Source organism: Rhodococcus sp. SGAir0479 (assembly GCF_005484805.1).
GTDB lineage: Bacteria > Actinomycetota > Actinomycetes > Mycobacteriales > Mycobacteriaceae > Prescottella.
Genome location: NZ_CP039432.1, coordinates 1,027,383 through 1,083,277, shown reverse-complemented (window position 1 = coordinate 1,083,277; position 55,895 = coordinate 1,027,383). Strand labels below are relative to the sequence as shown.

Annotated in this window: 63 protein-coding genes (2 of these 63 cut by a window edge); 18 read left to right on the top strand and 45 right to left on the bottom strand. The window is 70.5% G+C overall.

The window, feature by feature from the left end; translation table 11 throughout:
* Positions 1–450: the 3' portion of a transporter gene (locus E7742_RS05055; protein WP_137797951.1), read on the top strand. The gene continues 351 nt to the left of window position 1, outside the view; the window shows 450 of its 801 coding nt (coding positions 352–801); its start codon lies beyond the left edge, outside the window; the stop codon is at positions 448–450.
* Here E7742_RS05055 and E7742_RS05050 read toward each other — a convergent pair whose 3' ends face one another.
* From E7742_RS05050 to E7742_RS05015, 8 genes are all read right to left on the bottom strand, one after another.
* Positions 451–1,347 carry a type II secretion system F family protein gene (locus E7742_RS05050; RefSeq protein ID WP_137797950.1) on the bottom strand — a complete coding sequence of 299 codons (897 nt, stop codon included), beginning with the start codon at positions 1,345–1,347 and terminating at the stop codon, positions 451–453. It abuts the gene before it with no gap.
* Positions 1,348–1,358: 11 nt separating this feature from the next.
* Positions 1,359–3,233, bottom strand: coding sequence for a type II secretion system F family protein (locus E7742_RS05045; RefSeq protein WP_137797949.1), 1,875 nt, complete (start codon positions 3,231–3,233; stop codon positions 1,359–1,361).
* Positions 3,230–4,618, bottom strand: coding sequence for a CpaF family protein (locus E7742_RS05040; protein ID WP_137797948.1), 1,389 nt, complete (start codon positions 4,616–4,618; stop codon positions 3,230–3,232). The genes E7742_RS05045 and E7742_RS05040 overlap by 4 nt, the downstream gene beginning before the upstream one ends.
* Positions 4,615–5,823 carry an AAA family ATPase gene (locus E7742_RS05035; RefSeq protein WP_137797947.1) on the bottom strand — a complete coding sequence of 403 codons (1,209 nt, stop codon included), beginning with the start codon at positions 5,821–5,823 and terminating at the stop codon, positions 4,615–4,617. The genes E7742_RS05040 and E7742_RS05035 overlap by 4 nt, the downstream gene beginning before the upstream one ends.
* The gene (gene cpaB, locus E7742_RS05030) at positions 5,820–6,557 is read right to left on the bottom strand and encodes a Flp pilus assembly protein CpaB (protein WP_137797946.1); all 738 of its coding nucleotides are present in this window, start codon (positions 6,555–6,557) and stop codon (positions 5,820–5,822) included. The genes E7742_RS05035 and cpaB overlap by 4 nt, the downstream gene beginning before the upstream one ends.
* Positions 6,558–6,567: 10 nt before the next feature.
* Positions 6,568–7,515 carry a pilus assembly protein TadG-related protein gene (locus tag E7742_RS05025; RefSeq protein ID WP_254699162.1) on the bottom strand — a complete coding sequence of 316 codons (948 nt, stop codon included), beginning with the start codon at positions 7,513–7,515 and terminating at the stop codon, positions 6,568–6,570.
* The gene (locus tag E7742_RS05020) at positions 7,512–7,913 is read right to left on the bottom strand and encodes a TadE/TadG family type IV pilus assembly protein (RefSeq protein ID WP_137797944.1); all 402 of its coding nucleotides are present in this window, start codon (positions 7,911–7,913) and stop codon (positions 7,512–7,514) included. Before E7742_RS05020 ends, E7742_RS05025 begins: the two co-directional genes overlap by 4 nt.
* A gap of 91 nt (positions 7,914–8,004) precedes the next feature.
* On the bottom strand, positions 8,005–8,226 hold the full coding sequence (locus E7742_RS05015) for a Flp family type IVb pilin (protein WP_137797943.1): 222 nt from the start codon (positions 8,224–8,226) through the stop codon (positions 8,005–8,007).
* Between the two features lie 314 nt (positions 8,227–8,540).
* Between E7742_RS05015 and E7742_RS05010 the strand changes: the two genes are divergently transcribed.
* A complete protein-coding gene (locus E7742_RS05010) occupies positions 8,541–9,311 on the top strand; it encodes a prepilin peptidase (protein WP_137797942.1) in 771 nt (256 codons plus the stop codon).
* A gap of 5 nt (positions 9,312–9,316) precedes the next feature.
* Here the strand turns inward: E7742_RS05010 and E7742_RS05005 are convergent, their stop codons facing one another.
* The 4 genes from E7742_RS05005 to dxr all read right to left on the bottom strand — a co-directional run bounded on the left by E7742_RS05005 (position 9,317) and on the right by dxr (position 13,869).
* Entirely contained in the window at positions 9,317–10,153 is an 837-nt protein-coding gene (locus E7742_RS05005) for a GNAT family N-acetyltransferase (RefSeq protein WP_137797941.1), read from the bottom strand.
* A gap of 109 nt (positions 10,154–10,262) precedes the next feature.
* Positions 10,263–11,426: a flavodoxin-dependent (E)-4-hydroxy-3-methylbut-2-enyl-diphosphate synthase gene (gene ispG / locus E7742_RS05000; RefSeq protein WP_137797940.1), complete on the bottom strand. Its 1,164-nt coding sequence runs from the start codon at positions 11,424–11,426 to the stop codon at positions 10,263–10,265.
* Between the two features lie 61 nt (positions 11,427–11,487).
* The gene (locus E7742_RS04995; protein ID WP_137797939.1) at positions 11,488–12,705 is read right to left on the bottom strand and encodes a M50 family metallopeptidase; all 1,218 of its coding nucleotides are present in this window, start codon (positions 12,703–12,705) and stop codon (positions 11,488–11,490) included.
* A gap of 6 nt (positions 12,706–12,711) precedes the next feature.
* The gene (gene dxr, locus E7742_RS04990; protein WP_137797938.1) at positions 12,712–13,869 is read right to left on the bottom strand and encodes a 1-deoxy-D-xylulose-5-phosphate reductoisomerase; all 1,158 of its coding nucleotides are present in this window, start codon (positions 13,867–13,869) and stop codon (positions 12,712–12,714) included.
* Between the two features lie 158 nt (positions 13,870–14,027).
* On the opposite strand from dxr, the gene E7742_RS04985 reads away from it, so the two are divergent.
* Complete coding sequence (locus tag E7742_RS04985; RefSeq protein ID WP_137797937.1) at positions 14,028–14,297, top strand: DUF2631 domain-containing protein; 270 nt, start codon at positions 14,028–14,030, stop codon at positions 14,295–14,297.
* Between the two features lie 65 nt (positions 14,298–14,362).
* Here the strand turns inward: E7742_RS04985 and rlmN are convergent, their stop codons facing one another.
* Entirely contained in the window at positions 14,363–15,472 is a 1,110-nt protein-coding gene (gene rlmN, locus E7742_RS04980; RefSeq protein ID WP_137797936.1) for a 23S rRNA (adenine(2503)-C(2))-methyltransferase RlmN, read from the bottom strand.
* Positions 15,473–15,551: 79 nt separating this feature from the next.
* Between rlmN and E7742_RS04975 the strand changes: the two genes are divergently transcribed.
* Together E7742_RS04975 and E7742_RS04970 are read left to right on the top strand one after the other, a co-directional pair.
* Positions 15,552–15,935, top strand: a complete 384-nt coding sequence (locus E7742_RS04975) for a LapA family protein (RefSeq protein ID WP_137797935.1) — start codon at positions 15,552–15,554, stop codon at positions 15,933–15,935.
* 68 nt (positions 15,936–16,003) lie between these two features.
* Positions 16,004–16,843, top strand: a complete 840-nt coding sequence (locus E7742_RS04970; protein ID WP_137797934.1) for an HpcH/HpaI aldolase/citrate lyase family protein — start codon at positions 16,004–16,006, stop codon at positions 16,841–16,843.
* Positions 16,844–16,846: 3 nt separating this feature from the next.
* On the opposite strand, the gene E7742_RS04965 is transcribed toward E7742_RS04970, so the two are convergent.
* The 7 genes from E7742_RS04965 to rpsB all read right to left on the bottom strand — a co-directional run bounded on the left by E7742_RS04965 (position 16,847) and on the right by rpsB (position 23,184).
* Positions 16,847–18,127: a lipase family protein gene (locus tag E7742_RS04965; protein WP_137797933.1), complete on the bottom strand. Its 1,281-nt coding sequence runs from the start codon at positions 18,125–18,127 to the stop codon at positions 16,847–16,849.
* A 57-nt stretch (positions 18,128–18,184) separates the two neighbouring features.
* Positions 18,185–18,919: a class I SAM-dependent methyltransferase gene (locus E7742_RS04960; protein ID WP_137797932.1), complete on the bottom strand. Its 735-nt coding sequence runs from the start codon at positions 18,917–18,919 to the stop codon at positions 18,185–18,187.
* Positions 18,916–19,785, bottom strand: a complete 870-nt coding sequence (locus tag E7742_RS04955) for a phosphatidate cytidylyltransferase (RefSeq protein ID WP_137797931.1) — start codon at positions 19,783–19,785, stop codon at positions 18,916–18,918. The genes E7742_RS04960 and E7742_RS04955 overlap by 4 nt, the downstream gene beginning before the upstream one ends.
* 2 nt (positions 19,786–19,787) lie before the next feature.
* Positions 19,788–20,345: a ribosome recycling factor gene (frr, locus tag E7742_RS04950; RefSeq protein ID WP_137797930.1), complete on the bottom strand. Its 558-nt coding sequence runs from the start codon at positions 20,343–20,345 to the stop codon at positions 19,788–19,790.
* Between the two features lie 67 nt (positions 20,346–20,412).
* Entirely contained in the window at positions 20,413–21,141 is a 729-nt protein-coding gene (pyrH, locus tag E7742_RS04945; RefSeq protein ID WP_137797929.1) for a UMP kinase, read from the bottom strand.
* Positions 21,142–21,420: 279 nt separating this feature from the next.
* Positions 21,421–22,245, bottom strand: a complete 825-nt coding sequence (gene tsf, locus E7742_RS04940; RefSeq protein WP_137797928.1) for a translation elongation factor Ts — start codon at positions 22,243–22,245, stop codon at positions 21,421–21,423.
* A gap of 114 nt (positions 22,246–22,359) precedes the next feature.
* Positions 22,360–23,184 (bottom strand): 30S ribosomal protein S2, encoded by an 825-nt coding sequence (rpsB, locus tag E7742_RS04935; protein WP_137797927.1) that lies wholly within the window; start codon positions 23,182–23,184, stop codon positions 22,360–22,362.
* A 330-nt stretch (positions 23,185–23,514) separates the two neighbouring features.
* On the opposite strand from rpsB, the gene E7742_RS04930 reads away from it, so the two are divergent.
* Positions 23,515–24,087: a murein hydrolase activator EnvC family protein gene (locus E7742_RS04930; protein ID WP_137797926.1), complete on the top strand. Its 573-nt coding sequence runs from the start codon at positions 23,515–23,517 to the stop codon at positions 24,085–24,087.
* Here the strand turns inward: E7742_RS04930 and E7742_RS04925 are convergent.
* Complete coding sequence (locus tag E7742_RS04925) at positions 24,072–25,010, bottom strand: tyrosine recombinase XerC (protein WP_137797925.1); 939 nt, start codon at positions 25,008–25,010, stop codon at positions 24,072–24,074. The genes E7742_RS04930 and E7742_RS04925 overlap by 16 nt on opposite strands.
* An 85-nt stretch (positions 25,011–25,095) precedes the next feature.
* Between E7742_RS04925 and E7742_RS04920 the strand changes: the two genes are divergently transcribed.
* The gene (locus E7742_RS04920; protein ID WP_137801045.1) at positions 25,096–26,253 is read left to right on the top strand and encodes a multidrug effflux MFS transporter; all 1,158 of its coding nucleotides are present in this window, start codon (positions 25,096–25,098) and stop codon (positions 26,251–26,253) included.
* A 27-nt stretch (positions 26,254–26,280) separates the two neighbouring features.
* On the opposite strand, the gene E7742_RS04915 is transcribed toward E7742_RS04920, so the two are convergent.
* Entirely contained in the window at positions 26,281–27,060 is a 780-nt protein-coding gene (locus E7742_RS04915; protein WP_137797924.1) for a siderophore-interacting protein, read from the bottom strand.
* An 87-nt stretch (positions 27,061–27,147) separates the two neighbouring features.
* Complete coding sequence (locus E7742_RS04910) at positions 27,148–28,281, bottom strand: GIY-YIG nuclease family protein (protein WP_137797923.1); 1,134 nt, start codon at positions 28,279–28,281, stop codon at positions 27,148–27,150.
* Positions 28,282–28,433: 152 nt separating this feature from the next.
* On the opposite strand from E7742_RS04910, the gene hadA reads away from it, so the two are divergent.
* Positions 28,434–28,967: a (3R)-hydroxyacyl-ACP dehydratase subunit HadA gene (gene hadA, locus E7742_RS04905; protein WP_137797922.1), complete on the top strand. Its 534-nt coding sequence runs from the start codon at positions 28,434–28,436 to the stop codon at positions 28,965–28,967.
* A 1-nt stretch (position 28,968) separates the two neighbouring features.
* On the opposite strand, the gene dprA is transcribed toward hadA, so the two are convergent.
* The 9 genes from dprA to E7742_RS04860 all read right to left on the bottom strand — a co-directional run bounded on the left by dprA (position 28,969) and on the right by E7742_RS04860 (position 36,445).
* On the bottom strand, positions 28,969–30,090 hold the full coding sequence (gene dprA, locus E7742_RS04900) for a DNA-processing protein DprA (RefSeq protein WP_137797921.1): 1,122 nt from the start codon (positions 30,088–30,090) through the stop codon (positions 28,969–28,971).
* Positions 30,087–31,595 (bottom strand): YifB family Mg chelatase-like AAA ATPase, encoded by a 1,509-nt coding sequence (locus E7742_RS04895; protein WP_137797920.1) that lies wholly within the window; start codon positions 31,593–31,595, stop codon positions 30,087–30,089. Before E7742_RS04895 ends, dprA begins: the two co-directional genes overlap by 4 nt.
* Positions 31,595–31,951, bottom strand: a complete 357-nt coding sequence (locus E7742_RS04890; protein WP_137797919.1) for a YraN family protein — start codon at positions 31,949–31,951, stop codon at positions 31,595–31,597. Before E7742_RS04890 ends, E7742_RS04895 begins: the two co-directional genes overlap by 1 nt.
* A gap of 213 nt (positions 31,952–32,164) precedes the next feature.
* Complete coding sequence (locus E7742_RS04885) at positions 32,165–32,482, bottom strand: DUF2469 domain-containing protein (protein WP_137797918.1); 318 nt, start codon at positions 32,480–32,482, stop codon at positions 32,165–32,167.
* Positions 32,483–32,519: 37 nt separating this feature from the next.
* Positions 32,520–33,269 (bottom strand): ribonuclease HII, encoded by a 750-nt coding sequence (locus E7742_RS04880; protein ID WP_137797917.1) that lies wholly within the window; start codon positions 33,267–33,269, stop codon positions 32,520–32,522.
* A complete protein-coding gene (lepB, locus tag E7742_RS04875; RefSeq protein WP_137797916.1) occupies positions 33,266–34,099 on the bottom strand; it encodes a signal peptidase I in 834 nt (277 codons plus the stop codon). The genes E7742_RS04880 and lepB overlap by 4 nt, the downstream gene beginning before the upstream one ends.
* Positions 34,100–34,169: 70 nt before the next feature.
* Complete coding sequence (rplS, locus tag E7742_RS04870; protein WP_137797915.1) at positions 34,170–34,511, bottom strand: 50S ribosomal protein L19; 342 nt, start codon at positions 34,509–34,511, stop codon at positions 34,170–34,172.
* A gap of 75 nt (positions 34,512–34,586) precedes the next feature.
* Positions 34,587–35,471, bottom strand: a complete 885-nt coding sequence (locus E7742_RS04865) for a hypothetical protein (RefSeq protein ID WP_137797914.1) — start codon at positions 35,469–35,471, stop codon at positions 34,587–34,589.
* Entirely contained in the window at positions 35,471–36,445 is a 975-nt protein-coding gene (locus E7742_RS04860; protein ID WP_137797913.1) for a formylglycine-generating enzyme family protein, read from the bottom strand. Before E7742_RS04860 ends, E7742_RS04865 begins: the two co-directional genes overlap by 1 nt.
* A 109-nt stretch (positions 36,446–36,554) precedes the next feature.
* Between E7742_RS04860 and E7742_RS04855 the strand changes: the two genes are divergently transcribed.
* Positions 36,555–37,226 (top strand): GAP family protein, encoded by a 672-nt coding sequence (locus E7742_RS04855; RefSeq protein WP_137797912.1) that lies wholly within the window; start codon positions 36,555–36,557, stop codon positions 37,224–37,226.
* A gap of 57 nt (positions 37,227–37,283) precedes the next feature.
* Here E7742_RS04855 and E7742_RS04850 read toward each other — a convergent pair whose 3' ends face one another.
* The gene (locus tag E7742_RS04850; RefSeq protein WP_137797911.1) at positions 37,284–39,623 is read right to left on the bottom strand and encodes a Tex family protein; all 2,340 of its coding nucleotides are present in this window, start codon (positions 39,621–39,623) and stop codon (positions 37,284–37,286) included.
* Between the two features lie 104 nt (positions 39,624–39,727).
* On the opposite strand from E7742_RS04850, the gene E7742_RS04845 reads away from it, so the two are divergent.
* Entirely contained in the window at positions 39,728–40,660 is a 933-nt protein-coding gene (locus tag E7742_RS04845) for a serine hydrolase (protein ID WP_137797910.1), read from the top strand.
* Here E7742_RS04845 and E7742_RS04840 read toward each other — a convergent pair.
* Entirely contained in the window at positions 40,657–41,067 is a 411-nt protein-coding gene (locus E7742_RS04840; RefSeq protein WP_137797909.1) for a VOC family protein, read from the bottom strand. The two genes, E7742_RS04845 and E7742_RS04840, sit on opposite strands and share 4 nt — an antisense overlap.
* Before the next feature lie 93 nt (positions 41,068–41,160).
* On the opposite strand from E7742_RS04840, the gene E7742_RS04835 reads away from it, so the two are divergent.
* Positions 41,161–42,150 carry a helix-turn-helix transcriptional regulator gene (locus E7742_RS04835; protein WP_137797908.1) on the top strand — a complete coding sequence of 330 codons (990 nt, stop codon included), beginning with the start codon at positions 41,161–41,163 and terminating at the stop codon, positions 42,148–42,150.
* Between the two features lie 42 nt (positions 42,151–42,192).
* Here the strand turns inward: E7742_RS04835 and trmD are convergent, their stop codons facing one another.
* From trmD to rpsP, 4 genes are read right to left on the bottom strand one after another with little or no spacing between them, the layout of a single operon-like run.
* A complete protein-coding gene (trmD, locus tag E7742_RS04830; protein WP_137797907.1) occupies positions 42,193–42,891 on the bottom strand; it encodes a tRNA (guanosine(37)-N1)-methyltransferase TrmD in 699 nt (232 codons plus the stop codon).
* Between the two features lie 10 nt (positions 42,892–42,901).
* Positions 42,902–43,468: a ribosome maturation factor RimM gene (gene rimM, locus E7742_RS04825; protein WP_137797906.1), complete on the bottom strand. Its 567-nt coding sequence runs from the start codon at positions 43,466–43,468 to the stop codon at positions 42,902–42,904.
* Between the two features lie 7 nt (positions 43,469–43,475).
* On the bottom strand, positions 43,476–43,718 hold the full coding sequence (locus E7742_RS04820) for an RNA-binding protein (protein WP_005513947.1): 243 nt from the start codon (positions 43,716–43,718) through the stop codon (positions 43,476–43,478).
* Positions 43,718–44,161: a 30S ribosomal protein S16 gene (gene rpsP, locus E7742_RS04815; protein ID WP_137797905.1), complete on the bottom strand. Its 444-nt coding sequence runs from the start codon at positions 44,159–44,161 to the stop codon at positions 43,718–43,720. The genes E7742_RS04820 and rpsP overlap by 1 nt, the downstream gene beginning before the upstream one ends.
* Positions 44,162–44,428: 267 nt before the next feature.
* Here rpsP and E7742_RS04810 point away from each other — a divergent pair, with 267 nt between their 5' ends.
* A complete protein-coding gene (locus tag E7742_RS04810) occupies positions 44,429–44,830 on the top strand; it encodes a transcriptional regulator (RefSeq protein WP_137797904.1) in 402 nt (133 codons plus the stop codon).
* The gene (locus E7742_RS04805) at positions 44,827–45,207 is read left to right on the top strand and encodes a DUF3817 domain-containing protein (RefSeq protein WP_137797903.1); all 381 of its coding nucleotides are present in this window, start codon (positions 44,827–44,829) and stop codon (positions 45,205–45,207) included. The genes E7742_RS04810 and E7742_RS04805 overlap by 4 nt, the downstream gene beginning before the upstream one ends.
* Before the next feature lie 65 nt (positions 45,208–45,272).
* Here the strand turns inward: E7742_RS04805 and rdgB are convergent, their stop codons facing one another.
* The 7 genes from rdgB to clpS form a co-directional block, all read right to left on the bottom strand.
* The gene (rdgB, locus tag E7742_RS04800) at positions 45,273–45,884 is read right to left on the bottom strand and encodes an RdgB/HAM1 family non-canonical purine NTP pyrophosphatase (protein ID WP_137797902.1); all 612 of its coding nucleotides are present in this window, start codon (positions 45,882–45,884) and stop codon (positions 45,273–45,275) included.
* The gene (gene rph / locus E7742_RS04795) at positions 45,881–46,663 is read right to left on the bottom strand and encodes a ribonuclease PH (RefSeq protein ID WP_137797901.1); all 783 of its coding nucleotides are present in this window, start codon (positions 46,661–46,663) and stop codon (positions 45,881–45,883) included. The genes rdgB and rph overlap by 4 nt, the downstream gene beginning before the upstream one ends.
* Before the next feature lie 67 nt (positions 46,664–46,730).
* Complete coding sequence (locus tag E7742_RS04790; RefSeq protein ID WP_137797900.1) at positions 46,731–47,489, bottom strand: cyclic nucleotide-degrading phosphodiesterase; 759 nt, start codon at positions 47,487–47,489, stop codon at positions 46,731–46,733.
* Between the two features lie 122 nt (positions 47,490–47,611).
* Positions 47,612–48,253 (bottom strand): rhomboid family intramembrane serine protease, encoded by a 642-nt coding sequence (locus E7742_RS04785; protein ID WP_254699161.1) that lies wholly within the window; start codon positions 48,251–48,253, stop codon positions 47,612–47,614.
* A 50-nt stretch (positions 48,254–48,303) separates the two neighbouring features.
* Complete coding sequence (locus E7742_RS04780) at positions 48,304–49,413, bottom strand: P1 family peptidase (RefSeq protein WP_137797899.1); 1,110 nt, start codon at positions 49,411–49,413, stop codon at positions 48,304–48,306.
* Positions 49,410–49,982 (bottom strand): oxidative stress transcriptional regulator AosR, encoded by a 573-nt coding sequence (aosR, locus tag E7742_RS04775; RefSeq protein WP_137797898.1) that lies wholly within the window; start codon positions 49,980–49,982, stop codon positions 49,410–49,412. The genes E7742_RS04780 and aosR overlap by 4 nt, the downstream gene beginning before the upstream one ends.
* Positions 49,983–50,030: 48 nt before the next feature.
* Positions 50,031–50,384: an ATP-dependent Clp protease adapter ClpS gene (gene clpS / locus E7742_RS04770; protein WP_137797897.1), complete on the bottom strand. Its 354-nt coding sequence runs from the start codon at positions 50,382–50,384 to the stop codon at positions 50,031–50,033.
* Positions 50,385–50,457: 73 nt separating this feature from the next.
* Between clpS and E7742_RS04765 the strand changes: the two genes are divergently transcribed.
* From E7742_RS04765 to E7742_RS04745, 5 genes are all read left to right on the top strand, one after another.
* Entirely contained in the window at positions 50,458–51,861 is a 1,404-nt protein-coding gene (locus E7742_RS04765) for a nicotinate phosphoribosyltransferase (RefSeq protein ID WP_441346911.1), read from the top strand.
* On the top strand, positions 51,858–52,433 hold the full coding sequence (locus E7742_RS04760; RefSeq protein WP_137797895.1) for an isochorismatase family protein: 576 nt from the start codon (positions 51,858–51,860) through the stop codon (positions 52,431–52,433). Before E7742_RS04765 ends, E7742_RS04760 begins: the two co-directional genes overlap by 4 nt.
* 25 nt (positions 52,434–52,458) lie before the next feature.
* On the top strand, positions 52,459–54,519 hold the full coding sequence (locus E7742_RS04755) for an ATP-dependent DNA helicase (RefSeq protein WP_137797894.1): 2,061 nt from the start codon (positions 52,459–52,461) through the stop codon (positions 54,517–54,519).
* A gap of 57 nt (positions 54,520–54,576) precedes the next feature.
* Positions 54,577–55,497 (top strand): ABC transporter ATP-binding protein, encoded by a 921-nt coding sequence (locus E7742_RS04750; RefSeq protein WP_137797893.1) that lies wholly within the window; start codon positions 54,577–54,579, stop codon positions 55,495–55,497.
* 65 nt (positions 55,498–55,562) lie between these two features.
* On the top strand, positions 55,563–55,895 hold the 5' portion of the coding sequence (locus E7742_RS04745; protein WP_441346910.1) for an ABC transporter permease. It continues 1,251 nt past the right edge of the window; the window shows 333 of its 1,584 coding nt (coding positions 1–333); its start codon is at positions 55,563–55,565; the stop codon falls past the right edge of the window.

Genomic DNA, 55,895 nt, shown 5'->3' with positions numbered 1-55,895 from the left:
GTGGCGAAGGCGCCCATGCACCTGCTGTACGAGACCACGCTGGACGAGGGCGCGCCCCGAATCCGGCGGATCGCGGCGCACTGGGAGGTCGCGCCGATGTTCGCGCAGGTCGCCGGGGTGGACCGCGCGAAACTCGGGGTGGCAGCAGCAATGAGCGCACGCATGCTGAGGCTGCAGGGGCTGGGCGGGTCGCTGGCGTTCGGGCTGGCGGTCCGCAGCGTCGGTGAGCGCGGCAAGCAGGCCGTGCGTCGGCTGATCGCCGACGGCCGGCGCGGGGACCCCGCGGCTCTGAAGTTACTGGGCGGACGGGTCGTCGAGAACGTCACCAAACTCATCGCTGCCGGGGACGCCGTCACCGCCACGTGCACCGTCGACGGCGCGCACGCGGTGCTGTTCTGCTACCTGGACCGGAAGACGATGCGTGTCGTGCGGCCGGTCGTGTACTCGTGATCAGCCGATGCCGCCGCTGAACGCGTCGATCATGTTCATCACGGCGGGGCCGAGCAGCACGATGAACAGCGTCGGCATGATGCACAGCAGCAGCGGGAAGATCACCTTCACCGGCAACTGCATCGCCTTCTCCTCGGCGCGCTGACGCCGCTTGAGTCGCATCTCCCCGGCCTGCGTGCGCAGGACGTCGGCGATCGCGACGCCGTACTCGTCGGCCTGGATCACCGCGCGCAGGAAGCGGCGCAGGTTCGGCGCGTCGGTGCGGGCGGCGAGGTCCAGATACGCGACACGGCGCGACTGCCCCATCTGGATGTCCTGCAGGGTGCGGACGAATTCCTCGGCCAGCGGCCCCTTCCCGTTCGTCGCGGCGCGGGCCATGGCCGCTTCGAAGCCCAGCCCCGCCTCCACCGCGATGGTCATCTGGTCGAGAGTGTCGGCCAGAGCGACGTCGATCTTCTGCTGCCGCTCCTGACCCCGGCTGTGCAGCAACAACTCCGGGGTGAAGTACGCCACCACGACCACGACCACCGCGAGGACTATGCGCAGCGCACTCGGGTCCGGCAGCGCGAACAGTAGCCCCAGCGTGCCGAATACCCCGACGAGCACGAGTTTTCCGGCGGCCAGCTTCTCCACCGGCCACGCCGGCGGCCGGCCGGCGAGTGAGAGCAGCCGGTCCAGGCGGGCCATGGTGCCCGGCGTCGTCAGGCGCCGCACGAGCGGGAGCGGCGCCGGCGCACCGACGGAGGGACCCCCGGCGTACGCGACGTCGAGGCCGGCGGTGAGGTTGTCGAGGACCGGACGGCGCTGCGGGTCCCGGGCCCCCACGAGGGCCCAGAGCAGCAGCGGCACAGCGACGCCCACGGCTGCGGCGGCGGCGAGAACGACCAGTGGGGTCATGTGAACCTCCGTCAGAACTTCAGGTCGACGAGTTTGCGCAGCCACAGCGCGCCGGCGGTGAGCAGCACCAGGCAGGCGCCGATGAGCGCGTACCCGACGGGCCCCGCGGTGAACGGAGCGAGGTAGCCGGGATTGGACACGAGCAGGAAGCCGGCGATGCCGAACGGCAGCGCCATGAGCACGTACGCCGACAACTTGCCCTCCGCCGCCAACGCCTTGACCTGCCGACGGATCTGGTTGCGTTCGCGGATGGTGTGGCCGATCTGATCGAGCACCTCGGCCAGGTCACCGCCCACCTCCCGGTGGATCGCGATCGCCTGCGCGATCCAGTCGAAGTCCTCGCTGCGCATCCGTCGGGCGACGTCGGCGAGCGAGTCGCCGAGGTCGCGGCCCACCCGGGTCTCGTTCACCACCCGCGCGAACTCCTCGGCGGTGGGTGCGTCCGCCTCGCGGGCCACCGCGTCCAGCGCGCGGAGCAGGCTGTGCCCGGCCCGCAGGTTGCTGGCCAACAGCTGCACGGAGTCGTCCAACTGATCGGCGAACGCGGAGCGGCGACGCCCGGCCAGGACCCCGAGGTACAACCGCGACGACGCGGCCGTCACCGCGCCGAGCAGAACCGCCACGAGGACGCCGGACAGCAACAGGCCGACGGCCGCGATCGTCACCGCCGCCGCACCCACCAACGTGATGAAGTCCCCCGGCCGCATCTTCAGCCCGGCGTCCTGCAACGCCTGCGTACGGGCGGCCATCCGCCCCCGCCGGCGCAGGTTGTGGTCGATCCACTGCACGAGACGTTCGGCGACGTGATGGAGCACCGAGTCCTCGCCCGGACCGCGGCCGCGGCGTTCGGCGGAGATCGGCGGGGCGGCCCTGCCGACGGCGAGCACCGCCGCGGCGAGCGCGAGGTACACCGCGACCAAGCCCAGTCCCAACCCGTTGCGGGTGGTCCAGAACCCCTCGGCGGCCGCCCTGTCCGGCATCACCGCGGGCGCCGATTTCGGCAGTGTCACCGGGAACGGCGCACTGACCCGCCGGTCCGCGCCGCTGTGCACGCTCACCACCACCTCGGTGTCGCCGCCGGCGTCGGAGCGGTAGCGGACCACGTACAGGTTGCCGAGAGCCCGCGCCACCGAGCGGTAGATCGCGCCGAGCGCCGCGGTGTCGTCGGCGGTCGCGTACTGGCCCCGCGCCTCGCGGGAGAGCTGCTGCAACACGCCCGCATCGGTCTCGGGCGTGGACATCTGCACCGTGTAGAGCGACACGTGCGCGGCGTTCAGCACCGCCGGCACGTCGGTCATCGCGTGTGCGCTGGACGTGTCCGCGCCGTCCGTGAGGAGCACGAGGATGCTGTGGGGGGCCGTGCCCCGGTCGAGCATCGCGGCGGCGGTCACGACGGAGTCGGCGATCGCGCTGCTGCCGCCGGCCCGCAGGCCGTCGATGCGGCGGATCAGGTCCGCCGTGTCCGTCGTCAGTTCCGAGACCACCTGCGGCGCAGAGGAGATTGCGACGAGCCCGATGTGGGAGCCGGACGGCGCCTGCCGCACGAAGTCCGCTGCGGCCCGGCGGACGTCGTCGAACGCGGATCCCGTCATCCCACCCGAGACATCGATCGCCAGCACGATGTCCTGCTCGGCACCGGACTGTTGGCGGACCGTCGTCTCGCGGGGCAGACCGGCCTCGACGAGCGCGAACGTGCCCGCGTCGACCGGCTCCCCCGCGGGGCCGGGCGGGGCCAGCACCGACACCTCCACGTCCGGGAAGGCGCTCGTGTCGGCCGCGACGACCTGCACGGCGCCGGGATCGGGCGTGAGGACATCGGCGCCCGCGGCCGAACCTCCCAGCCCCGCCCCGAGGGCGAGCACGAGCGCCACCACGGCCCGCTTCATGCCCGCCCCCGGTACGGGTCCCCCGCCCCGAAGACACTCGGGGACAGCGTGATACCGAGATCCCGGAACTTGTCGGTGAACCGCGGCCGGACACCGGTGGGCAGCGGTTTCCCGAGAAATCGTCCGCGCGCGTCGACGCCGGCGCCGTAGTCGAACAGGAACGCGTCCTGCAGCGTGACGATATCGCCCTCCATGCCCTGCACCTCCGTCACGTGCGTGACCCGGCGGGTACCGTCGCGCATGCGCGCGAGCTGGACGATCACGTCGACCGCGGACGCGATCTGCTCTCGGATCGCCCGCAGCGGCAGATCCATGCCGGCCATCAGCACCAGCGTCTCGAGCCGGGCGATCGCGTCGCGGGGCGAGTTCGCGTGCACGGTGGACAGCGACCCGTCGTGACCGGTGTTCATCGCCTGGAGCATGTCGAGGCTCTCCCCACCTCGGCACTCCCCGACCACGATGCGGTCCGGACGCATCCGCAGCGAGTTGCGCACGAGATCGCGGATGGTCACCGCCCCCTTGCCCTCGATGTTGGGCGGACGGCTCTCGAGCCGGACGACGTGGTCCTGCTGCAGCTGCAACTCCACCGCATCCTCGATCGTGACGATCCGCTCCCCCTCCGGGATGAACGACGACAGGACGTTGAGCAGCGTCGTCTTACCGGTACCGGTGCCGCCCGAGACGATCACGTTGAGTCGGGCCTGGACGCACGCGTCGAGCAACTCCGCCATCTCGGGCGACAGCGTTCCGAACGCGATGAGGTCGTGCACCTGGAACGGGTCCTTGGAGAACTTGCGGATGGTGAGCGAGGAGCCGTTGAACGCCAGCGGCGGGATCACCGCGTTGACCCGGGAGCCGTCCGCAAGACGGGCGTCGACCAGTGGCGACGACTCGTCGATCCGGCGGCCCACCGCCGAGACGATGCGCTCGATCACCCGGCGCAGGTGTGCCTCGTCCGCGAACCGCGCCGCGCTGCGGGTCAGGATGCCGTCGCGTTCGACGTAGACCATGTCGTGGCTGTTGACCATGATCTCGGTGACCGACGGATCGTCGAGCAGACGCTGCAGCGGTCCGTGCCCGAGGACCTCGTCGCCCACCTCGCGCAGCAGCCGGCGACGTTCGTCCGGGGTGAGCGGCGTCGTCTCGTGCTCGACGATGTCGGCCAGTTCCTCACGCACGAGAGTGTGCAGCTGTTCCTCGCTGAGCGACGGGTCGTTGAGCCGCGCACCGATGCGGGTGTACATGGCGGCGCTGGCCCGATCCTTGAGTTCGGCGAGCGCATCGGCCGGTGGGGGCGGTGGTTTCGGTTTGGCGGCGTTGCCGGGCACGACGGCCGTCGGCGCGGACGGCTCCCGGACGGCCCCGAGACGCTGGGACAGCTTCACTTGACCGCCACCGCCTCCCGGGCACGATGCCGCGCACCCTTCTCCTTCGCCGGGCTCGCGGGCCGACCGACCCGACCGACCCGACCGACCAGTCGCCACAGTTCCTTCGCCGCGCGGTCACGGCTGGGGTTCTGCAGCAGCGGAACACCCCGATTGGTCGACAGCGCAACCGCTCTGGACCGGCGAAGCACGACGTCCGCGGGCAGCCCGATCGTGTTCTGGACGTCCTGCACCGAGAGGCCGTCCCGGCCGTCGGCGAAGTTGAGCACGACGTGTCGGTTCGCCTGCCTCAGGTCGAGGTCGGCGAGCAGCTGGAGTTCCTTGTGCATCCCGCGCACACTCGGCACGTCCATCCCCGACACGAGCACCACGTCGGTCGCGAGATCGAGCGCGGCGAGCGTGTGCTCGAGCAGACCCGGGGCGGTGTCGACCACGACGTACCGGAACTCCGCCGCCAACTGGGTCAACAGCGTCGTCACCTGGTCGCCGGTGACGCCGTCCCCGGCGGCCGGGGAGTCCGACCCGCACAGTGCGTGCAGCCCGGTCGCATGTGGTGTCAGGACCGTCTTGAGGACGATCGAATCCCGGCTGGCAGCGCCGGCGACCGCGTCGGTGAGGTTGTGCTCGGGCACGAGTTGCAGCGCACTGGCCACGTCGCCGAACTGCACGTCGAGGTCGACCAGGACCGTGGACTGCGGTGCGGACGCCGCCAGCCCGACCGCCAGATTGGTCGCCACCGTGGTCTTGCCGGTCCCACCCTTCGGTGACGCCACGACGATGACCCGGGCCTGCGCCTGCCGCGGCTGCGCCGGCCCATCGGCGTTCCGTCGCCGGGCCGCGGCCGCGTGGGCGCCGCGTTCGAGCACCACCCGGATGTCGGGGATGTCGGCGTCGGGCGACAGGACGTCGCGCACCCCGGCGCGCATCGCGGCGAGCCACACGTCCGTGCCGGCGTCGCGCGCGAGGACGACGGTCGTGCCGGGCGCGGAGTGGTCGAGCCGGGTGGCGAGCGAAAGCCCTTCGGCCACCGGGACGTCGGGGCCCAGCACCAGCACCGCCGGTTGTTCGGTCACGCCCGACGCGACGAGTTGGGCGGGGCCCGCCGGCACCGGACTCGGCGGTAGCACCAGCAGGTTGCCGTCCGACGCGTGATGGACCCGACGGGCGAAGTCGTCGCGCGCGGTCAGCAGCACTGTGCGGGTCATTTGTACACACTCCCCGAGTTGACGACGGACGAGCCGGCTTCGTTCGCGCCGAGCGGCTCCTTGGACAGCCAGATCGTGCCGTGTTCGGCGGCGTAGACGATTCGTTCCGCCATCGGGACGTCGACCGCCAACGACACCAGAAACGCCTCGGTCGGCGCCGGTCCGGGCGTGGAAGCCTCTGCGCCCTCGGCACGCTCGGCCGCCGGGGCGACGGCGCCCTGTACGCGAGTGACCCGAACCTTCTGGAACTTCAGGTGGGTCTCGTAGTCCTTCACCGGCGGGGTGAAGGACATGAAGACACCGACGGTGTCGCCCGGGGCGACATCACCGCCGAGTGCACGTCGGGGTTCGAGTTGGATCGTCACTTCCTGCATACCCTCCGGGATGGCGCCCTGCCCCTGCTCGCGGGCCGTCGCGGGGTCCGCGAACCGGGCCGGAACCAGCTGTTCTCCCGGCAGGATGTCGACGAGCGCGACCTGGCCGGACAGCTGATCGAGAGTCGTCACCCGGTCGGGCAGCGCGGCGAGTTGCGGGAGTTGCTTGACGGCGACCATCCCGACCAGGGCCTTCGCCGGGGTGCCCGGAGGAATCGTCTGCGTCGCGACGAGGACGTCGACGGTGCGCGTGCCCGCCAGCGCCCGGGCGTCCGCGCCGCGCACGTACGCGACGAGGGCGAGCGTCCCGCCCACGGCGAGAACTACGGCCAGAACGGCCGCAACGATGCGACTTCTCACAGATGCACTCCTAGCCGAGCAGATTGACGATCGTGACTCCGAAATCCTCTCCGCCCATCTCCATGTCGGTCTCGAGGCTCACGGTCTCGACGAACCTCCCGATCACCCCGCGGCAGTTGCCGGTGCAGGAGAGCGCGCCGTGAATATTGTTCCGCCAGTTGTATTCCGGATTGCCGCTGAAGCGGTAACCCTCGATCTTGAAGGCCGCGAAGCCGACGACGTGGAACCAGCCACCACCGCCCCCGCCGCCGGCGACGTCGTAGATGGGCAGCAGAGCGACGGCGCCCCGTAGCTTCTCGATCTCGGATTTGCACGCCGACGGGATGTTGTTGCCGTTGTCGCCGGGGGTCGCGTACACCGACGTGCTGATGATCGCGGCACAACCACCGTCGGCGCCGCGAAGCCACCCGAAGTTGCCGGGAACGACGTTGCCGCTGACGCCGTTGCACCGCGGCGCCGTGGTGTTGTACGCGACGAGGATCTTCACGCCCGGGGTGGTGAAGTGGCACCTGTGGAACGTGAGCGGCAGGGTCGCGGTGCCCGCCAGCGGGTAACCGCATCCCGCCGTGGCCGTCGCGGCGATCTGCGTCCGATCGTGTCCGAGCACCGGCGCGAAGAGGTTGCGACGACCGAGTTCACCGTCACTGTCGAGCGCGGTGGCGGTCGCGGTCACCCTGCGGCGCCCGGCGTCGACGACCGCGGACCCGCGAGCGCCACCGTCGTTCACATTCGCCTTGGCCCAGGCGTCCGCCGCACCCGTGCCGTTAGTGGTGTTCTTGCACAACGTTTCCTGGGCTATCGCCAGTGCCGCCGCATCGGCGCCGTTCTGGAGCTGACGCTTCTCGACAAAGTTCGCGCCGACGTCGACGGAGATCGCTGCGAACCCGAGCAGCGCCACCATGAGGATGGCGACGACGACCGCAACCGCGCCCGCTTCTCCGTCACGGCTGCCGCTCATCCACCGCATCGCATGACCCCCTTGCCGGTCAGCGTGAGGTTTCCCGGGAAGAGCCCGGTGAGGTAGTCGACCGGGTACCGGATCGTCACAGTGACGGCGGCGCCGGCCGGACACGTCGTTGCCGAGCACGTGCCCGCAGTGCCGGTGCTGATGCAGATCTGCGAGTCCACGATCGCCGGGTTGAACGCTCCGGCCTGCTTGGTGGCGGTCTTCGCGGCGGCAACGTTCTCACTGATCGCCATCACCCGAACACCCTCGCGCGCAGCGGCACTCAGCGAGTTCTGGATGTTGTAGGCCCGCCCGAACTCGATGATCCCGAGCACGAGCAGGAGCAGAACCGGCACCACCAGGGCGAACTCGACGGCGGCGGCACCGGAATCCGAACGGAATCGGCGCATGGGAGTCCTAGCAGATCGACGGACGGCACAGAGATGGCCGCGCAGCGACCTCAAAAAGCCGAGGCCGCTGCGCAGACATGGACGGATCGCGCTATTGGGCGCCACCACCCGCGCCAGCCGGCAGTGCGTCCTCAACACCTCCGAACATGTCGTTAAGGGTGCCTCCCAACGCAAGGACTGTTCCGATGATCACCACCGCGATCAATCCGACCATCAGGCCGTACTCGACGGCCGTGGCGCCGCGGTCTTCTCGGGTCAGACGATCCTTGGCGTCCAAGCCCATGAGGTACAGGTTGGCAAAGAAGAGGTTCATGGAGAGCTCCTGATTTGGTAGGGGAGAAGATCTCTGTCGAACTGTGAAGTGGCTCACCCGAATGGGTAACCTGATCGGCAACAGTAGGTCCCATTCATCCCTACTGGACGGCCTTCCAGATAACGTTTTCATCACGAAAACGGCTCTGGCGTAACACGCCGAACTGGTCTAAGCTTCAACAGCTTTGATGCGAGATCTGTTGCGCGCCAATCACATTTCTTTCAGAACCTGAACAGATCAGCCAATCGACCAGTCGATTCACTGGACCGCACCGACCGGAGAGAGAACAAACTGTCAGCAAAGAGGCACCCAAGATGAACCCCACGATGTGGGTCGCGAACGCGGCCGTCGGACTGCTCGCAGGCATCGCCGCAAACGTCGCACTCGAGCGTGTCGGTCGCGAGAGCGCGCCACCGGGTCCCGACGAATCCGCCGGCCCGCAAGCGTCTTCCGGCAACTCCCCCACCCCACCGACACCGCTGCCGCTCGAGCGTGCCCGGCGCAGCACCGGCTCCCGCCTGCTGGTCGGCCTCACGGCCGCAGTGCTGTCCCTGGCCGTCGTGGCTCGCCTCGCGGATCTCGAACTGCTTGCGGCGGCACCGGCATACCTGTGGTTCGCCGCAGTCGGATCCGCCTTGACGGTCATCGACGTCGAGTGCAAGCGGCTGCCGAACGTCCTGGTCGTACCGTCGTATCCGATCGTCTTCGCTTGTCTCACAGTAGCTTCCGCGATTACGGGCGAGTGGCCCGCGCTGGGGCGGGCGGCGGTGGGTGCGGCAGTGCTGTTCGTCTTCTACCTCGTGCTGGCGCTGATCCATCCCGCCGGGATGGGGTTCGGCGACGTGAAGTTGGCGGGCGTGATCGGCGCGCTGCTCGCCTATCTCTCCTACGGGGTCCTCGTGGTCGGCGCGCTGCAGGCGTTCGTGCTCGCCGCGGTGGCGGGGGTGGCGCTTCTGCTCACTCGCCGCGGGCGGCTCGGGACCACGATTCCGTTCGGGCCGTACATGATCGGTGCCGCGTTCGCCGCGGTCCTGGGGGCGGATGCCCTCGTGGACGCGTACCTGCAGTGGTCGGGCGCGGCCTGACCGCGTCAGTCGAGCAGCACGGTCGCGAAGGTGGCGACCTGGGTGAAGCCCACACGGTCGTACGCACGCCGCGCGCGCTCGTTGAAACTGTTGACGTACAGACTGGGCGTCCGGCCGAGTGCGCTCACGGCGGCCGCCACGGCCGCGGTACCACCGCTGCCGAGACCCTCACCGCGCCGCGCGGGATCGACCCACACGCCCTGGATCTGCCCCACCGTCGCCGACATCGAGCCCACCTCGGCCTTGTAGACCACTTCCCCACCCTCGAAGCGCGCCCAGGCCCGGCCGGCCGCGATCAGGTTCGCCACGCGGCGCCGGTAACTGCGGCCACCGTCGTTGGCGCGCGGGTCGATGCCGACCTCCTCGATGAACATCGCCACCGCCGCCGGCAGGTACGCGTCGAGCTCGTCCATCCGCACCTGCCGCACCCGCGGATCGGGGCGGACCGCCGCATCGCCGCGCAGCACCAGCAACGGTTGCTCCGAGCGGACCTCGCGCGGAGTGCCCCACTCCGTCTCGAGCATCTCCCACAGCGGCATCGTGAGTTCCGCGCGCCCGACGAGCGACGAGCACATCCGGGGGAACCGGCTGGCACGGTCGGCGAACGAGCGCAGGTCGTCGACGTCGCCCAGCAGCGGAATGAGGTTGGCGCCGGCGAAGCACAGCGACTCCGTCGGCCCGCCCCGGCTCCACATCTCGCCCTGCAGCGCCCGCGGGTCCAGACCGGACTGCTGGACGCGCGCCGCGACCATGCAGGCCGCGACCGGATCGGACTCGAGCACGCGCAGAACCTGGGCGGTGTCCCGACCACCCAGTTGCCGCGCTCCGAGGAGCTTGAGCACTGACGCACCCCCTTGTGCCAACTGCTCGGCGTGAAGTCTGTCAGCGTCGAGCTGTCAGTGCCGGATCTCGGAACCACATTGCCATGAACGGGCTCCGAGGTGGGCAGATTCAGCCGACGGTCACCACCGGCGCGCCGCTCGTCTCGCCGCCGTCCATCTCGTCGGCGATGCGCATCGCCTCCTCGATGAGCGTCTCGACGATCTGCGCCTCCGGCACGGTCTTGATGACCTTGCCCTTGACGAAGATCTGGCCCTTGCCGTTGCCGGACGCCACACCGAGGTCGGCCTCGCGGGCCTCACCGGGCCCGTTGACGACGCAACCCATGACCGCGACGCGCAGCGGCACCTCCATGCCCTCGAGCCCGGCGGTCACCTCGTTCGCGAGGGTGTAGACGTCGACCTGGGCGCGGCCGCAGGACGGGCAGGACACGATCTCGAGCTTGCGGGGCCGCAGGTTGAGCGACTGCAGGATCTGCGTGCCGACCTTGATCTCCTCGGCGGGCGGCGCCGACAGCGACACCCGGATGGTGTCGCCGATGCCCTCGGACAGCAGCGCACCGAACGCGACCGCCGACTTGACGGTGCCCTGGAACGCCGGGCCGGCTTCGGTCACGCCGAGGTGCAGCGGGTAGTCGCACTGGGCCGCCAACTGGCGGTACGCCTCCACCATGATCACCGGGTCGTTGTGCTTGACCGAGATCTTGATGTCGCCGAAGCCGTGCTCCTCGAACAGGCTCGCCTCCCACAGCGCGGATTCGACGAGCGCCTCCGGGGTGGCTTTGCCGTACTTCTGCATCAGCCGCGGATCGAGTGAACCGGCGTTGACGCCGATACGGATGGGGATGCCCGCGTCACCGGCCGCCTTCGCGACCTCCTTGACGCGGCCGTCGAACTCCTTGATGTTGCCCGGGTTGACCCGGACGGCCGCGCAACCCGCGTCGATGGCGGCGAAGATGTAGCGCGGCTGGAAGTGGATGTCGGCGATCACCGGGATCTGGCTCTTCTTCGCGATCGCCGGGAGCGCGTCCGCGTCCTCCTGGCGCGGGCACGCGACGCGGACGATGTCGCAACCCGACGCCGTGAGCTCGGCGATCTGCTGCAGGGTCGCGTTGATGTCGTGCGTCTTGGTGGTGCACATCGACTGCACCGAGACCGGATGGTCGCTGCCGACACCGACGTTGCCGACCATCAACTGGCGGGTCTTGCGTCGCGGCGCGAGGACGGGGGTGTCGCTGGGAGCTCCCGGCATGCCCAAACCGACGGGGCTGGTCACGTTTCGCCTTCTTTCGTTGGTACGGGCCAAGTCTATCGTTCGACCGGGTCACAGAGCCCGATCACGGGAAGAGCTTGATCGGGTTCACAATGTCCGCGGTCAGTGTGAGGAGCATGTAGGCGCCGCCGATGACGACCACGACATACGTGACCGGCATCAGTTTCATGTAGTCCACCGGCCCACCGGCGGCCAGACCGCGCATCCGGCGCAGCGAGTTCCGGACCTTCTCGTAGATCGTGACCGCGATGTGGCCGCCGTCGAGTGGAAGCAGCGGCAACAGGTTGAAGATGCCGAGGAAGAAGTTGAGCGTCGCCAGCAGGCCGATGAAGACCTCCCACAGGCCCTCCTCGGCGACCTCGCCGCCGATCACGGACGCGCCGACCACGCTGATCGGGGTGTCGAGCCCGCGCTCGCCGCCGGTCACCGCGTGCCACAGGTCGACGACCTTCGCGGGCATCTGCGTCAGCGCGTGCGCCGTCTGGGCGAAGATGTCGCCCGTGTACACCAGCGACGCCGGTACCGCGGTCAGCGCGTTGTACCGGACCGGCGGGTAGAAGTCCTGGCCGACGCCGATCGCCCCGACCGTCTTCTCCGCGGTCTGTCCGGTCGCCGGATCCTCGACGATGCGCTTGACCTGCTGCGGAACCACCGTGACGTCGAGCCGCTGTCCGTCGCGCTCGATCGTGAAGTCCGTCGGTCCGGTCGCCTTCTGCGTCTGCGCCTGGAACGTCTCCCAGCTGTCGACCGGAACGCCGCCGACCGCGGTCACCACGTCGCCCCGCTGCAGACCCGCCCGCTCGGCCGGGCCCGGGCCCTCGCAGTCGGCGAGCGTGTTCGTGTCGGCGACCTGGTCGGCCGTGCAGCTCATCATGCCGAGCGCGGTCGCCGGCGGGGTGTCGCGGTCCGGCAGCCCCCACCCGACGGCCAACACCATGATCAGTGCGAAGCCGAGGACGAAGTTCATCGCGATGCCGCCGGACATGACGACGATCCGCTTCCACGCCTTCTGCTTGTACATCGCGCGGTCGACCTCGTCGGGGGCGAGTTCGTCGACCGCGGTCATGCCCGCGATGTCGCAGAACCCGCCGGCCGGGACGGCCTTGAGTCCGTACTCGGTCTCGCCGCGGCGGAACGAGAAGATCTTCGGCCCGAAGCCGATGTAGTACCGCCGCACCTTCATGCCGAGCGCCTTGGCGGTCCACATGTGTCCGGCCTCGTGCAGCGCGATGGACACGCCGATACCGAGAGCGAACAGCACGACACCGATTGCGAAGACCATGCCGCTCTAGCCCTCCTGCTTCACCAGGTCACGCGCCTGGGCACGCGCCCACGCGTCGGCCGCCAGTACGTCGTCCACCGTAGCCGGAGGCGCCGACCACTGGCTCCCCGCTTCGAGAACCCGGTCGACGGTGCGCACGATCTCCGGAAAACGCAGTGAACCGCTCAGGAACGCCTCCGCCGCCACCTCGTTCGCGGCGTTGTAGACGGCGGTCATGCATCCGCCGGCCTTGCCGGCGGCACGCGCGAGGTCCACGGCGGGGAACACCGCCGCGTCCACCGGTTCGAAGGTCCACGTGGACGCCGTCGAGAAGTCGCACGCGGCGGCGGCGCCGGGGACCCGGTCGGGCCAGCCGAGCGCGAGCGCGATCGGCAGCTTCATGTCCGGCGGGCTGGCCTGCGCCAGCGTGGATCCGTCGACGAACGTCACCATCGAGTGCACGATCGACTGCGGGTGCACGGTGACGTCGATGCGGTCGTAGTCGATCCCGAACAGCAGGTGCGTCTCGATCAGTTCGAGACCCTTGTTCACCAGCGACGCGGAATTGAGCGTGTTCATCGGCCCCATCGACCACGTGGGGTGCGCGCCCGCCTGTTCGGGAGTGACGTCTTCGAGCGCCTGCGCCGTCCAGCCGCGGAACGGTCCGCCGGACGCGGTGAGAACCAGCCGGTCGACCTCGTCGGCGCGCCCGCCGCGCAGACACTGCGCGAGCGCGGAGTGCTCGGAGTCCACGGGCACGATCTGTCCGGGTGCCGCGGCGGCCGTCACCAGTGGGCCGCCGGCGACCAGGGACTCCTTGTTCGCGAGGGCCAGCCGGGCACCCGACTGCAGCGCGGCCAGCGTCGGCTCCAGACCCAGCGAGCCGACCAGCGCGTTGAGCACGACGTCCGCGTCGGTGCCGCGTACCAGTTCGGTGACCGCGTCGGGTCCGGACAGAACGCCCGGCAGGTCCAGGCGCGCGGCGGCCGCGGGATCGGCGACGGCCACCCGCGTCACCCCGGCGGCACGGATCTGCCGCGCGAGGAGATCGATGTTGCCGCCACCGGCCGCGAGCCCGACGACCTCGAACTTGTCGGGGTTGGCGGCGATGACCTCGAGGGCCTGGGTGCCGATGGATCCGGTGCTGCCCAGCAGCAGGACGCGAGTCGGTTGGGAGTCTGACACGTCATCATTGTTCCTGACGGAAGCTGAGAGAATCACACAGGATTGTCCGAGGCGGCGGCAGCGGGAACCGCGACACCCCCGGACCCAGGTTCGTACGACGCCCGGTCGTATGCCACGATGTGCGGGAAGCGCATTCGTAACATCAGGAGGATCGAGCCGTGGCCGGTACCCAGTTGGACCCCACTTCCAACGACCCCGTCGTCGCAGCGCACGTCGACACCGCCGAGGTTCCCTCGGCCGCGTGGGGCTGGAGTGGCGAGGCTCCGCGTACGTTCCGTTTCTTCGGTTGGTTCTTCGCGGCCTTCCTGCTGCTGATGATGATCGGCAACCACGGCGGCAAGGTCGAGGACCTGTTCCTCGTCGGTTTCGCCGCCGCGATCGTCCTGATCCTGGTGCGCGACATCATCCTGCGGCGCAAGCCCCGGTAGTCGCCGCCCCCACAGTCACGACGAAGGCCCCGCACCTGACCGGTGCGGGGCCTTCGTCGTCGACCTCAGTTCTCGGCGGCCAGCTGGCCGCACGCGGCGGCGATCTCCTGACCACGGGTGTCGCGCACCGTGCAGGACACGCCCTGGGCCTGCACGCGGCGCACGAACTCGCGCTCGACCGGCTTGGGGCTGGCGTCCCACTTGCTGCCCGGCGTCGGGTTGAGCGGGATCAGGTTGACGTGCACCAGCGGCCCCAGCGCCTTGTGCAGCTTCTTGCCGAGCAGGTCGGCCCGCCACGGCTGATCGTTGACGTCGCGGATCAGCGCGTACTCGATGGAGACCCGGCGACCGGACTTGTCCGCGTAGTAGCGCGCCGCGTCCAGAACCTCGGCCACCGGCCACCGGTTGTTGACGGGCACCAGGGTGTCGCGCAGCTCGTCGTCCGGGGTGTGCAGCGAGACGGCCAGCCGCACCGACATCTCCTCGTCGGCGAGCTTGCGGATCGCCGGCGCCAGCCCGACGGTCGAGACCGTCACGGCCCGCTGCGAGATGCCGAGCCCGTCCGGGGCCGGCGACGTGATGCGGCGGACCGCCGCGACCACGCGCTTGTAGTTGGCGAGCGGCTCGCCCATGCCCATGAACACGATGTTCGACAGCCGGCCGGGGCCGCCCTCGACCTCGCCGTCGCGCAGGGCGGCCGCCGCGGCGCGCACCTGGTCGACGATCTCCGCGGTGGACAGGTTGCGGTTGAGCCCGCCCTGCCCGGTCGCGCAGAAGGGGCAGGCCATGCCGCAGCCCGCCTGGCTGGAGATGCACAGCGTCGCGCGGTCCGGGTAGCGCATCAGCACGCTCTCGAGCAGCGTGCCGTCGTTCGCCTTCCACAGCGTCTTGCGCGTCTGCCCGGCATCGCAGGCGACGTGCTTGACGACGGAGAGCAGCTGCGGGAACAGGGCGGCGCCCACCTGATCGCGCATCGCCGCGGGAAGATCGGTCATCCGTTCGGGATCGGCCTCGAGCCGCCCGTAGTACTGGCGAGCGATCTGGTCGGCGCGAAAGCCTGGCAGACCCAGCTCCTTGACCACCGCCTTGCGCTCGTCCGCGTCGAGGTCGGCGAGGTGGCGCGGCGGCATTCCACGTCGCGGCGCGTTGAAGACGAGGGGAAGGGAGACAGTCATAGTGCTGCCATTCTCCCATTACCCGGCCGCTGTGTCCGATGCGCGTGCGCAACGCCATAACCTGGGTGATGATCGTCATATGTCCGAGACACCGCAGGAGTACCCCGACGCAGTCGGCCGGCCGGCCGCAGGTCCACCGTCCGGCGCCCGCCCCGCGGCGACGCCGTCCACCGCGCACGACGCCGCCCACCTCGAACGCACGCGTGCGGCGACGACGTGGGTGGGGCTGGTCATCGGGATCGTCGTCGCGATCCTGCTGCTCATCTTCATTCTGCAGAACCTCGACTCGGTGACGTTCGAGCTGTTCGCGTGGGAGTTCACGCTGCCGGCCGGCATCAGCCTGCTGCTCGCCGCGATCGCCGGCGCGCTGATCATGGCCCTCGCCGGCGGGGTGCGGATCATCCAGATCCGGCGCGTGGCCAAACGTGCCGGCACCCTGCCGGACGGAACGGTGCCGAACTAGCTGCACCCGCCCGGCGGGGGGACGATGGGGGGCGACACGCGCATGCCTTCGAGTCGAGGAGCCGCCCCGTGACGACCCATCCCCACCGGACCGCGCGCACGATCCGCGCCGACCTCGCCCGCTCGTGGCTGTTGACGCCGGCGACCCGTGCCGACGTCTTCCCGCCGCCCGCGGCGGTGGACGCGATGATTCTCGACCTCGAGGACGCGGTGGCGCCGGCCGACAAGCCCGGTGCGCGCCACTCGGTCGCAGACCGGCTCGGGGGCGAGCACGCCGCGTGGGTGCGGGTCAACGATGCGACGACGGTGCACTGGGCCGCCGACCTCGAGGCGCTGTCCGGGCTACCCGGGCTGACGGGGGTGATGCTGGCGAAGACGGAGAGCGGCAGCCAGGTCGAAGCCACCCGGGAGCGGTTGCCCGAGGGGACCCCGATCATCCCGCTGATCGAGTCCGCGATGGGGCTCGAGGCGGCTCCGGAGATCGCGCGCGCCGAGGGCACGTTCCGGCTGGCGTTCGGCAGCGGCGACTTTCGCCGCGACACCGGGATGAGCGACGACCTCACCGCGATGGCGTACCCGCGGGCGCGGCTCGTGATCACCAGCCGCGCCGCCCGGCTCGCCGGCGGCCCCATCGACGGCCCCACCGTCGCGGCGAACGACACCATCCTGCAACGCGACTGCGAGGCCGCGGTCTCCCTCGGCCTCACCGGCCGCCTGTGCCTGCATCCCGATCAGGCGCCCACCGTGAACCGGGCACTGAGCCCGAGTACCGCCGACATCGGCTGGGCCCACGAGACCATTACGGACCTCGGCGCGGACGGCCGCCGCGTGCGCGATGGCAGCGACCTCCCCCGCCTGGCCAGAGCCAAACGGATCGCCGAGCTGGCCCAGGCGTTCGGGCTGCACTGACGTTCACGCGCAGGTCGTCGGCGCCGGTTCCCCGTCGAATCGGGCGGTCATCCAGTCCAGTGCCCGCGGCAGCCCCGTGAACATCGGCAACGCGTGCCCCACGACGAAACCCGGTGCGATCGGCGGGATCTCCTCGGTGCCGAAGTCGACCGTCGCCCCCTGAGCGCACCAGTCGGCGGCCAATTGCTGCGCCTGCGTGTGCGGAATGAGGTCGTCGTTGCGGCCCTGCACGATCAGCACGGGGCTGCGCGGCGCCGACCGTCCGATGCGCTGCTCGTCGACGACGGCCCGCACGTTCGGCAACGCGTCGATCAGCTGCGCCAGCGTCCGACCGTCCCGCGTCCACTCCGACGTCCGGTGCAGGCCGTACCGGGCGATCGTCTCCGGGACGCACTGGCCGGCGATGTCGTCGAGGACCTGTCGCCCGGCCGGCGCCAGGGCACCGTCGATCTCGGCGCGGGTCTCGGGATAGCCGGCGTAGATGCTGTTGACCGCGTAGCCGAGCAGGCCCGCCGCCAGGCCGCCGTCGAGCGCCCCGGCCACCGCTCGCAGATCCGCGGGCGGGCCGCCCGCGTACGTCCCGCGCACGTTCAGTTCGGGCGCGTACGCCGCCTGCAACTCGGTGGCGGCCGCCGCGGCGCCGCCACCCTGCGAGTAGCCCCAGAAACCGATCGGACTGTCGTCGCCGATGCGGCTGCCGGGCAGTGCCTTCACCGCGCGCGCCGCGTCGAGTACCGCGTGCGCCTCCGCACGCCGGTCCACGTAGCTGTGCATCCCGGCGGTCCCGAGGCCCTCGTAGTCGACGACCACGACGTCGATGCCCCGCGCCAGCAGCGCGTACGTCTGCGCCACCTCGTACTCCACCGCGAAGTCGAGCGGCGGTGTGTAGTGGACGATCTCGGTGAACAACTTCGACGGCGCACACTGGTCGCCCTGCCCCTGGGTGCCCGGCGCGAGCACCACCAGCGGCTGCGGCCCGCCACCGGGCCACGGTGCGGCGGCGTCGAAGTAGGTGGCCGTCGTGGCGACCGCGCCGCCGCGGGCGTCGGTGCTGCGGTACATGATCCGTTGCGCACCGGAGGGCCACGGGCCCACCTGGTCGCGGACGGCTAACGCCGGCGCGTACCCCTCCGCCTTCAGAACGTCTCCCGCCGCGCCTGCCGGCAGCGGCTCCGGGGTCGCGTAGAAGTCCGCGGGCGCTGCACCCGCCGTTCCCGCCGCCGTGAACGTGAGGCAGGTCGCCGCGGCAACGACAGTCCAACGAATCCATCGCGGAATGGTCATGTGGCACAGCTCACCGGAGCAGACCGGCGGTGTCAATACTCCGGCGCGTGCCGGAGATCAGAGAAGGAGGCCGGACGGCGCCGAGCGGACGTGGATCCGGTAGCCGACTTCGAGGCCCAGTCCGGGGGTCTCCCGGAAGGCGCGCTCGGCGGTCCGCTCGCTGAACTCGATCCCGAGCACCGAACGCAGCGCCGCCCGATCGGAGAACTCCCACCGGGTGCGGACCCGGCGCAGTGCGAATCCCTGCGCGTCGAAGAAGGACTCGACGACGGCTGGGTCGTAGTGCGGCAGGTCGGCGCGCATCCAGGTGCCGTACGGGGCCACCGTCGCGTCGAGGTCGACGACTGCGAGCACGCCTCCGGGCCGCAACACCCGCATGGCCTCGAGGATCCCGGGGCCGCAGCCGGGCCCGAAGAAGTACGCGGTCCGCGCATGCACGACGTCGACGGCGGCGTCCGGCAGCGGCAGCGCCTCGGCACTCCCGCGCAGAACGGAGACGGACGCGAGGCCGGCGACCCGGCTGCGTGCGGCCGCGACCAGCGGCGGATGCGGTTCGACGCCGACGACCGACCGGGCGCGCGCCGCGAAGCGCGGCAGATGGAAGCCCGCACCGCAGCCGACGTCCACCACGTCCCGGCCGCCCCAGTCGGCGACCTCCGCGAGCGCGTCGAAGATCACGCCGTCGACGTCCTGGGCGCGGTTCTCGACCTCGTAGATGTCGGGCCAGTGCCAGATGTTCGGGCTCGGGATCGGTCCCCGAGCCCGAACACGGCTGAAGCGGTCGCGGCTCACACCAGGACGGTGAGAACGAGCCAGGTGACGAACGCGGACGGCAGGATCGAGTCCAACCGGTCCATGATGCCGCCGTGACCGGGCAGCAGCGTGCCCATGTCCTTGATTCCCAGTTCCCGCTTGACCTGGGACTCGATGAGGTCGCCGAGCGTGGCGGTGAACACCAGCGCCGCGCCGAGCAGCGCACCGATGAACGGGTTCGCGTCCAGGATGAACGTGACCGTCAGGACGCCGCCGATCACGCAGAAGACGAGCGATCCGGCGAATCCCTCCCACGATTTCTTGGGGCTGATCGCCGGCACCATGGCGTGCTTGCCGAAGAACACGCCGGCGGCGTACCCGCCGACGTCGGAGCAGACGACGACGATCATGAGGCAGAACACCCGCCCGGCGCCGTCGTCCTGCAGGACCATCAGCGCCGCGAACGACGCGAGGAGCGGCACCCAGGTCGCCACGAACACGGCGATGGCGGTGTCGCGCAGAAAGTTTCGCGGGGTGGCCTTGAGTCCGTGGTCGAACAGTCGCCACACCATGGTGACCACCGCGGTGCCCGCGAACGCCGCGAGCACGCCCTGCGGCCCGTACGGCCAGCTGAGCCAGGCCATCGCCTGGCCGCCGAGCAGGAGCGGGATCAGCGGGACGCTGATGTCGGCCTCGCGCAGCCGCCTGACCACCTCCCACGTGGCGACCGCGACGGCGGCCGCGACCACCGCCACCCACACGAGCGGAGTGAAGATCAGAATCAGGATCACCGCGGCACCGAGACCGCCTCCGACGGCGATCGCGGCGGGGAGGTTGCGTCCGGCCTTGGACGGAGCCGCAGCCGGACCCGGCGACGCTACAGGGGCGCCGTCAGCTTTCCCCACGGCTAAACCTCCATCAATTCTGCTTCCTTGTGCTTCACCAGCTCGTCGATCTGGCTGACGTAGCGCGCGGTGGTCTTGTCGAGCTCCTTCTCGGCCCGTCCGACCTCGTCCTCGCCGGCCTCGCCGTCCTTCTGGATACGGGAGAGCTCGTCCATCGTCTTGCGGCGCACGTTGCGGATGGCGACCTTGGCGTCCTCGCCCTTGCCCTTGGCCTGCTTGACGAACTCGCGGCGCCGTTCCTCGGTGAGCTGCGGGACCGAGATGCGGATGATCGAGCCGTCGTTGCTCGGGTTGACACCCAGATCGGAGTTGCGGATCGCGTTCTCGATCGGTCCCAGCTGCGACGCCTCGTACGGCTTGACGACCACGAGACGCGCCTCGGGCACGTTGATGCTCGCGAGCTGCGTGATCGGCGTCATCGCGCCGTAGTACTCGACGACGATCCGGTTGAACATGCCGGGGTTCGCGCGACCGGTACGGATGGAGCTGAGGTCGTCCTTCGCAACCGTGATGGCCTTCTCCATCTTCTCCTCGGCCTCGAAGAGAGCTTCATCAATCACGGCTGTTCCTCCGTCTCGTCCGTCGGACGCTCGAATACGTCTCGCATCTTGGTCGTGCTGCCCGCCATCATGACTTGACCAGTGTTCCGATCTTCTCACCGGACACCGCGCGGGCGATATTGCCCTGGGTGAGCAGGTTGAAGACCATCATCGGCATCTGATTGTCCATGCAGAGGCTGAACGCGGTCGCGTCGGCGACCTTGAGGCCCTTCTCGATGACCTCGCGGTGCGTGACCTCGGTGTACATGGTGGCATCGGGATCGACCCGCGGGTCCGCCGAGTAGACACCGTCGACGGCCTTGGCCATGAGGACCACCTCGGCCCCGATCTCCAGGGCGCGCTGCGCCGCGGTGGTGTCGGTGGAGAAGTACGGCATGCCCATGCCCGCACCGAAGATGACCACGCGTCCCTTCTCGAGGTGACGGCGGGCGCGCAACGGCAGGTACGGCTCGGCGACCTGCCCCATGGTGATGGCGGTCTGCACGCGGGTGTCGATGCCCTGCTTTTCCAGGAAGTCCTGCAGCGCAAGGCAGTTCATCACGGTGCCGAGCATGCCCATGTAGTCCGAGCGGGCCCGGTCGAGGCCGCGCTGCTGCAGTTCGGCGCCGCGGAAGAAGTTGCCGCCGCCGATCACGACGGCCACCTGGACGCCGGAGCGGACGACCTCGGCGATCTGCTCCGCGACGGTCGTCACCACGTCCGGGTCGAGTCCGACCTTGCCGCCGCCGAACATTTCACCACCGAGTTTGAGGAGCACTCGTCGGAATCCTGGACGTGCGTCGGCCGGTGCGGTCATAACTCTCCCTCGGTTCTTGCCCGATGATTCGGTTCTAGAAGTATTACGTTTCGTCGGTGAGCGGAGCGCGCCGCTCAGCGGGGCCGTACACCCCGGCCGACCGGCGATGTCGCCGGAACCGGCCCCATTCATCCTGCCTCATCCGGCGGTCGGGGACCCAGTCGACCCACTCGCCGCACAACTCGGCCCCGCGCGGACCGGAGGGGCGGAGCGTCGGGTTCGTACCGAACCCGACGTCTGCACCCACCCGGCCGGCGGGGCCGAAGTGTGAGAGCGCGACTAGCTGGCGCCGACCTCGAAACGCGCGAAGCGAACGACGGTGGCTCCGGCCTCGTCCAGGAGTGCCTTGACGGTCTTCTTGGAGTCGGTGACCGAGGACTGCTCGGTCAGGACGACGTCCTTGTAGTAGCCGTTGACGCGACCCTCGACGATCTTGGGGAGTGCAGCCTCGGGCTTGCCCTCCTCCTTGGCCGTCTGCTCGGCGATACGACGCTCGTTCTCGACGACGTCCGCGGGGACCTCGTCGCGGGTGACGTACTTGGCCTTGAGCGCGGCAACCTGCATGGCTGCGCCTCGAGCGGCCTCGGCCGCAGCGTCGCCCTCGCCGGTGTACTCGACGAGCACGCCGACGGCCGGCGGCAGGTCGGAGGCACGCTTGTGCAGGTAGGTGGCCACGGGGCCGTCGAAGGAGACGACGCGGCGCAGCTCGAGCTTCTCGCCGATCTTGGCGGACAGCTCCTGGACCAGGTTCTCGACGGTCTTGCCGTCGACGTCGATGGCCTTGAGCGCTTCGAGATCGGCCGGCTTGGCCGAAGCAGCCGCGGTGACGATCGTGTCGGCCAGCGCCTGGAACTCGGCGTTCTTGGCGACGAAGTCGGTCTCGGCGTTGATCTCGATCATGACGCCGTCCTTGGCCACGACCAGGCCCTCGGCCGTGGTGCGCTCGGCGCGCTTGCCCACGTCCTTGGCGCCCTTGATGCGCAGCAGCTCGACGGCCTTGTCGAAGTCACCGTCGGTCTCGGTGAGAGCGTTCTTGCAGTCCATCATGCCGGAGCCGGTGAGCTCGCGGAGCCGCTTGACGTCGGCGGCGGTGTAGTTCGCCATGGGGGGCGATCCTCCTCGGATGAGTTTCGGATGCCAGGCTCTACGGTTCGCGCGGAGACCTGGCGAAGCAGGTGAGCGAAACGGCCCCGACCGGTGAGGTCGGGGCCGAGTCGACTAGGACTGCTGAGCGTCCGCGGCCGGGGCTTCGCCCTCGGCGGCCGGTGCGGCCTGCGAGAGGAGCTCCTGCTCCCACTCCGCGAGCGGCTCGCCCGCGGCAGCCTCCGGCTTGGCGTCCTTGTCCGAACCGGCACCGGCGCGGGCCTGCAGGCCCTCGGCGACGGCGGAGGCGACGACCTTGGTGAGCAGGGCGGCGCTGCGGATCGCATCGTCGTTGCCCGGGATCGGGTAGTCGACGACGTCGGGGTCGCAGTTGGTATCCAGGACGGCGATGACCGGGATGTTCAGCTTGCGCGCCTCGCCGACGGCGATGTGCTCCTTGTTGGTGTCGACGACCCAGACGGCCGACGGAACCTTGGCCATGTCCCGGATGCCACCGAGGGTGCGGTCGAGCTTGGTCATCTCACGCGTGAGCATGAGGATTTCCTTCTTGGTGCGACCCTCGAAACCGCCGGTCTGCTCCATCGACTCGAGCTCCTTCAGGCGCTGCAGGCGCTTGTGGACGGTCGAGAAGTTGGTGAGCATGCCGCCGAGCCAACGCTGGTTGACGTAGGGCATCCCGACGCGCGTGGCCTCGGCCGCGATGGACTCCTGCGCCTGCTTCTTGGTGCCGACGAACAGAACCGTGCCGCCGTGCGCGACGGTCTGCTTGACGAACTCGTACGCCTTGTCGATGTACGTCAGCGTCTGCTGCAGGTCGATGATGTAGATGCCGTTGCGGTCGGTGAGGATGAACCGCTTCATCTTCGGGTTCCAACGGCGGGTCTGGTGCCCGAAGTGTGCACCGCTGTCGAGCAGCTGGCGCATGGTCACAACAGCCATGGCTGTGTACCTCGTCTTTCGTGTGCCGGTTGTCGCAGGAATCGGTGACTCCTGCCCTGGCGCCCGCCCGGTGTCGGACCCACACGAATGCGGGACCAGCCGACGACCGGATGAAGGTGCGGACGCGCGAAGTCGGACTGTGCGTGCACAGACCGCTCGACAAGTGTACGGCCTGGGCACCCGGTCTCCCAATTCGCACTTCCCGGCCGGGGAAAGCACAGCCGCGCGGTGCCCGCAACCCCGATCGGCGATCTGGGGATTTCGCGAAGCGCTGTCCACAATCCACCGGCTCCCGGTCGTCGCCGCCCCGCGGCGCGGCAGGGTCGGGGCATGCCCTGCGTGACTCGTCCGGTCCGTCGCCTCGCCGCCGCGTGCGTCGTCGGGCTCGTGTGCGTGGGCGCGACGGCACCGGCCGACGCCGCGGCGCCCCGCACCCCGCCGGCGGCCGGCGTCGATCGCACCGACGAGACCCGCCCCGGCTTCGACTGGCCGCTGCGCCCCCGGCCGCGCGTGGTGCGCGCGTTCGACAAGCCCGCACAGAACTGGCTCTCCGGGCACCGTGGGGTGGACCTCGGGGCGGTCCCGGGCCAGAGCGTGCTGGCCGCGGGCGCCGGCACGGTCGCATTCGCCGGGACCGTCGCGGGCAAGCCCGTCGTCTCGGTCGACCATCCCGGCGGGTTGCGGACGACGTACGAGCCGGTCGAGGCGACGGTGACCGCGGGCCGCGTGGTCGCGCGCGGCACCCCGCTGGGAACCGTGGCAGCGGGGCACCCCGCGTGCGCGGCGGCCACCTGCCTGCACTGGGGGCTGCGCCGGGACCGGGACTACCTCGACCCGCTGCCGTTGGTGCGCACCGCTCCGATCCGGTTGCTGCCGACCGGCGCCGGTCAGGCCCGCGGATGAGCCTGGTCGTGCACGGCGCGCAGGCGAGCGACCGAGACGTGGGTGTACAGCTGGGTGGTCGCGAGGCTCGAATGCCCCAGTACCTCCTGCACCACGCGCAGGTCGGCGCCGCCCTCGAGCAGGTGGGTGGCGGCCGAGTGCCGCAGCCCGTGCGGCGCCAGGTCGGGCGCCCCGGGTACCGCCTGCACGACGTCGTGGACGACGGCGCGGGCCTGTCGCTGGTCGAGGCGCCCACCGCGACGGCCGAGCAGCAGCGCGTCCCCGGACCGGTCGTTCGCGAGCGCCGGGCGGCCGGCCCGCAGCCACGCGCCGATCGCGTCCTCGGCAGGTCGCCCGTACGGGACGACGCGTTCCTTGTCACCCTTGCCGAGCACCCGCAGCACGCGACGGGCGTCGTCGACGTCGCCGACGTCGAGCCCGCACAGCTCGCCGACACGGATACCGGTCGAGTACAGCAGCTCGACGATCAGCCGATCGCGCAGCGCGATCGGGTCCTCCTGCGCCGCGCCCGATTCCGCGGCGGCCATCGCCTCCGCCGCCTGTTCCTGACGCAGCACCGGCGGGAGCGTCCGGTGGGCGCGCGGCGCCACCAGTCGTACTCCCGGGTCGACGTCCGTGCGACCGGTCCGCTGCGCCCACGCGGTGAATCCCTTGGCCGCCGATGTGCGCCTGGCCAGCGTCGTGCGGGCCACCCCGGCCGCGGCCTGCTCCCCCAGCCAGCCGCGCAGGGCACGCAGATCGAGATCGGCGAGCGTCGCGTCCGCCCGCACGCGGCCGACGAACTCGAGCAGGCTCGTGACGTCTCCCAGGTAGGCGCGCACCGTGTGCGCCGACCGGCCCCGTTCGAGGCGCAGGTACTCGCCGTAGTCCTCGAGATGCACACGCAACGCGGCGGGCAGCACCTGATCGGGGTCGACATCCATGACCACCACCGTCGCGGTGACCGGACGAATCCGCAAGTTCCCGCGCCGGTAGGGTTTTCGCGTGAAACGAGCGATTCCCATCCCCATGCTGTGCGTTCTCGCCCTCCTCTCGGCGATCGCTCCCCTGGCCACCGACATGTATCTGCCGGGCCTGCCGTCGATGGCGGACGGCCTCGACACCTCGGCGGCGAGCGTGCAGCTCACGCTCACGACGTTCATGGCCGGGCTCGGCGTCGGGCAGTTGGTGATCGGGCCGCTCTCCGACGGGCTGGGCCGGCGCGGACTGCTGATCGCGGGCACGATCCTGTGCGCGGTGAGTGGCGTGCTGTGTGCCATCGCGCCGAACGTCGGCGTGCTGATCGCCGCGCGACTGCTGCAGGGTTTCAGCGGCGGCGCCGGCATCGTGCTGGCTCGTGCGGTGATCGCCGACCGCGCGAAGGGCGACGCCGCGGCCCGGCTCTTCAGCGTCATGATGATCATCGGTGGTGTCGCGCCCGTTGTCGCGCCCCTGCTGGGCGGGGCGCTGCTGGGCCCGGTCGGCTGGCGCGGCATCTTCTGGGTGTTGGCAGCCGCCTCCGTGGTGATGCTGATCGGCGTGCTCACCATGGTGCCCGAGACGCTGCCCGCCGAGCGTCGGCACGGCGGTGGGCTGACCGCGCTCGTCGGCAACCTTCGCTACGTGGTGACCAACCGGATCTACCTCGGCTACGCGTTCACCTTCGCCTTCGGATTCGGCGCGCTGTTCTCGTACATCTCGGCGTCGCCGTTCGTGGTGCAGGACGTGCTCGGACTCTCGCCGGGGCAGTTCTCGATCGTCTTCGCGATCAATTCACTCGGCATCGTGACCGGCAGCATCGTCAACACGAAGCTCATCGGGACGTTCGAGGCGCGGCAGTTGCTGACCTTCGGCGTGAGCCTGCTGGTGACGGCCGGCCTGCTGCTGACCCTCGCCACCACCATCGGCGGCAGCCACATCTGGCTGGTGCTGCCCCTGATGTTCGCGGTGGTCTCCAGCATCGGGTTCATCATGGGCAACGCCACCGCCCTGGCGCAGGGCCAGGTCACCGAGGCCGCCGGCACCGGCTCGGCGCTGATGGGCGCGTGCCAGTTCGGGCTCGCGGCGCTGGTGTCCCCCCTGGTCGGGATCGCCGGACCCGACACCGCCGTGCCGATGGCGGTCGCGATCCTGGCGTCCGGTGTCGTGGCGATGACGTCGCTCAAGGTCCTGGCCCGCGCCCACTGACGCGGGCCGGGCGGCCGGGGGGGGTGATCAGCGCGAGCCGGCCTCCACCGACGCCAGCTCCGACTTCCACACCCGGAAGCCCTCCTCGGTGCGGCCGCGCCGCCAGTACCCGGAGATCGACGCCGACGCCGCGGGAACTCCGCGCTCCTTGCGGATGTACGGGCGCAGGTGGTGCATGACGGTCTCGGCCTCACCGTGGATGAAGACGTGGACGTCGCCCGGCAGCCACGGCATCGCACGCACGGCGGCGACCAGCGGGGCGTTACCGGCGACCACATCGGCGCCCGCCGCGTCCGACGGTGCGCCGCGGTGGAGCCACGTGATCTCGACGTTCGGACCGGCCGGCAGATCGATCTCGTCGTGCGCGTCGGCGACCTCGACGAACACCCGCGCCACCGCATCCGGGCCGAGCGCGGCGACCGCGGTCGAGATCGCGGGCAGCGCCGACTCGTCCCCGGCGATGAGGTGCCAGTCCGCGTCCGGACGCGGCGAGTACGCGCCGCCGGGACCGCGCACCGTCACCGCGGTACCCGGCTGGACCGACGCCGCCCACGGGCCGGCCACGCCCTCGTCGCCGTGGACGACGAAGTCGATCGCCAGCTCCCGCGCGACGGGGTCGACGGCACGGACCGTGTACGTCCGCAGCACCGGCTCCTCCGCCGATCCGAACTCCATCTTGACGTACGAATCGGTGAACTCGGACGGCTCGAAGCTGTCGAAGCCTGGATCACCGAGAACCACGCGCACCATGTGCGGAACGAGCCGCTCGGTTCGGACCACCGTCAGTGTCGACGTCTTTCGTGCCACGGCACTTCTCCTCGGTTACAACGAAAACGAGATCTACAGTTAGGTAAAGCTAACCATGGATCTCCGTTTCGGTGTATTCCGCCGGGCTCAGCGGCCGTGCGGACGCGCCAACGTCAGCCGCTGGACCCAGCCGTGTGCGGGCCACGCCTTGAGACCCGCCCGATCGGGCGTCACCCGCGTCCCGACGAACCGTGCCTCGAGTTCCGGGTCGACGGCACCGGTGAAACGCCACTCCTGCTCGCCGGCCGGGCCGACACCATCCCACGACTCCACCCGGTAGACGGCGCGAACGATGTTGTCCGCGAACACGATCACGGGCAGACCGGGAACATTTCGGGCCGCCGCGCCCGCCCGCCACGGCCCGCGCGCCGCGGCATACAGCTCCTCCGCGGTCGAGGCCGGGTTCGCCGCCGCGGGCACGCGGACGAGGGCACCGGGCACCGGCAGCTCGGGGGCGGGCTGGGCGGAGTACTGGACCGCCAGCTCCGCGACCGACATCGCCCGCTTCTCCAAATCATCCGGCTCGCCCGCGAGGTTGGTGAGCACCGGATGGTCCGGGTGGTGTTCGAGCAGACGCAGCGCGTCGGTGAGCAGGTGCGCGAACTCTTTGGCGGTGGCCATCGCGTCGTGGGGCGCCTCGATTCGGTGCCGCAGCACGATGTGATCGACCGAGTGCCCGGCCGCGTAGATGTCGCGGATCCGCTGGGTCCAGGCGCTGCGGGTCGCGTCGCGGTCGGGATCGCCCACGCCCTCGGCATCGAGCGTGCCGGCCTCGCCCAACGCGTCCCACTCGTGCGAATAGACCTTGTTGCCGCGTCCGATCCCGACGTAGAAGATCGAACGGTCCCGCGGATCCCGCAGCGCATACAAGTACAGCCCCAAATTCTCGACCACCCGCGGCGCCAGCGGGTTCGGGGCGGGCTTGCGCTCGCGGGGCTCCGCGGTGATCACGCGCATCACCGCCAGACGCAGAGCGTCGGACACCACGACGCCGCCGGTCGCGGGACCGTCGAACAGCACGCCCGCGGCGTCCCGCACCGACGTGAAGGTCCGCCCGGCGCTCCGCTGCAGCGAGTTCACCACCGCGGTGAACTCCGCCAGCCGCACCTTGGGATCGCTCACCACGCCGCGCCCCTCGTCGTTCGTGAGGAAGTCTCGGATTCCCGGCGCAGCCAGGAGTACGCGGGTGATGTCTTCGGGAACGGTCCAGACGGTAGCCATGACGCGACTGTAGGCGATCCCCCGGCCGCATGCGGTACGCCTTGCTGAGCACCGGACGCCCCGTCTTCCCGGTGGGAAACGATTTGTCGTCACCCCGTCGATCACCGCCCGATTTCGGTCGCGGGCGCCGATATTTCAGTCACACTCGACGAGTGACCCGATCCGCGGAACCCACGGAAGACCGCGCCGCCCGCGCCAGGCGACTGGTGGGCTACAACTACCGCATGCCCGACTACTACGAGGTGGGTCGGGAAAAGGTCCGCGAGTACGCGATCTCGGTGCAGAACGATCACCCGGCGCACTACGACGAAGTGGCCGCGCGCGCGCTCGGTCACCCCACGCTGATCGCGCCGCTCACCTTCGTCTCGGTCATCGGCGCGATCGCGCAGCGGTTCCTGCTCGAACAGATCATCACGGGGTTCGATCTGAGTCAGATCCTGCAGACCGATCAGCGACTGATCTTCCACCGCCCCATCCGCGCCGGCGACCGGCTGTCGGTCGACGTCTCGCTGGAGTCGTTCCGCCAGAGCGCGGGCACCGACATCTTCGTCACCAAGAACGTCGTCACCGACAAGGACGGCGAGCCGGTCGTCACCACGTTGACCACGCTCGTCGGCCGCGCCGGCAACGACGCCGACCCGCAGCGGATCGAACGCATCAAGGACGTGATGATGCGGGAGGTGTGACTCACCGCTCCCGGAACCATCCCGTCTCGTCCGAGCCGACGAACCCGTCGAGCTCGAGTGCCGGCAGCAGCGCCCGCACCCGCTCGATCGGGATTCCCGCCTCCTCGGACAACGCCCGCGGACTTCGCCAGCCGTGCGCCGGCAGCGCCTCGTAGATCGCGGCCGCGTCCCCGGCGAGCACGTCGAGCGCACGGGCCGGACCACCACCTCCGTCCTCGACCCCGATCGGACCCGCCTCCACCACGACGTCCGCCGCGCTCGCCACCAACGTGGCCTCGCCCTCACGGATCATGCGATGACAGCCGGTCGAGGCCGCCGACGTCACCGGCCCCGGCACCGCCAGCACCGGGCGCCCCAGCCGCCGCCCCCACGACGCCGTGTTCCGTGCCCCGCTCCGCCATCCCGCCTCGACCACCACGACCCCGTCGGACAGCCCGGCCACCAACCGGTTTCGCGCCAGGAACCGATACCGCGCCGGCGTCGTGCCGGGCGGGTACTCGCTCACCACCGCGCCGTCCCGGGCGATCTGCTGCAACAGCCGCCCGTGCCCGGCCGGATAGGCACGATCGACCCCGCACGCGAGCACCGCCACCGTGAGGCCGCCGGCGCCGAGTGCTGCGCGATGCGCGGCCGCGTCGATCCCGAACGCCGCGCCGGAGACGATCGTCCAGCCCTCGGCGGCCAGATCCCCGGCGAGCTCCGCCGTCACGTGCTCGCCGTAGGAACTCGCGGCCCGCGTGCCGACCACCGCGACGGACCGTGCCACCAACTCGTCCACCGGCCGGCCACCGAGAACCCACAACGCCAGCGGACCCCCGTCGTCGCGACCGTCACCGAGCCCGTCGAACGCGAGCAGCCGCCAGCTGGGCCACTCGTCGTCGTCCGGGGTCACCAACCGCCCACCCAGCGATGTCACCAGATCCAGGTCCCGCGCCGCGGTGTCGAGGTGCGCCCGCGCCGACGTCCGCCGGTCCAGGAAACTCGACAGGTCCCGCTCGCGCACCGCCCGCGCCGCGTCCTCGGGCCCCACCGCCGCCACCAACCGTGCCAACGGCGGACACGACCCCTGCACCACCTTCGACAGATACGCCCACGCCAGCCGTCGCGGCTCGTGCCCGCTCACGCCGCCCCCCGATCCCGAAACCCCAGCGCGGTCAGGACCGCGTCGTCGTCCGGGGACTGCCGGCCGGCCAGATCCGCCACCGTCCACGCGACCCGCAACGCCCGATCGGCACCGCGAGCGGTGATGGAACCCTGCCGCAGCGCGCGTTCGAGTGGGGCCACCGCATCCCGACCCAGCCGAAACCTTTGCCGCAGTGCGGGTCCCGGCACCTCGGCGTTGGTCCGCCAGCCGTACGCGCGCCAGCGCTCCCCCGCCGCGGCGCGTGCTGCCGCCACCCGCGCCCGGACCACCTCGGTGCTCTCGCCCACGTCGTCCAGCAGTGCCTCGGTGGACGCTCCTCGCATCCGTATCCGCAGATCCACCCGGTCCAGCAACGGTCCCGACAGGCGCCCGAGGTACCGCCGCCGGGCGGTGGGCGGGCACACGCAGTCCACCTCGCGCGGCGGGGCGCACGGACACGGGTTGGCCGCCAGGATCAACTGGAACCGCGCCGGATACCGCGCCACCCCGTCCCGGCGCGCGATCCGGACCTCCCCGTCCTCGAGCGGGGTCCGCAACGCTTCCAACGCCTTGGTGCCCATTTCGGCGCATTCGTCGAGGAACAGGATCCCGCGATGCGCGCGACTCACCGCTCCGGGTTTGGCCATTCCGCTGCCACCGCCGACCAGCGCGCTCACCGACGACGTGTGGTGCGGCGCGATGAACGGCGGCTCGGTGACGAGCGGCCGCTCCGACGTGAGCAGACCGGCGACGGAGTGAATGGCCGTGACCTCGAGCGCCTCCGCCTCCGACAACTGCGGGAGGATGCCGGGCAGGCGCTGCGCGAGCATCGTCTTCCCGATCCCGGGCGGCCCCGTCAGCATGAGGTGATGGGCCCCGGCCGCCGCGACCTCGAGCGCCCACCGCGCCTCGGGCTGCCCCACGACCTCACTGAGATCGCCTCGCGCCGCGCCGTTCTCGGCCTCGAACGGCTCCGGGGTCGCGAGCTGCCCCTTGCCCTGCAGCCACTCCGTGACCGCGGTGAGCCGGTCCGCTCCGAGCACCTCGATGCCGTCCACCAGCCCGGCCTCCGCGAGGGCCTGCATCGGCACCACCACGGCCGTCCATCCGGCCTTCTTCGCCGCGAGCACCGCCGGCAACACCCCGCGCACGCTGCGCAACCGGCCGTCGAGCGCCAGTTCGCCCAGCAACACGGTGTGCTCGAGCCGCTTCCGGGGCACCTGGCGTGCCGCGTCCAGGACCGCGCACGCGAGGGCGAGGTCGTAGACGCTACCGACCTTGGGCAGCGTGGCCGGCGACAGCGCGAGCGTCACCCGCGACTCCGGCCACTTGGCGCCGGAGTTCGTCACCGCCGCCCGGACACGGTCCCGCGATTCCTGCAGCGCGGTGTCGGGCAGCCCCACCAGATGCACCCCGGGCAGACCGCGACCGATGTCCGCCTCGATCTCGACGATCTGCCCGTCGACGCCACTCACCGCGACCGAATGCGCGCGGCCGAGCGCCATCAGAACACCGCCGGAAGGTGCGAGACCGCCGGCTCGCCCCGACGATCGACCAGCACCGACACGACGTCGAACCGCACCGCGGGCCAGTGCCGGTCGGACGCGGCCAGCCACCGCTGCGCCAGCATGCGGATGCGGCGTTGCTTGGCGTACGTCACCGACTCCGCGGGCGTGCCGTACCCCAGCCCCGACCGTGTCTTGACCTCCACGAAGACCACCGCGTCACCGTCGACCGCGACCAGATCCAGCTCCCCGTGGCGGCACCGCCAGTTCCGGTCCAGGATCTGCATCCCGGCCTCCGTCAAGGCCTTCGCGGCGAGTTCCTCCCCCATCGCACCCAACGCCAGATTCCGTCTCATCGCGTCTCCCCTCCCCGACGAGACGTCTCGCCGGTCGAGGGCCACTGTGCCGAACCGCGCCGACGCGCGTGCCCCCGCGCCGGGGCCGACGAACCGGTCTGTGGATGAACGCGGAGCTGTGGACAACTACCCGGAAAACACCACTGCGCGCACCACGAGTCGTGGTGCGCGCAGCCGGAATCGGGTCGACCGGCTCAGGCCGGCCGGCTCGGGTCAGCCCAGGCCGCTCTCCGGAAGTCGCAGATCCGACTTCTCGAGCTCCTCGATGTTGACGTCCTTGAACGTGATCACCCGCACGTACTTCACGAACCGCGCCGGGCGGTACATGTCCCACACCCAGGCGTCGGACATGCGCACCTCGAAGTAGATCTCCCCGCCCTCGCTGTGCGGAATCAGCTCCACGGAGTTCGCGAGGTAGAACCGGCGCTCGGTCTCCACGACGTACGAGAACTGACCGACGATGTCCCGGTACTCCCGGTACAGCGACAGTTCCATCTCGGTTTCGTACTTCTCGAGATCCTCGGCACTCATCGGCCTCGACGTCCTCCTGCGTTGTTGTGAACACTCATCATCGCGCACCGGCCGCTGTGACCTCGAATGCGCCACCCGCAGACCCCACAGCGCGGCTCGCCGCGGACCCGACAGCGCGGCTCGCCGCGGACCTCACAGCGCGGCTCGCCGCGGCCACATTCGCGTACGACATCCGGTGCTCACGGCTCGGACCGAGCTCGTTCATGGCGGCGGTGTGCAGCGGGGTGCTGTAGCCCTTGTGGGCGGCGAAACCGTATCCGGGCAGTTCGTCGTCCAGCGCGATCATCGTCCGGTCGCGGGAGACCTTCGCGAGGATGCTCGCCGCCGCGATGCACGCGGCCGCGGCGTCGCCGCCGATCACCGGCAGCGACGGTGCCGGCAGCCCGGGCACCCGGAAGCCGTCGGTGAGCACGTATCCCGGCGACACGGACAGCCCGGCGACGGCGCGCCGCATCCCCTCGATGTTCGCGACGTGCACGCCGATCCGGTCCACCTCCTCGGCGGGTATCTCGACCACACTCCACGCGACCGCCAGCCGCTTGACGATCGGGAACAGCTCGTCCCGCGCCTTCTCCGTCAGCTTCTTCGAGTCGTCCAGTCCGGCCAGCGCGGCATGCGGTTTGGGGCCCAGCACGCATGCCGCCACCACGAGCGGACCGGCGCACGCGCCGCGGCCCGCCTCGTCGACTCCCGCGACCGGTCCCAGGCCGCAGCGCAGCAGGGCAGACTCCATCGTCCGCAAGCCGGACGCTCTGCGAATGACTGCTCTCGGTGGCCAGGTACTCACTGCTGCTGGATGTCGGGGGACGAGATCTTGCCCCAACGCGACGGCGGCAACACGATGAACGTCGCCTTGCCGATCACGTTGTCGATCGGGATGGTGCCTTGAAGTTCGTCGGAGACGTGGAACCGCGAATCCGAGGAGTTGCTGCGATTGTCCCCCATCACCCACAGGTTGCCCTCGGGGACGGTGACGGGTCCGAAGCAGCGCCCCGACTTCACCGCGGTGTCACAGGTCTGGACTCCCGGGATGAAGGGGAAGTCCATCTTGATGTACGGCTCGTCGAGCGGCTTGCCGTCGACCAGGACGCGACCCTGGTCGTCACAGCACTCCACCGTCTGCCCGCCGGTCGCGATCACCCGCTTGACGAGGTCGTTCTCGTCCGGCGGGACCACGCCCACGACCGATCCCAGTTCCTGGGCTCCGCGAACCAGGACGTTCGACGACCGCTTCGACGTGTAGCCCGCCGACCACGAGTCGGGGCCCTTGAACACGATGACGTCGCCGGGCTGGGGATCGCCGAACCGGTAGCTGATCTTCTCGACCACGATGCGGTCGCCCGTGCAGCCGGGGCACCCGTGCAGCGTGGGCTCCATCGACTCGGACGGGATGAGGTAAACGCGGGCGATGAACGTCTGCAGCAGGAAACTCAGGAGCAACGCGACCACGATGAGGATCGGGATCTCACGCCAGAACGAGCGGCGCTTCTTGTCCTTCCGGGCCCTCTTCCCACCCCCGGCGACCGGTGCGTCGCTGCTGTCGACTCTGCGCTTGCCCGCGCCGTCTCCGTCGTTCGCGTCCGGCGTCACGGCCGGGTCCTGCGGTGCATCTGCCACTGAGACAGATTAGCCCGACACCGCGTGAAAACGGTGCCGGGCCAATCGATCGAACTCGGAGCGTCGAGGCTCAGCGCTTTTCCTTGATCTTCGCAGCCTTGCCGCGCAGGTCGCGCAGGTAGTACAGCTTGGCGCGACGGACGTCACCGCGGGTGACGACCTCGATCTGGGCCAGGTTGGGGCTGTGGACCGGGAAGGTGCGCTCGACACCGACGCCGAAGGAGACCTTGCGGACGGTGAAGGTCTCGCGCACGCCGCCGCCCTGGCGGCGGATCACGACGCCCTTGAAGACCTGCACGCGCTCCTTCGAGCCCTCGATAACCTTGACGTGCACGTTCAGGGTGTCACCGGGACGGAACTCCGGAATATCGTCGCGGAGGGACTTGGCGTCCAGGAAGTCCAAGGTGTTCATCGGTTGTTCCATCCTTGCGTTCATCGCAGGAGCAGAGGAACCGAGCGGCTGGTGCTCGACTGGTTCGTGCTCAGATCAGGTTCCGTCACCCTCACCGGGCAACCCGACCATTGTGCCAGACGCCGCACCACGTGGGGAAATCGGTGGCGGCGCCGGATGGACGGTGCGTTCGAGTTCCGCCTCGGTCGCCGTGAGCGCGTGCTCGACGCTGGGCTTGCCCGCGACGAGGTCCTGGACGTAGATCTTGGCGCGGATCATCGGCCGCCGGAAGCGCTTTTCGCGTTCGACCGCGCGCCGCATCTTGCGCGGCTTGGACACGTAGCGCCACCGCGCCCACGGCGCGCCGGGCCGGCTGAGCCGGATCGCGCCGACCAGCAGGACCGGCAGCACGAACAACCCGATCAGGCCGGTCCAGATCTTGCCCTTGAGGATGACGATCGCAGCGATGCCCAGGTTGACCAGGACGAGCGCCACGAGGGCCGCCCGGACGGCGATGTGCGGATCTTCCCGGAACTGGGTGATGTCGAGCAGTTCCAGCGGCTGGAACCCGAGCAGCAGCAGGCCGGTGACCGCGAGCGCCACGAAGACCGCGTCCACCGACGCCCGGCCCTGATCGGACCAGTACACGTCCTTGAGGTAGAAGATCAGCGCGAACTCGTCGAGCACCAGTGCCGCACCGATGCCGAAGAAGGTCGCGATGAGCGCCCCGGTCGCCTGGGTCGCGGTCTCGTAGACGGCGATCATCGCGACGCCGGACGCGAACATCGTGATTACGCCGAACACGACGTGGTGGATGTGTTGCCCACCGGGAGTGATGTTGCCCGGCCACCAGCTCACCTCGGCGCGGATCATGCGGACGCTGATCCGGATGAACAGGAACGCGAGCAGGAAACCGATCAGAAAGAAGAGCAGAGGCAGGCGCCCGTCGGCGATGATCTCGCGATCGAGCCAGTCGCGCATCAGGACGGTCCGGGGACGCGCACGATGCACCGGAACCCGATGTGACAGGTGGAGGTCTCCTCCGTCTCCCCCTGCCGCGCCGCGGGCCGGTACCGCAGGCAGTAGTTGGGCGCGCACAGGTGCGACCCACCCTTGATCACCCGTCGGGGATACACCTCGCCGTCCCGCGCCTCGGCCACCTCGACCCGCGGATTGCGGGGAATGCAGCACGACGAGGCCGGTGCGACGTTCTTGCCGGACGCGTTGTGGTCGGCGGTGTGGAAGTCCGACGTCCACTCCCACACGTTGCCGGCCATGTCCACCAGCCCGTACCCGTTGGGTCGATAGCTCCCGACCGGCGCGGTGCCGACGAACCCGTCCTCGGCGAGGTTCTGCCACGGGAACCGGCCCTGCCACGTGTTGGCCTGATACCTGCCGCCGGGCGTGACGTCGTCACCCCACACGTACGTCTTGCGGTCGAGCCCGCCGCGCGCGGCGAACTCCCACTCGGCCTCGGTGGCCAGTTCCTTGCCCGCCCACGCCGCGTAGGCGAGGGCATCGGTGTACGACACATGCGTGACGGGGTGGCGTTCGCGCCCGCCCACATTGCTGCCGGGCCCCTCGGGGTGCCGCCAGTCCGCCCCCGGCATCCACGACCACCACCGGCGGTGGTCGTCGAGGGACACGGGGCCCGCCGGCGGGGTGAACACCAGCGACCCCGGGACCAGCAGGCTCGGATCGGCGTCCGGATACTCGGCGGCGTCCGGGGCGGTCTCCGCCGTCGTCACGTGACCGGTGTCCTTCACGAACCGCCGGAACTCGGCGACCGTGACCTGGTGGGTATCCATCCAGAACCCGTCGACCGTCACCTGGTGGACCGGGCGTTCCTCCGGGTAGAAGTCCTCCGAACCCATCCAGAAGGTCCCGCCCGGAACCCACACCATGTTCTTCGGCGCACGGAACGGCTCGTTGCGCGTCGACGCGATCGGCTGCATGGCTCACGAGTGTTCCACCTGCCCGGGCACGGCGAAAGCGGGAGCGGCATGCGGCGTTTCACCCATTGCGGGTGGGGCGACCGGACGGCGGCCCTGCCAGCATTCGTCCATGGGTTCCGCCATCGGGGAGGTGCTCCCCCTCGCAATCGGTGTCGCGATCAGTCCCGTTCCGATCATCGCGACGATCCTGATGCTGCTCACGCCGCGCGCCGGCAGCACGGCGACGGCCTTTCTCACCGGCTGGGTACTCGGAATCGTCGCCGGATACGCGGTGTTCGTGATCGTCGGCAGTGCGATCGATCTGTCGTCGGACTCGGACGGCAACGCCGTGACCGCGACGATTCGGATCGTGCTGGGCCTGCTGCTCCTCGCGCTGGCGGTCAAACAGTGGCGGAGCAGACCGGCACCCGGCGCGGAGCCGACCATGCCGGGCTGGCTGTCGGCGATGGACAAGGTCACGCCGGGCAGGGCGCTCGCGCTCGGACTGGGCCTGTCCGTCGTCAACCCCAAGAACCTGCTGATGATCGTCGGTGCCGCGGTGGCGGTCAGCCAGCTGGGTGTCGGCGGCACGTCGATCGTCGTCGCCGGCCTGGTGTTCACGGTGCTCGCGGCGAGCACGGTGGCCGCGCCGGTGCTCGGCTACTTCACGATGCGGGAGCGGGCCACGTCCTGGCTCGACGGATTGAAATCCTGGCTCACCGCGAACAACGCGGCGGTGATGTCGGTACTGCTTCTCGTGATCGGGGTGTCGCTGATCGGCAAGGGCATCGGCGGCTACTGAACTCCGCCGACCCGCGCCGGGCGTCCCGGCCGGAACCCGGACGCCCGGCGCGAGGGGTCACTTACCGAAACCGGCCTTGCGGAGCGCATCGGCCATCGAGCCGCCCGCCGGCCGCGCATCGCGCCGGTCCCGGCCCTGCCCGCCACGACTCTGGGCACCCTGACGCTGTCCACCCTGGTCACCCTGACGTCCCTGCCGCTGGTTGCCGCCCGGACCGTTCGGCCGGGGGCCGCGGCCACCCTGCCCGCCCTTGGCGCCGGCGCCCGCGCCGACCTCGTCGTCCAGGCGCAGGGTCAGTCCGATGCGCTGGCGTTCGACGTCGACGTCGACCACCTTCACCTTGACGACGTCGCCGGACTTGACCACCTCACGGGGGTCGCTCACGAAGGTGCGCGACATCGCCGACACGTGGACCAGACCGTCCTGGTGCACGCCCACGTCGACGAAGGCGCCGAACGCGGCGACGTTCGTGACGACCCCCTCGAGCACCATGCCGGGCTTCAGATCCGAGACCTTCTCGACCCCGGCCGCGAACGTCGCCGTCTTGAATTCCGGCCGCGGATCCCGGCCGGGCTTGTCGAGCTCGGCGATGATGTCGGTGACCGTGGGCAGACCGAACTTGTCGTCGACGAAGTCGGCGGGGGTCAGCTTCGACAGCACCGCGGTGTTGCCGACGAGCTCGTCGACGGCCGACCCGGACGCCTGCACGATCCGGCGGACCACCGGGTACGCCTCGGGGTGCACGGCGGACGCGTCGAGCGGGTCGTCGCCGCCCCGGATCCGGAGGAAGCCCGCGCACTGCTCGAAAGCCTTGGGGCCGAGCCGCGGTACGTCCTTGAGTCCCTTCCGGCTCCGGAACGGGCCGTTCTGGTCCCGGAAGGCGACGATGCTCTCGGCCAGCGAACCGGCGATTCCCGACACCCGCGACAGCAGCGGCACCGACGCGGTGTTCACGTCCACACCGACCGCGTTCACCGCGTCCTCGACGACGGCGCCGAGCGAGCGCGCCAGCATCGTCTCCGAGACGTCGTGCTGGTACTGGCCCACCCCGATCGACTTGGGATCGATCTTGACCAGCTCGGCCAGCGGGTCCTGCAGCCGCCGCGCGATCGACACCGCGCCGCGGATCGAGACGTCGAGGTCGGGCAGTTCCTGCGACGCGTACGCCGACGCCGAGTACACCGAGGCACCGGCCTCGGAGACCACGATCTTCGTCAGCCCCGCCTCCGGGAACTTCGAGATCAATTCGGAGGCAAGCGCATCGGTCTCCCGGGACGCGGTGCCGTTGCCGATGGCGATCAGCTCGACGCCGTGCTTGGCCGCGAGCGCGGCCAGCGTCGCGAGCGACTGGTCCCACTTGCCCTGCGGCGGGTGCGGATAGATGGTGTCGTACGCGACCACCTTGCCGGTGGCGTCGACGACCGCGACCTTGGTGCCGGTGCGGAAGCCCGGGTCGAGGCCCATCGTGGCGCGGGTGCCGGCCGGCGCCGCCAGCAGCAGGTCCTTGAGGTTGGCCGCGAACACGTCGACGGCGTCCTTCTCCGCGGACTGCCGCAGGCGCATCCGGGTGTCGATGCCGAGCGTGACGAGCATCTTGGTCTTCCATGCCCACCGGACGGTGTCCAGCAGCCAGCGGTCCGCCGGTCGGCCGCGGTCGGCGATCCCGAACCGGGTGGCAATGCGGCCCTCGTAGACGGTGGTCTCCCCCGGCGCCGCCGGCTCGCGGTCGGAAGCGAGGGTGAGCGAGAGGACCTCCTCCTTCTCGCCGCGGAACATCGCGAGGATGCGGTGGGACGGCAGCTTCTCGAACGGCTCGGAGAACGCGAAGTAGTCCGCGAACTTGGCGCCGACACTCTCTTTGCCCTCACGCACCTTCGACTCGAGCTGCCCCCGCGTCCACATCAGCTCACGCAGCTCGCCGACCAGGTCGGCGTCCTCGGCGAACCGCTCGACGAGGATCGCGCGGGCGCCGTCGAGTTGTTCGGCCGTGTACCGGGCCGGGTCCTGGGAGGGGTCGCCGATCAGTGCGTCGGCAACGGGTTCGTGTCCGGCCTCGCGGGCGATCTGCGCCTTGGTGCGCCGCTTGGGCTTGTACGGGAGGTAGATGTCCTCGAGCCGCGCCTTGGTGTCGGCCAGCATGATCTGCTGTTCGAGCGCGGCGTCGAGCTTGTCCTGCGAGCGGATCGAGTCCAGGATCGCGACGCGACGCTCGTCGAGCTCGCGGAGGTAGCGCAGGCGTTCCTCGAGCTGACGCAGCTGGGCGTCGTCGAGCGCGCCGGTGACCTCCTTGCGGTAGCGAGCGATGAACGGCACCGTTGCGCCGCCGTCGAGAAGGTCGACCGCCGCGGCGACCTGCCCCTCCCGTACGTCGAGCTCGTCTGCGATGCGCTGGTTCACGGATTGGAGAGCATGGGGAGCAACCGTCACGGCGAACGACCCTACCGCTAGCCTGTCGGGGGCGTCGGCGACGAGCCCGGCGAACGATCTGGTGGAGGACCCCCGTGGGGAGAAGAGCACGACTCCTCGCGGCGGCGTGTCTGTCCGCCGTCGCCGTGACCGCCTGCTCGACGCCCTCCGACGACGGCACCGTCCCCGACAGTCGGCGCACCGACGACACCACCGTCGCGGCCGCGCCGGTCGGGCTCGCGGACCGGATCGCCCGGGCCGCCACGGATGCCGGTGACCGCGGTGCCGACGTGGCGATCGCACTGTTCGACCGGCGCGACGGCCGGTACGAATCCTTCGCCGACACAGCCTCGTTCGCGACCGCCTCGGTGGCCAAGCTCTTCATCGCCGACGACCTGTTCTACCGCGAGACGACGGCCGCCCTCGCTCTCACCGCCGACGAGCACACGCTGGTGGCCCGGATGCTCGAGGACTCCGACGACGACGCCGCAAACGAGTTGTGGGACGAGTACGGCACGTCGGAGCTCGTCGACGACGTCGCCTTCCGCTACGAAATGCTCGACACCTCGGCGCCGTACGACGACCACTGGTGGAACACCACGACGACGGCGCACGACCTCGTCGGCTACTACGCCGCGGTGCTCGACGGGCGCGGCGGCCTGGACGCCGCGCACCGCGACGAACTGGTCGGCTACCTGCGCCGGTCGCATCCGGTCGCCGCCGACGGTTACGACCAGTCCTTCGGCATTCCCGCCGGCCTCTCCGGCGAGACGGCGATCGCCGTCAAACAGGGCTGGATGTGCTGCGTCGACGACCGCTGGATGCACCTGTCGACGGGAGTGATCGGGCCCGACGACCGGTACGTGTTGGTGGTGGCGTCCCGGGAAGACCTCGACTACGGCGGCGGCGACACCGACTATCCCGACACGTCGCTGACGGCGGCGGTCGACGACGTCAGCGCCGCTCATGCCCGTGAGACCGTCACCGACGTCGTGCGGACGGTGTTTCCGGAACGGCGGATCGACTAGCTACGGCGGGCGCGGGCGAACTTGTCGACGGCCGCGGGGGTGACCGGGGTGAAGAAATTGACGAGGTGGCCGTCGGGGTCGCGGACCAGCAGGGACCGGTTGCCCCAGGGCATGGTGGTGGGCTCGGTGACGACGTCGGCGAGGAAGTCGCGCGAATTCCGGTGGACGCGATCGACGTCGTCGACGAGAAGCTCGAGGATCACGCTGCGGTTGTCCGCCGGGCGGGCGGAACCCGGGGCGAACAGTGGGACGGTGCGGGTTCCGGCGATCGCGAGGGTGGCGCCACCGATCTCGAGTTCGGCGAAGTCCTCGGTCGCCCACGTCGCGCGCGCTCCCGTGGCGCGCTCGTAGAACTCGACGAGGCGGGCAACGTTGCCGGTGATGATGCGGATCGAGACGAAGTCCACGGGAGTCTCCCTTGGTGGTGTCGGATGCGTACACCGTCAAGCTACGAGAAATACTGGACAGTTCCCGTCCGGTATCTGCAGTAGGTTCTCAACATGCCTCGACCTACCGGCCGCGTGCTGACCCTGCTGGAACTGCTGCAGTCGGGCGGTACCCGGACCGTCGCCGAGCTCGCCGACCGACTCGGCGTCGACGGACGCACGGTCCGGCGATACGTGGACCAGCTGGTCGACCTGGACGTGCCCGTGGAATCGGTGCGCGGGCGCTACGGCGGGTACCGGCTCGCTCCCGGGTACCGCCTACCTCCGCTCATGCTGGGCGACGACGAGGCGCTCGCCGTCCTCCTCGGCCTGATCGCCGGCCGGCGGTCGGGGTTGACGACGGCGGAGCGGACGGCCGGCGAGACGGCGTCGGCGAAGATTCGAAGAGTGTTGCCCAGGCAAGTCGCTCGCCGGCTGGACACCCTCCTGGAGGCCCTCGACTTCACCGACCGGCCCGGCGACATCGACGCCCCGGACTCCGAGCTTCTGCTGACCCTCTCGGACGCGGTGCGCCATCGACGACCCGTCTCGATCCGCTACACCGACCGCGACGGCCGGCGCAGCGACCGCACCTTCCACCCGTACGGGATCGTCGCCCATGCGAAACGGTGGTATGTCACGGGTAGGGACGCCGACATCGGCGAGGACCGAACGTTTCGGCTCGACCGCATCGCAGACGCGAGGACTCAGCCGGGCTCGTTCGAGGCACCCGCGGGCCTCGACGCCGGGCAACGGGTGCTCGCGGCGTTCGCCGCGGCCGAGTACCGGTACGAAGTGAGCCTGCGGATCCACGGGACGATCGAGCAGATCCGCGCCCACCTTCCCGCCGCTGTCGCGAATCTGGAGGAGGGCCCGCACGAGGCCCGCGAGGAACCGGCGACCGAGAGTTGGGTGCGGGCCGAGCTGAGGGTCGAGCGGCTCGACTGGTTGCCAGGGGTTCTCGCCGCACTCGACCGCCCGTTCGTCATCGAGCGCCCCGAGGAACTGCGGGACCTCGTGAAAGCGCTCGCCGATCGCCTCGCGGACCACGCTCGCCGGGCCTGAGCCCCGGCGGGCGTCACCGGCGGTGCCGGATCGAGGACCGGCTCAGGACAGCAGGTCGGGGCGGCGTTCGGTGGTCCGCTGCAACGCCTGCGCGTGCCGCCACGCCGCGACCTTGGCGTGATCGCCGGACAGCAGCACCGGCGGGACGTCCAGGCCCCGCCAGCTCACCGGCCGCGTGTAGCTGGGCCCCTCGAGCAGGCCGTCGGAGAACGAATCCTCTTGGTGGGACTGCTGATTGCCGAGTACACCCGGGAGCAGCCGGACGACGGCCTCGACCATGACGAGGACCGCTGCCTCGCCACCGATGAGCACGTAGTCGCCGATGGAGACCTCTTCGACGCGCACCCGCCGCGCGGCGTCGTCGAACACGCGCTGGTCGATGCCTTCGTACCGGCCGCACGCGAAGACCAGGTGCTTCTCCTCGGCCCACCGGTGCGCGGTGGCCTGCGTGAACGGCACCCCGGCCGGCGTGGGGACCACCAGCAGGGCCTCGGTGTCGGGGTTGCCGTCGTCGTCGGTGAGGACCTCGTCGAGCGCGTCGCCCCACACCGTCGGCTTCATGACCATGCCCGGACCACCACCGTAGGGCGAGTCGTCGACGGACTTGTGGACGTCGTGCGTCCAGCGGCGCAGGTCGTGGACCCCGACCGAGATGAGTCCCTTGTCGATCGCCTTGCCGAGCAGGGCGGCGCGCAGCGGCTCGAGGTATTCGGGAAAGATCGTGACTACGTCGAGACGCACGGTTGTTCGGTCACTCCTCGGTGGAGCTGTCTCCGAAGTTCGGATCCAGCAGGCCTTCGGGCGGGTCGATCTCGATGACGCCGTCGGCGACGGACACGGTCGGGACGATCGCGGTCACGAAGGGCACCAGCAGCTCGCCCGAGGTCTGCCCCTCGGGGCGGATCGACAGCAATTCTCCTGCAGCGGAATGCAATACCTCGATCACGGTGCCCACGGGAGCGCCGGTGTCGGGGCGACCGGCGGCCATCCGCACGGTCAGCCCCTCGAGCTCGTGATCGTAGAACTCGTCCGGATCGTCGGACGGGCCCAGCTCCGCGGAGTCGATCAGGAACAACGTCCCACGCAGAGCGTCGGCGGCGGTCCGGTCGGCGACTCCCTGCAAGCGCAGCAGAAGCCGCCCGGAATGCTCCCGGGCGGCTTCCACCACGAACGTGTGCAGCTTCGACTCGCGCGGCTTGCGGCCACGCAGCTCGGAACCGACGGCGAAGCGCTCCTCGGGTTCGTCGGTGCGAACCTCGACGACGAGCTCTCCCCTGATGCCGTGCGACTTGGCGACGCGGCCTACGACGAGTTCCACTGCAGAACTACAGATCGGTGTCGACGACGTCGACGCGGATTCCGCGGCCCCCGATACCGGAGACGAGGGTCCGCAGGGCGGTCGCGGTACGTCCACCGCGACCGATCACCTTCCCGAGATCGTCGGGGTGCACGTGCACCTCGACGGTGCGTCCCCGACGTCCGGTGATCAGCTCGACGCGAACGTCGTCGGGGTTGGCGACGATCCCACGGACGAGATGCTCGACGGCATCGGCGACAACGGCGCTCATTACTCGGCAGCCTCGGTGGACTCGGCGGCAGGAGCCTCAGCCTCTGCGTCCTTGGCGGCCTTCTTCTTCTTGGGGGTGATGGCCTCGGCGGCGGGCTCGTTCTCGGCCTGCGCCAGCGCAGCCTGGAACAGCTCCAGCTTGGTGGGCTTGGCTTCCTTGGTGCGCAGGGTGCCCTCGGCGCCCGGCAGACCCTTGAACTTCTGCCAGTCACCCGTGATCTTGAGCAGGGCCTCGACGGGCTCGGTCGGCTGCGCGCCGACGCCCAGCCAGTACTGTGCGCGCTCCGAGTCGATCTCGATCAGAGACGGCTCTTCCTTCGGGTGGTACTTGCCGATGGTCTCGATCGCACGGCCGTCACGGCGGGTGCGGGAATCCGCGACGATGATCCGGTACTGCGCGTTGCGGATCTTGCCGAGGCGGGTGAGCTTGATCTTGACAGCCATTACGCTGTGCATCTCCTTCAGCACGCACACCAGTGCGCACATGTCACGTGCAATTCAGCGACCCACCAGGATGGTGAGTCCGGTTTTGCCTCTTTCCTGTGACCGCCGCGCGGTACGTAACCGGATGCGACGAACAGCGGTTCATTCTGCCAGACGACCCGAGCGGAACGGAAACGCGGCCCGAGCGACCGCTGCGCCGCAGCTCAGGTGAGCAGAACCACCCGGCACCCCTACGGTGGTGCACCCCGCCTCGGGTACCGTCGATATGTGGCCCCAACCCGTCGCAAGAGCCGACCCGCACTGATCGTGCTGGTCGTCGTCGCCGCCGTCGGATGCCTGGCACTCGGCTGGTGGCAGTGGACCCGCTTCGAGTCCGTCGGCGGCACGGGCCAGAACCTCGGATACGCCTTCCAGTGGCCGCTGTTCGCAGCCTTCGTGGTCTACGCCTACCGGCGCTTCGTGCAACTCGAGGACGGCGACGGGGACACCGCAGGCGCCGACGGCCGCGCCGCCGAGCCGACCGAGATCCCCGAGGGGTTGCTGCCGGAACGCCCGAGGGCCGACGCGGACCCCACGGACCTGGACGACTCCGAGGCCCGGCAGATGCTCGAGTACAACGATTACCTCGCCGAGCTGTCGGCTCGCGAGCCCGATAGGAGCGACAAGTGAGCGGCGGCCCCGACGAGACCACCCCACAGCAGACTGCGACCGCAGCGGCGCCCACCCAGCAGGACACCCGGAAGATCGCGTCGGCACTGCTCCGCTACCGCGTGCTCGCGTACGCGACCGGCATCTGGCTGCTCGTCCTCACGGCGGAGATGGTGGCCAAGTACATCTTCGGCGTCGACAACCTGCCGACCTGGATCGCCATCGTCCACGGGTGGGTGTACTTCGTGTACCTGATCCTCACGATCGACCTGGCCGTGAAGGTGCGCTGGCCCGCGGGCCGCACGATCGGCACGCTGCTCGCCGGCACCATCCCGTTCCTGTCGTTCTTCGTCGAGCACTGGCGCACCCAGCAGGTCAAGCGGGACTTCGGTCTCTGAGCGGTCCGTCCGCCACGTCACGAAGGGCCCGTCCGGATGGACGGGCCCTTCGCCGTTGCATACCGCTAGCCGCGCGCGAGTGCCGCCAGCGCCGGCACCAGTTGCGCGAGTGCCCGGCCGCGGTGGGACGCAGCGTCCTTCTCCTGCGGCGTCAGCTCGGCGGCGGTCCGCTGCTCGCCCTCGGGCTCGAAGACCGGGTCGTAGCCGAACCCGTTCTCGCCGCGGGGCGCGCGGGCGATCCGGCCACGCCACTCGCCGCGCACCACGACGGTGTCCTGTCCGGGCACCGCGAGCGCGCAGGCCGACACGAAGGCACCACCGCGCCGCTCGTCGGGCACGTCCGAGAGCTGACCCAGCAGCAGCGCGGTGTTCGCGTCGTCGTCGCCGTGCCTGCCGCTCCAGCGCGCCGACAGCACGCCCGGCATCCCGTTCAGGGCGTCGACCTCGAGCCCCGAGTCGTCGGCGACGCACGGCAGGCCCGTGGCGGCCGCACCGTCCACGGCCTTGACGATCGCGTTCGCCTCGAACGTCGCACCGGTCTCCGGCGTCTCCGGGAACTCGGTCACCTCGTCGAGGCCGATCACGTCGAGGCCCTCGATGCCGGCGGCCGCGAGGACCCGGCGCAGTTCACCGAGCTTCTTGGCGTTGCGGCTGGCGACCAGGATCCGGCCGCTCAACTTCCGAACGCCTTCTTCTTGGGCTCGGGCGCCGTCGGCAGGTTGCCAGGGTAGGGCTCGGCGAGGGCGGCCTTCTGCACCTCGAACAGCTGCTCGCAGCCGGCCAGCGCCGAGTCCAGCAGCTTGTCGAGGGTCGACCGCGGGAAGGTCGCGCCCTCGCCGGTGCCCTGGATCTCGACCAGCGTGCCGGTGTCGGTCGCCACCACGTTCATGTCGACCTCGGCGCGCGAATCCTCCTCGTACGGCAGGTCGAGGCGGACCCGGCCGTCGACGACACCGACACTGACGGCGGCGATCGCGCACGAGATCGGCTGCGGATCCGCCAGCCGGCCGGCGGCACGCAGGTAGGTCACCGCGTCCACCAACGCGACGTACGCGCCGGTGATGGCGGCGGTGCGGGTACCGCCGTCGGCCTGGAGCACGTCGCAGTCGATGGCGATCGTGTTCTCCCCGATCGCGGCGAGGTCGATGCAGGCGCGCAGAGACCGGCCGACCAGCCGACTGATCTCCTGGGTCCGGCCCCCCACCTTGCCCTTGACCGATTCGCGGCCGCTGCGGGTGTGCGTGGCCGCCGGGAGCATCGCGTACTCGGCCGTCAGCCAGCCCAGGCCGGAGCCCTTGCGCCAGCGCGGCACACCTTCCTCGACGCTCGCGGTGCACATGACCCGCGTGTTGCCGAACTCGACCAGCACCGAACCTGCGGGGTGATTGGTGAACCCGCGGGTGATCCGAACCTCGCGGAGCTCGTCGTCCGCCCTACCGTCTTCTCGTGTCGTCACGTTCGAAGAGCCTAGTCGCCGCCGCCGACGCCCGGCCGGGTCGCCGCCGTCGCCCCGCGAGGCGATGTCAGACGGTGTAGACGTCCCCGGCGGACACCGCGTGCACCGGCCCGGAGAACTCGGCCTTGGCCTCGGCGATGACGTCCTCGCGGGACGTCCACGGCGGGATGTGGGTCAACAACAACTCGCCCACCCCGGCGCGGGCCGCGACCTGCCCGGCCTCGGTGCCGGACAAATGGATTCCCTCGGGCCGGTCGGGACTGTGCGTCCACGACGCCTCCGACAGCAGCACGTCCGCGCCGCGGGCCAGGTCCACGACGGCGTCGCACATCCCGGTGTCGCCGGTGTACGCGAGGACACGGCCGCTGGGGCCGGTGATCCGGAACCCGTACGACTCCGGCGGATGATTCACCTGGAACGCCTGGACGATGAGCTCGCCGATCTCCGCGACGTGCCCGTCCGACCAGCTGCGCAGGTCGATGGTGTCGGAGATGTCGTCGAGTTCGCCACCGCACTCGGCGGACGCGACCCCGATGCGGGAGGCACTGTCCGTGGGCCCGTAGACGAGGGCGCGGCCGGTGGGCGGATTGGGGTGGTAGCGGCGCCATACGAGCAGCCCCGGCATGTCGAGGCAATGATCGGCGTGCAGGTGCGAGAGCAGGATCGTGGCGGCGCCCGGATCGGCGTGCCGCTGCAGGGCACCTAGGACACCGGGCCCGAAATCCAGGACCACCGGCGGGGTTCCCGGTGCGGTCAGCAAGTAGCCCGAAGCGGGCGAGTCAGGTCCGGAGACGCTGCCCGAACATCCCAGGACCGTAATGCGCATGCAAACTATGCTGCCACGCCCACCCGGATCTCAAAAAGCTTCGGGCCGTTTCGGCGGCGTCACCTCACATCCGACGCCGGATTGTGATGCACCGGCGACCGTCGACGGATGTGACGGTCGAGTCAGAGCGTCGACCGCGACACCTGCGTCGACCCGGTCGGTCCTCTCTTGCGGCGAGCGTCCGACGACAGCGCCCACGCGGCGACCACACCGCCGATCGCTCCGAACAAATGCCCCTGCCACGAGATCCCGTACTGTCCCGGGAGCACGCCCCACAGCATGCCGCCGTAGACGAACAGCACCACGACGCCGAGCAGGATCTGCCACACGTTGCGGGCGAAGATGCCGCGCACCAGCAGGTACGTGAGCCAGCCGAACACCAGGACGGACGCCCCGATGTGCGAGCCGGCGCCACCGGTGAGCCACGTCCCGATCCCGCCGACGAGCCAGATGATCGCGGTGGCGGCCAACCCCCGCCCGATCCCCGACAGCAACACCAGGAAGCCGAGGATCAGCAGCGGGATCGTGTTGGCGAACAGGTGGCCCCAGCCTCCGTGCAGCAGCGGGGCGAACAGCACGCCCCACAGCCCGTCGAGTGTCCGGGGCTCGACGCCCCAGCCGTCCAGGCGGTTGTCCGCGACGGTGTCGATCGCCTCGAGCACGTACAGCACCGCGACGAAGGCGCCCACGGTGATCGCGGCACGCTGCCATTGCGGACGCGGCACACGCGTCGGGTTCACGGTCGGTTCGAATCCGGCTGTCACGCACCCGAGCCTACCGACGGCGGCGACGGCCGCTGCCCCGCGAACGTCCGTCAGTTGCCGGCCGACGTCCCGAACGCGGAGGGGAACACGTCCCGGTAGCTCGGCACCCCGGCCACGGTGGTGGCCGCCAGCACGGCGTCGACGATCGCGCGCTGCACGCACTGCGCCGCCGCGGTGCACACCGCGTCGAGGATGGGCAGCTCGTTCGGAAACGCCGCCGGCACCCCCGCCGGGGGCGGCACCTCGTGGGTGCCGGTGGCCAGGGCGAAGATCGTGTCGCCGTCCAGCGGCGAGTGCGCGGGACGGATGGCGCGGGCCATGCCGTCGTGCCCCGCGACCGCGACCCGCCGGCACGACGCCTTCGACAGGCGTGCGTCGGTCGCGACCACGCCGATCGTCGTGTTGAGCACCGTGGCCTTCTCCGCCAGCGCGTTCGCTGCCGTCAACTCCCGAGCCGACGGCGGCCGGATTCCGCGGCGTTCGGCGTCCGCGCGGGTGAGCCCCCACGGCAGGCCGGTTTCGGGATCCCACACCGATCCCACCGGATTGGCGACCATGAGCGCCGCGACGGTGACCCCGTCCGCGGGACCGCCCTCGATCACCGCGCTGGCCGTGCCGACGCCGCCCTTGAGGACGCCGGCCCGGGCGCCGGTGCCGGCCCCCACCGACCCGGTCTCGACGACGCTCCCGGCGCGCTCCGCGGCGCGGTAACCGAAGTCCGCCGTCGGCCGGACGTTCCAGTCCCCCACCGGCAGGTCGAAGATGACCGCACCGGGGACGATCGGGACGATCTGTCCCGGTCGGCCCATCGGAATCCCGTGTCCGTGTTCCTCGAGCCAGCGCATGACACCGTCCGCGGCGGCCAGACCGTAGGCACTGCCGCCCGACAGCAGCACGGCGTTCACCTGCTGGACCGAATGACTGGGGTCGAGCAGGTCGGTCTCGCGCGTGCCGGGTCCGCCGCCGCGCACGTCGACACCGGCCGTCGCGCCGGACGGCACCAGGACGACGGTGGTGCCGGTGGCACCGCCCGAACCGAGTGCGCCGTCGACGCCGAGCGTGGCATCCGGATCCCGCCGGTACTCGTGCCCGACGAGGACGCCGGCGACATCGCACAGCGAATCCGTCGGTCCCGCGACCGCCCGGAGCGGCGCGCTCACGACAGCAGCGCCTGGACGAGCGAGTCCTGCATCCACGTCAGCCAGTGGTAGATGTCCAGATGCGGGGCCCGCGGGTCGCCCTCCTCCAATTCGTCCGGAGTGTCGGCGTCGATCCCGAGGTTGGTGCCGAGCGCGAGCCGCACGTCGTTGAGTCCGGCCAGCCACGCGTCGGCCTGCTCGGGCGTGATCACGACCTTGCCGCCCTCGGCGGGCACGGTCTGGAGAATCACCGCACCGGCGGAGATCTTGTCGTCGATGATGTCGGGCTCGTGCAGGCTGCGCAGGGCACTGTTCTCGTTGCCCTGGGCGGGATCGTCGACCGCGTCGGGGCCGGTGCGCTGGAAGTCGGGCAGCAGCCGGGCCAGGACGGCGTCGTCGGGGGTTTTGGAATTACCGGTGCGCATGCCGGTGAGCGCCGCCAGTTCGTCGGTGGGCGCCGACGCGGCCCGCTCCTCGAGCAGCCCGGTCACCGAGCTCACCAGCGAGCGCAGCACGGCCGCCTCGTGAGCATCCATCTCCGAACGCAGTTTCAGTCCGCCGAGCGAGTTCTTCCTGGTCCAAGTCCGCACGTCTGTTCCCGGGATCCTTACCGTCGAATGGGATGGATGGAGCAGCTGCTAGCTGCTGTCGCGCTGCATTGTCGCCCACAGACCCGCCGCATGCAGTTTCCGGACGTCGTTCTCGACCTTGTCGCGGGACCCGCTGGACACGACCGCCTTGCCTTCCTTGTGGACCTGCATCATCAGGTCCGTGGCCTTGGCTTTGCTGTAGCCGAAGAGCTTCTGGAAGATGTACGTCACGTAGTGCATGAGGTTGACCGGATCGTCCCAGACCACGGTCACCCACGGCCGGTCCAGTGCCTCCGTCGCTTCCTCGATCTCGGCCTCGGCCGGCGAGATCTGCGGCGACGCGGCGGGCATCTTGCCTACCGGAACAGCGGTCGGAAAAGTCATCGTGGAGCGCGGCGCCATGGGTCCAGGGTACGGCGTGGGCTCGGAACCCGACACCCGTGACCGACGCCCGAATCGTAAAGTTGGGCGCGTGATCGCCCCCCACGAGAACGCCCATGACACCGAAAACGCCGCCGCCCCCGCCGGAGGGAACTCCGCCGCGGGCGCCAGTACCGCGCTGTTGACCGACCAGTACGAGCTGACGATGCTCGAGGCGGCGCTCGCCGACGGCTCCGCGCATCGGGCGTGCAGCTTCGAGGTGTTCGCCCGGCGCCTGCCCGACGGCCGCCGGTACGGCGTGGTCGGCGGCATCGGCCGGATCCCCGACGCGCTGACCCGATTCCGTTTCGGCGAGCCGGAACTCGCGATCGTCGCGCGGTTCCTGGCCCCGCAGACGGTGGAGTGGCTGCGGAACTTCCGCTTCTCCGGTGACATCGACGGGTACCGCGAGGGGGAGCTCTACTTCCCCGGCTCCCCCATCCTGTCGGTACGCGGCACGTTCGCCGAGTGTGTGCTGCTCGAGACGCTGGTGTTGTCGATCCTCAACCACGACAGCGCGATCGCGTCGGCCGCGGCCCGGATGGTCAGTGCGGCCGACGGTCGCCGGCTGATCGAGATGGGCTCGCGCCGAGCCCACGAGGAGTCGGCCGTCGCGTGCGCCCGCGCCGCCTATCTCGCGGGCTTCGACGCGACGTCGAACCTCGAGGCGGTGCGCCGGCACGGGGTGCCCGGCGCCGGCACCAGCGCGCACGCCTTCACGTTGCTGCACGCCACCGACGGCGGCGCGGACGAGCAGGCGGCGTTCCGCGCGCAGGTCGCGGCGCTGGGCGTCGGGACGACGTTGCTCGTCGACACGTACGACATCACGCAGGGTGTCGAGAACGCGGTGGCCGCCGCGGGGACCGAACTCGGTGGCGTGCGGATCGATTCGGGCGACCTGGGCGTGCTCGCACGCCAGGTTCGCGACCAACTCGATCGTCTGGGCGCGACCGGCACCCGCATCGTGGTGTCGGGTGATCTGGACGAGTACGCGATCGCCGCGTTGCGCGCGGAGCCCGTCGACACGTACGGCGTCGGCACTTCCGTCGTGACCGGCTCGGGCGCGCCGACCGCCGGCATGGTCTACAAGCTCGTCGAGGTGGAGGGGGTGGCGGTGGAGAAGCGCAGCAGCCACAAGGGGTCTCGGGGCGGGACCAAGCGCGCGGTGCGTCTGAGCCGGCCGTCGGGCACCATCGTCGAGGAGGTCACGTTCCGCGCCGGGGCGCCCGCGCCGGAAGCCGGCGAGTTCGAATCGCGGGAGCTGATGATTCCGCTGGTGCGCGGCGGCGCGGTGGTCGAGAGCCTGCCGACTCTCGAGGACGCCCGGGCGCTGGTGGCGCGCAATCTCGTGAGCCTGCCGTGGGAGGGGCTCAAGCTCTCGCACGGCGAGCCGGCCGTGCCGACCCGGTTCGCGGCCGCTGCCGCCGAGCCGACCGTCGCCGTGGAAGGACAGTCATGACGAAAAGCGCCCTGATCGTGGTCGACGTCCAGAACGACTTCTGTGAGGGCGGGTCGCTCGCGGTCGCCGGCGGCGCGGCCGTGGCCGCCGACATCGGCGGTCTCTACCCGCGCGGCGACTACGCCGCGATCGTCGCCACCCGCGACCACCACGTCGACCCGGGCTCGCATTTCTCCGACAGTCCGGACTACGTCGACACGTGGCCGCCGCACTGCGTGGTCGGGACCCCCGGCGCCGAGTTCCATCCCGCCCTCGACACCGCGCCGATCGAGGAGGTGTTCTCCAAGGGGCGGTACAGCGCCGCGTACTCGGGTTTCGAGGGGGTCTCGGACGCGGGTGAGAGCCTCGCGGCGTGGCTCCGCCGCCACGACATCGACACCGTCGACGTGGTCGGGATCGCCACCGATCACTGCGTGCGGGCGACCGCGCTCGACGCCGTGACGGAGGGCTTGGGCACCCGCGTGCTGCTGCCGTTCACCGCCGGGGTGATGCCGGCCACCGTCGACGCCGCCCTCGCGGAACTCGAGGCGGCCGGCGTCGAACTCGTCGGGCAGGTCGCCGACCGGAGTTGACGGACCCGGGCAGTACCCTGTTGCGGTGCCCGAGCGAGAGTTGCCGAACGTCCCCGAACTCCTCAAGGTCGCGGTCCGTTCGCTCGGCGGTAGGGAACGCACCAACCAGCTGACGATGGCGTCGGCGGTGGCGCACTCGATCGACACCGGCGAACACCTGGCGGTGCAGGCCGGTACCGGCACCGGCAAGTCGCTCGCCTATCTCGTTCCGAGCGTCCGGCACGCCGTGGAGTCCGGGCGGACGGTGGTCGTTTCCACCGCGACCATCGCGCTGCAGCGCCAGCTGGTCGACCGGGACATGCCGCGCCTGGCCGACGCGCTGACGTCGGCCCTCGGTCGCCGTCCCCGGTTCGCCATCCTCAAGGGCCGCAGCAACTACCTGTGCATGAACAAGATCCACACCGGGATGGCGGAGGACGATCCGCCGGAGGCGGAGCTGTTCGACGCGTTCGCGATCTCCCGCCTCGGCCGCGAGGTGCAGCGGCTGACGAAGTGGTCCTCGGACACCGAGACCGGTGACCGCGACGATCTCGTCCCCGGCGTCAGCGACCAGGCGTGGCGCCAGGTGAGCGTGAGTGCCCGCGAATGCCTCGGCAAGTCCCGGTGCCCGGTCGGTGAGGACTGCTTCGCCGAGCGCGCCCGCGCCGAGGCCGCGCAGGTGGACGTCGTGGTCACCAACCACGCGATGCTCGCGATCGACGCGATCTCCGGCATCGCGGTGCTCCCGGAGCACGACGTCGTCGTGATCGACGAGGCGCACGAGCTGGTCGACCGGGTGACCGGCGTCGCGACGGCGGAGTTGTCGGCGTCGGCCATCAGCGCCGCGGCGCGCCGCGCCGTCAAACTCGTCGAGGAACAGGACGTCGACCGGCTCGAGGCGTCCGCGGAGGGCTGGGCGGAACTGCTCGAACAGTTGCCCGGCGGCCGGTGGGACGCGCTGCCCGACGGGGTCGGGATGGCGCTGGCCGCCGTCCGGGACGCCGCGTGGAACGTGCGCACCGCGATCGGGCCCGCTCGACCGGGCATGGCCGCGTCCGATCCGGAGGCGGCCGCCGCCCGCAACGCCGCGCTGTCGGTGATCGACGAGATCCACGACAGCGCCGTGCGGGTGCTCACCGCGTTCGACGAGCCGGACCCGGCCAAACGCAAGGACGTCGTATGGCTGGCGGTCGAGGACAACCGCGGCCACGTCCGGCGGGTGGTACGGATGGCTCCGCTCTCGGTGGGCGGGCTGCTGCGCGCGAGCCTGTTCGCCGAGTCCACGGTGGTGCTGACGTCGGCGACCCTCACGGTCGGCGGATCGTTCGACGGACTCGCGGTGAACTGGGGGTTGCCGCCGGAATCGCCGTCGCGGAGCAGTACCGCCACCGCGATCGGCAAGGAGGCCCCGTCGGACGCCGGCGCGCTGCGCTGGAACTCGCTCGACGTCGGATCACCGTTCGACCACGCGAAGGCCGGGATCATGTACGTCGCGCGGCACCTGCCGCCTCCCGGCCGTGACGGCCTGTCCCCCGCGTTCATGGACGAGATCGCCGAGCTGGTGACCGCGGCCGGTGGCCGCACGCTGGGGCTGTTCTCGTCGATGCGGGCCGCGAAGGCCGCGGCGGAGGAGATGCGCGAGCGGCTCGACGTCCCGATCCTGTGCCAGGGCGACGACGCGACCGGCACGCTGGTCAGGCGGTTCGCCGAGGACGAGCCGACCACCCTGTTCGGCACTCTGTCGCTGTGGCAGGGCGTCGACGTGCCGGGCCCGTCGCTGAGCCTGGTGATCCTCGACCGGATCCCGTTCCCGCGCCCCGACGACCCGCTGCTGGTGGCCCGCCAGCAGGCGGTGGAGTCCCGCGGCGGCAACGGGTTCCTGTCCGTCGCCGCCAATCACGCGGCGCTGCTGTTGGCGCAGGGCGTCGGCCGGCTTCTACGCAGCACGGACGACAAGGGGGTGGTCGCGGTGCTCGACTCGCGTCTGGCCACCGCTCGCTACGGCGGATACCTGCGCGCGTCGCTGCCGCCGTTCTGGGAGACCGCCGATCCCCGGGTGGTCCGTCAGGCGCTCGAGCGCATCGCGGCGTCGCGGCCGCAGGCCTGACCACCGCCGGGCCGGAAAAGCCGGTCGCCGCCGCGGCGCGCGTCCTATGCTCGGGCGATGGACCCGGTGATCTCGGTTCGCGGACTCACCAAGCGCTTCGGTGACGTCCACGCGCTCGACGGCCTCGATCTCGAGGTGGGGGCCGGCGAGGTGCACGGGTTCCTCGGTCCCAACGGGTCCGGGAAGTCGACCACGATCCGAGTCCTGCTGGGGCTGCTCCGTGCCGACGGGGGCGCCGTCTCGGTCCTCGGGGTCGATCCGTGGCGTGACGCGGTCACCCTGCACCGGCACCTCGCGTACGTGCCGGGGGACGTGAACCTCTGGCCCAATCTCACCGGTGGCGAGGCCATCGATCTGCTCGGTCGCCTGCGCGGTGGGCTCGACGACGGCCGCCGCCGGGAGTTGCTGGACCGCTTCGAACTCGACCCGACGCGCAAGGGCCGCACGTATTCCAAGGGCAACCGCCAGAAGGTTGCGCTGGTCGCGGCGCTGGCCGCGGACGCGCAGCTGCTGATCCTGGACGAGCCGACGTCCGGGCTGGATCCGTTGATGGAGGCGGTGTTCCAGCAGTGCATCGGTGAGGCGGCTCGGGCCGGCCGCACGATCCTGCTGTCGAGCCACATCCTCGCCGAGGTGGAGTCGCTGTGCGAGGTGGTGACGATCATCCGCGCGGGGAGGACCGTGCAGAGCGGCACGCTGGCCGAACTGCGCCACCTGACCCGGACGACGGTGACGGTGACGACGCAGCGCTCCCCCGACGGTTTCGCGTCGGTGTCGGGCGTGCACAACGTGAGGCCCCTCGACGATCGGGACCACGGGATGACCTTCGACGTCGACACCGACCACGTCGACACGGTGATGTCGACGCTCGCGGGACTGGGGATCCGTACCATCACCGCGAACCCACCGACGCTCGAGGACCTGTTCCTACGGGAGTACAGCGACGAGTTCGAGTCGCTGGGCATCGAGCACCGTTGACCACCCGGTCCGCCCCGGTGCGGCCACCGGCCGTACACCCCCGCGCCGCCGGAACGGCGAGTCCGCTGGCCGGCACCTGGACGCTGACGCGCCTGGCGTTGCGCATCGACCGGATCCGCCTGCCCGCGTGGGTGTTCGCGGTGGGCGGGGCCACGGTGCTGCTGGCGTCGAGCTACCGAAACCTCTATCCCACCCCCGAGGCGCGGCAGGCGCGGGCCGCTCTGATCGAGTCCCCCGCCGCCACCGCGCTGGCCGGACCGGGCTACGGGCTGTCGGACTACACCCTGGGCGCCATGGTCGCCAACGAGATCGCCGGAATGACGATGATCGCGGTCGCGCTCATGTCGGTACTGCTGGTGACGCTGCATCTGCGCACCGAGGAGGAGACCGGCCGGGCG

What these genes read in the sequence shown, in the direction of transcription:
- E7742_RS05050 (WP_137797950.1), bottom strand. Translation starts at nt 1,347, where the DNA reads ATGACCCCACTGGTCGTTCTCGCCGCCGCCGCAGCCGTGGGCGTCGCT.
- E7742_RS05045 (WP_137797949.1), bottom strand. Translation starts at nt 3,233, where the DNA reads ATGAAGCGGGCCGTGGTGGCGCTCGTGCTCGCCCTCGGGGCGGGGCTG.
- E7742_RS05035 (WP_137797947.1), bottom strand. Translation starts at nt 5,823, where the DNA reads ATGACCCGCACAGTGCTGCTGACCGCGCGCGACGACTTCGCCCGTCGG.
- E7742_RS05025 (WP_254699162.1), bottom strand. Translation starts at nt 7,515, where the DNA reads ATGAGCGGCAGCCGTGACGGAGAAGCGGGCGCGGTTGCGGTCGTCGTC.
- E7742_RS05020 (WP_137797944.1), bottom strand. Translation starts at nt 7,913, where the DNA reads ATGCGCCGATTCCGTTCGGATTCCGGTGCCGCCGCCGTCGAGTTCGCC.
- E7742_RS05015 (WP_137797943.1), bottom strand. Translation starts at nt 8,226, where the DNA reads ATGAACCTCTTCTTTGCCAACCTGTACCTCATGGGCTTGGACGCCAAG.
- E7742_RS05010 (WP_137797942.1), top strand. Translation starts at nt 8,541, where the DNA reads ATGAACCCCACGATGTGGGTCGCGAACGCGGCCGTCGGACTGCTCGCA.
- E7742_RS04995 (WP_137797939.1), bottom strand. Translation starts at nt 12,705, where the DNA reads ATGGTCTTCGCAATCGGTGTCGTGCTGTTCGCTCTCGGTATCGGCGTG.
- rlmN (WP_137797936.1), bottom strand. Translation starts at nt 15,472, where the DNA reads ATGACTGTCTCCCTTCCCCTCGTCTTCAACGCGCCGCGACGTGGAATG.
- E7742_RS04975 (WP_137797935.1), top strand. Translation starts at nt 15,552, where the DNA reads ATGTCCGAGACACCGCAGGAGTACCCCGACGCAGTCGGCCGGCCGGCC.
- E7742_RS04965 (WP_137797933.1), bottom strand. Translation starts at nt 18,127, where the DNA reads ATGACCATTCCGCGATGGATTCGTTGGACTGTCGTTGCCGCGGCGACC.
- pyrH (WP_137797929.1), bottom strand. Translation starts at nt 21,141, where the DNA reads ATGACCGCACCGGCCGACGCACGTCCAGGATTCCGACGAGTGCTCCTC.
- tsf (WP_137797928.1), bottom strand. Translation starts at nt 22,245, where the DNA reads ATGGCGAACTACACCGCCGCCGACGTCAAGCGGCTCCGCGAGCTCACC.
- rpsB (WP_137797927.1), bottom strand. Translation starts at nt 23,184, where the DNA reads ATGGCTGTTGTGACCATGCGCCAGCTGCTCGACAGCGGTGCACACTTC.
- E7742_RS04930 (WP_137797926.1), top strand. Translation starts at nt 23,515, where the DNA reads ATGCCCTGCGTGACTCGTCCGGTCCGTCGCCTCGCCGCCGCGTGCGTC.
- E7742_RS04925 (WP_137797925.1), bottom strand. Translation starts at nt 25,010, where the DNA reads ATGGATGTCGACCCCGATCAGGTGCTGCCCGCCGCGTTGCGTGTGCAT.
- E7742_RS04920 (WP_137801045.1), top strand. Translation starts at nt 25,096, where the DNA reads ATGCTGTGCGTTCTCGCCCTCCTCTCGGCGATCGCTCCCCTGGCCACC.
- E7742_RS04910 (WP_137797923.1), bottom strand. Translation starts at nt 28,281, where the DNA reads ATGGCTACCGTCTGGACCGTTCCCGAAGACATCACCCGCGTACTCCTG.
- E7742_RS04895 (WP_137797920.1), bottom strand. Translation starts at nt 31,595, where the DNA reads ATGGCGCTCGGCCGCGCGCATTCGGTCGCGGTGAGTGGCGTCGACGGG.
- E7742_RS04890 (WP_137797919.1), bottom strand. Translation starts at nt 31,951, where the DNA reads ATGAGACGGAATCTGGCGTTGGGTGCGATGGGGGAGGAACTCGCCGCG.
- E7742_RS04885 (WP_137797918.1), bottom strand. Translation starts at nt 32,482, where the DNA reads ATGAGTGCCGAGGATCTCGAGAAGTACGAAACCGAGATGGAACTGTCG.
- rplS (WP_137797915.1), bottom strand. Translation starts at nt 34,511, where the DNA reads ATGAACACCTTGGACTTCCTGGACGCCAAGTCCCTCCGCGACGATATT.
- E7742_RS04865 (WP_137797914.1), bottom strand. Translation starts at nt 35,471, where the DNA reads ATGCGCGACTGGCTCGATCGCGAGATCATCGCCGACGGGCGCCTGCCT.
- E7742_RS04860 (WP_137797913.1), bottom strand. Translation starts at nt 36,445, where the DNA reads ATGCAGCCGATCGCGTCGACGCGCAACGAGCCGTTCCGTGCGCCGAAG.
- E7742_RS04855 (WP_137797912.1), top strand. Translation starts at nt 36,555, where the DNA reads ATGGGTTCCGCCATCGGGGAGGTGCTCCCCCTCGCAATCGGTGTCGCG.
- E7742_RS04835 (WP_137797908.1), top strand. Translation starts at nt 41,161, where the DNA reads ATGCCTCGACCTACCGGCCGCGTGCTGACCCTGCTGGAACTGCTGCAG.
- E7742_RS04820 (WP_005513947.1), bottom strand. Translation starts at nt 43,718, where the DNA reads ATGAGCGCCGTTGTCGCCGATGCCGTCGAGCATCTCGTCCGTGGGATC.
- rpsP (WP_137797905.1), bottom strand. Translation starts at nt 44,161, where the DNA reads ATGGCTGTCAAGATCAAGCTCACCCGCCTCGGCAAGATCCGCAACGCG.
- E7742_RS04790 (WP_137797900.1), bottom strand. Translation starts at nt 47,489, where the DNA reads ATGCGCATTACGGTCCTGGGATGTTCGGGCAGCGTCTCCGGACCTGAC.
- clpS (WP_137797897.1), bottom strand. Translation starts at nt 50,384, where the DNA reads ATGGCGCCGCGCTCCACGATGACTTTTCCGACCGCTGTTCCGGTAGGC.
- E7742_RS04760 (WP_137797895.1), top strand. Translation starts at nt 51,858, where the DNA reads ATGACGAAAAGCGCCCTGATCGTGGTCGACGTCCAGAACGACTTCTGT.
- E7742_RS04750 (WP_137797893.1), top strand. Translation starts at nt 54,577, where the DNA reads ATGGACCCGGTGATCTCGGTTCGCGGACTCACCAAGCGCTTCGGTGAC.